Below are 54,680 nucleotides of genomic sequence, written 5' to 3' on the forward strand. Positions count from 1 at the left end.
CCTCGGCGCCGGCTGAGGGCCGCATTCCAATCAAAACAAACAGGGGGCAACGACGATGACGACCATTCTGCGCAAGACCCTGCTGGCGGGGCTGGCCCTGCCGTTCCTGTCCTCCGCCGCCCTGGCGGGCGAGGTCACGCTGCTGTTCTGGCCGGGGCCGGAGAGCGAGGCGATGCAGAAGGTGCTCGACGCCTACAATGCCGGGCCGGGCAAGGCCGACGGCGTCACCGTCAAGCAGCTGCTGTTCAGCCGCCAGGGCTATTTCGAGAAGGAGCAGGCGGACCTGGCGGCGGGGTCGAGCGAGTTCGACCTGGCGCTGGTCACCACCTACACGCTCGGCCGCTACGCGCCCTATCTCGACCCGATCGACGCCCAGGTCCCGGCCGAGGCCAAGGCCGGCTTCGCCCCGGTGGCGCTGCAATCCGTCACTCTGGACGGCAAGCTGTACGGCGTGCCGACCGACATCTCGGTGCATTTCCTCTATTACCGGAAGGATCTGGTCGACCGGCTGCTGTCCGACGCCGACTGGCAGAAGCGCTATGCCGCGATCGCCAAGGAGAAGCTCGGCCGCGAGATGCAGCCCAAGGCGCCGGACGACTGGAGCTGGGACGACTGGATCGCCGCGGCCCTGTTCTTCAGCGCCGCCGACAACCCGGACAGCCCGACCCGCTTCGGCACCGTGCTGCAGATGAAGAACCTGATCTTCAACGTGATGCTGTGGCAGGCGACGCTGGTGTCCAACGGCGGCGACTGGCTGGCCGACGGCAAGCCGGCGATCGACGGCCCGGCCGCCCGTACCGGGCTGCAGGTCTACAAGAGCCTGATCGACGCCAAGGCGACGCCGCCCGGGTCGATCAGCTACGAGTATCCCGAGGCCAACGCCGCCTTCCAGGCCGGCCAGGCGGCCACCATGCTGCAATGGAATGCGGCCTATACCGAGCTGAACGACCCGGCCAAGTCGCCGACGGTCGCTGGCAAGATCGGGCTGGCCCCGCTGCCGGCCGGCAGCGCCGGGCACAAGAGCCATGTCCATTCCCTCGGCATCGGCCTGAACAAGGCGTCGAAGAACAAGGGCGATGCCGGCAAGGTGCTGGCCTGGCTGGCGACGAAGGACGCCATGACCGTCTACGCCCAGGCCGGCGGCACCCCGCCGGTGCCGGAGATCCTGAAGGCGATGGCGTCGACCCGGCCGGAATTCCCGCTGGTCGGCGATTTCGTCGACCGCTACGGCTTCGTCGTCACCGGCGGCACCGCCGCCTATGCCGTGCCGGTCTACGAGGTGCTGGCGGAGAAGTTCTCCGCCTTCTGGGCCGGGCAGATCGACCTCGACACCGCGCTGAAGCAGGCGGCCGAGGGCATGGCCGAGCGGATCAAGGGCTGATGGCGTCGGCAGCGGGGGCCGGGCGCCGGCCCTATGAGGGGCGCTGGGACGGGCTGTGGCTGCTCGGGCCGCTGCTCCTGTTCCTGGCGGCGCTGCTCGGCTTCCCGGCCGTCGCCAACCTGGTCTACAGCCTCAGCGAGGTGCGCTTCACCGGGCTGTGGTCGCCGCGCTGGGTCGGGCTCGACAACTACCGGGCGGTGCTGGCCGACCCGGCCTTCTGGGCCGCGGTCGGCTTCTCCGCCCGTTTCGCCGTGGCGGTCACCGCGGCGCAGCTGCTGCTCGGCTTCGCCCTGGTGCTGGCGCTCGACCCGCTGATCGCGAGGCGGCGCTGGCTGATGGCGTTCCTGCTGCTGCCGATGATGGTGTCGCCGGCCCTCTTGGGCGTGATGTACCGGCTGATGCTGAACGACTTCGTCGGCGTCATCCCGCAATACCTGCAGATGGTCGGGTTCGGCGACAACCTGCTGGGCGTCGACTGGGCCTTCACCACCGTCGCGGTGATCGAGGTGCTGCAGTGGACGCCCTTCGCCTTCCTGGCGCTGCTGACCGCCTACCAGGCGATCCCGGGCGAGCTGGTGGAGGCGGCGCGGATCGACGGCGCCGGGGCCTGGGCCGTGTTCCGCCGCATCACCCTGCCGCTGATGGTGCCGGCGCTGGCGATCACCGGTTTCATCCGCTTCATCGACAGCTTCCGGGTGTTCGATCACATCTACGTGCTGACCGGCGGCGGCCCCGGCACGCTGACCCAGAGCCTGTCGATCTACATCTACCGCACCTTCTTCCAGCAGGAGCGGATCGGGCCGGCCGTCGCCGCCTCGATGCTGCTGCTCCTGGCCTCGGTGGTGGTGCTGCGCCTGCTGATGGCGCAAATGCTGAAGGGATCGCGGCAATGACCCGCCTCGTTGCCGGGCTGCGCTGGGCCGTGTTCCTGCTGGCCGTCCTGGTCCTCAACATCCCGGTCATCGTCACGCTGCTGACCTCGCTGAAGACCACGCTCGACATCAACGCCTACCCGCCGGTCTGGCTGTTCGCGCCGACGCTGGAGCATTACGCCGAGGTGCTGACCGACCCGGCGCTGGACTTCCCGCGCTACCTGATGAACTCCACCGCCATCGCCCTCGGCGGCACCGTCCTGGCGCTCGGCCTCGGCGTGCCGGCGGCCTATGCCATGGCGAAGCTGGGGAAGGGCACGACGACGATCCTGCCGGTGGTCACCAACCTGCGGGCCCTGCCGCTGGTGATCTTCGCCATCCCCTTCTACCTGCTGTACCAGGCGCTCGGCCTGCTCGACACGCGGCTGGGTCTCGCCCTGATCTCCTGCATCATCAACCTGCCGCTGGCGCTGATCCTGCTGGTGGGATTTCTGCAGGACCTGCCGCAGGAGATCGAGGAGGCGGCCCGGGTCGACGGCGCCTCGACCTTCGCCGTGCTGCGCCACATCGTGCTGCCGCTGGCCCGGCCGGTCTTGGTGGCGGTGGCCATCCTCAGCTTCATCTACAGCTGGAACGAGTTCCTGTTCGGCCTGATCCTGACCACCCGCAGCGCCGTGCCGGTGACGGTCGGCGCCACCTTCTTCATCACCTCCTGGGGCGTGAAATGGGGCGCCACCGCGGCGGCGATGATGCTCAGCGTGCTGCCGCCGCTCTTGCTCGGCCTGGTCAGCTACCGCTATCTCGGCCGGGCGATGCTGGCTGGGGCGGTGAAGGGGTAGGATGCAGCGATGAGCGAGACCCCGACCCTCGGGCGCAAGGTGCTGGCCAGCCTGCGCGCCGCCAATCCCGGCCTGTCGCCGGCGCTCGGCCGCATCGGCGACTACGTGCTGGACGGGCCGGAGCGGGTGCTGTCGCAGACGGTGACCGAGCTGGCCGAGGCCTCCGGCTCCTCCGAGGCCTCGGTGATCCGCTTCTGCCGCGAGCAGGGCTTCCCGAGCTTCCAGGGCTTCAAGCTGGCGCTGGCCACCGAGCTGGCGTCGGCCCAGCCGGCGCGGGCGGAGGAGGCGGGGCGGCATGCGCTGTTCCGCATCGTCGACCGCGCCGTCGACGCGCTGCGCCAGACCGAGGATCTCCTGGACCCGGCGGCGGTGGAGGCGGTGGCCGACCGGCTGCGCACGGCCCGGCGCGTGCTGGTGTTCGGTGTCGGCGCGTCGTCCATCACCGCCCGCTACGCCCAGTACAAGCTGGCCCGGATCGGGCTGCAGGCGGTGGCGCATGACGACCCGCACATGGCGGCGATGGCGACCGCGGCCCTGGGTGAGGGCGATGTGGCGCTGGCCGTCTCCAGCTCGGGCTCCACCCTCGATGTGGTCCGCGCCGCGACGCTGGCGAAGGAGGCCGGGGCGTTCCTGGCGGCGATCACCAACCGCTCCAGGAGCCCGCTGACTGGCCTGGCCGACATGGTGCTGCTGGCTTCGGCGCCGGAGACGCCGCTGACCGGCGGGGCGCTGGCCTCGAAGATCAGCCAGCTGGTGATCGTCGACATGCTGTTCGAGACCATCGCCGACCGCGACCCCGCCGCCCGCGACGCCATCCGCCGCACGGCGCAGAGCGTGGCCGATCGGGGGTATTGAGATGGGGGGCCTTCCCATCTCTTGCCGCGGACTATCGGCTTCACAGGTCTCTCAGGTCCTCACGCGTTGCCTCTCCCGCTTGCGGGAGAGGTCGGAGCCGCGTCAGCGGCTCCGGGTGAGGGCTTTCCGGCTTCAAAGCCTGGATTACTGTTTCAGGATGGTGCGGATCGTGCGTTCCCTCATGCCGGGGGCTGCGAACTCGGCAGGGCCGGCTGGCCCTCACCCGGACATCCTTCGGATGTCCGACCTCTCCCGCAAGCGGGAGAGGCAACGCGTTCCAATGCCTGCGGCTGCCCTTTCGTGTCTGGGTGGAGCTCTCCCATGACCACCGTCGTCGATCTCGGCGGCACCAAGATCGCCGCGGCCCGGGTGGCGGGCGCCTCAGTGCTGGAAAGACGCCAGGCGCCGACGCCGCGCGACGGAAAATTCGAGAGCCTGGTCGATTCCGTCGCCGCCCTGGTGGCCGGCTGGGCCGACGGGCCGGTCGGCGTCGCCACCACCGGGCTGGTGCGCGACGGCAGGCTCTCCGCCACCAACCCTGGCACCCTGCCGGTGCCGCCCGACTCGCCGCTGGTCGCGGCGCTGCAGGACCGGCTCGGCGTCCCGGTGCGGGCGGTGAACGACGCCCAGGCGGCCGCCTGGGGCGAGTTCCGCCATGGCGCCGCTCGGGGTGTCGGCTCGATGGTGTTCCTGACCGTCTCGACCGGCGTCGGCGGCGGGCTGGTGCTGGACGGGGAATTGCGGGTCGGGCCCGGCGGCCTGGCCGGCCATCTCGGCCATGTCGTGGCGGTGCCGGGCGGGCCGCTGTGCGGCTGCGGCCGGCGCGGCTGCGTCGAGGCGGTCGCCTCCGGCCGGGCTCTCGCCGCCGCCGCGACGGAGGCATTCGGCGAAGAGATGGATGCGCCGGCCCTGTTCCGCCGGGCGGACCCGGCGGCATCGGCGCTGATCGACCGCGCCGCCGCCGCCATCGCCCGGCTGCTGGCCGACCTGAAGGCGGCGCTGGACCTCGACCTCGCCGTGATCGGCGGCGGCGTCGGCCTGGCCGACGGCTTCCTCGGCCGGGTCGACCAGGCGCTGGCGGCCGAGCCGCGGCAGTTCCGACTGCCGCTGCGCCCGGCCGCCCTGGGTCACGATGCGGGGCTGATCGGCATGGCCGACCTGATGGGCTGACCAGCCCCGCCGTCGTCAAGCCGTCGCCGTCGCCGTCCGCGGCCGGATGCCGAGCACGATCATCACCGCGGCCAGCAGCAGCACGAAGCCGGCGCCGGTGAACACGCCCAGCGCGCCGCTGACGTCGAAGATGGCGCCGCCGGCCGCGGCACCGGTCGCGATCGCCAGCTGCACCGCCGCCACCAGCAGGCCGCCGGCGCTCTCCGCCTCGTCGGGCACGGTGCGGGTCAGCCAGGTCGACCAGGCCACCGGCACCGCGCCGAAGGCCACGCCCCACAGCGCCACCATCGCCGTGTTCGCCGCCGGCGCGCCGCCGCCCACCGCCACCAGGCCGAGCCCGAGGATGCCCATGGTCAGCGGCATCAGCATCATGGTCAGCCGCATGCTGCGCTCGAGCAGGAAGCCGCCCAGGAAGGTGCCCAGGAAGTTGGCGACGCCGAAGCCCAGCAGGATGCCCGACACACCGGTGATGCCGACGCCGGTCACGGTCTCCAGGAACGGCCGGATATAGGTGAAGAAGGCGAAGTGGCCGGTGAACACCAGCAGCACCGCCAGCATGCCGAAGCCGACCTGCGGCCGGGCCAGCACCTCGACCAGGGTGCGCAGCCGGGTTGCCCCGTTCGCCGCCATCCGCGGCAAGGTCGCGAACTGCACCGCCAGCGCCAGCAGCCCCAGCACCGCGGCGATCACGAACACGCCGCGCCAGCCGATGATGTCGCCGAAATAGCTGCCCAGCGGCGCGGCCGCCACGGTCGCGGCCGAGACGCCGCTGAACAGCAGCGACAGGGCGCGGGGCACCAGCGCCTCCGGCACCAGCCGCATCACCGTCGCCGCCGACATGGTCCAGAAGCCGCCCAGCGCCACGCCCAGCAGCACCCGCGCCAGCAGCAGGGCGGGCAGGCCGGGGGCGAAGGCAACCAGCAGGTTCGACACCGTCAGCAGCACCGAGAAGGCCAGCAGCACGTATCGCCGGTCGATCCGCCGGGTCGCGGCCGAGACCAGCAGGCTGGTCACCAGCGCCACCACGGCGGTCGCCGTCACCGCCTGTCCGGCCAGGCCTTCGCTGACGCCGAGATCCGCCGCCATCGGCGTCAGCAGGCTGGCCGGCAGGAACTCCGCCGTCACCAGCCCGAACACGCCGAGCGTCATCGAGACGACCGCGCCCCAGGCCGGCCCCTCCCGCGCCGGCGCCGCGCCCGTCCGCTGTGTTCCCTCGATCATGGGGACCATCCTTCAAAGAGAGGTTTTGATGCAGTGCAGCATAAGGTAGGATGGACTCCCCGGACGATCTATGTCAGACACTCCGGAATGTTTGATCGTCCGTCCGAATCGCGATCCGAACACCCGATGCCCCGGCAGCCCCCGCCGCGGCCCGCCGGCGACTTGGTCAGCGAGCTGCTGCTGGGCATGCGGCTGTTCGGGGTGAACTACCGCCGCATCGCCATCGCGCCGCCCTTCGGCATCGGCTTCGGCACCGTCCCGGGCCGGGCCCAGTTCCACTTCGTCGCCCGCGGCCCGGTGGTGCTGCGCACCGCCGACGGGACGCTGCACACCCTCCAGTCCGGCGACGCCGTGCTGCTGCCGCGCGGCGGGCCGCACGAGGTGCTGTCCGCGCCCGACCAGGCCAGCCGCGACATTGCCAGCTTCGAGGGCGAGACGCTGTGCCAGAGCGTCCGCATCATCCGCGCCTGCCCGGAGGGCTGCGAGCCGGGCTCCGGCATGCTGATCTTCAGCGGCTGCATGGAGTTCGACCTCGGCGGCATGCACCCGCTGGTGGCGCTGATGCCGGAGGTGATGCTGGTCGGCACGCTGCTGAACCGCTACCCCGAGATCCTGCCGATGCTGGAGGCGATGGCGCGCGAGGCCTGCGACGAGCGCGCCGGCTTCGCCGCGATCCTGTCGCGGCTGGCCGATGTCGTCTCCGCCTCCATCGTCCGCGGCTGGGTCGAATGCGGCTGCGGCGAGGCCAAGGGCTGGATCGAGGCGCTGCGCGACCCGCGGCTGGGCCGGGTCATCGCCGCCATGCACCGCGACCCCGGCCGGGACTGGACGGTGGCCGAGCTGGCGGCGGAGATGGGCGCCTCCCGCTCGGTCTTCGCCGAGCGCTTCCTGGCCGTCACCGGCCTGACGCCGCTGCGCTATGTCGCCGACCTGCGCATGCGCCTGGCCGCGCAGTGGATCGGCCGCGACCGGATGCCGATCGAGGCCGCGGCCCACCGCCTGGGCTACGGCTCGCAGGCGGCGTTCAGCCGCGCCTTCAAGCGGGTGATCGGCCGGCCGCCCGGGGCGGTCCGCACCGTCCCCGCCACCGGCCAGACATTCGAGCTGTAGATCGCGTCGACCGCCGCGTCGGTGACCTGCCGCGTCATCGCCGTGCCGCCGGCATCCGGATCCCGGCGCCGGCCACCGGCTCGATCGTGCGCATCAGCCGTCCGGCAAGCGAGCCGCCAATCCTAGAAGAAATGAGGATTTTGTTCTTATTTTTCTATACATCATAATATTGATGCGCTGGAGAGGCATGAATTATGGTGTGATTAATAATCGAAGAAAAAATGTATCTAAAATTTACTGATGCCTGCGCCAATGATTGCCAGTCGCTGTGGTGTCTGCCGGCGGAGGCTGTGTGATGGTTTCACCATGGAGGCGATTTGATGCCGCGGTTGGACATCTCGACGATCTGTGATCGCATTGCCGTACAGGCACCGTATTTCGCCTTCGGCGAGCTGGAAGGCCTTGCGGACGGGGCCGTCCGCGGCGTCTTCGCTTCGGAGCAGACGGCCGGCTACGAGCGCGGGCCGGTCGCCTCGGCCGAGATCGGGCGGCATCTCGCCATCCTCGGCTCCTGCGCCGCCGTGGCCGGGCGGGCGACGGAACGCATCTACTACCTCGCGACCAGGGCGCGCTTCAGCACCCTCGATGGCGCCCAGCCGAGGGAGACCGGGCGGATCTTCGAGGCGACCGCCGAGACGGTGAGCCACGACCGGCGTTCCCTGAGAGCGCAGGCGATCGTGTCGGACGGCAAGCCGTTCGCCCATCTGCACTGCGACTACCAGGCCTTGCCGGAACGGGTGTTCACGCGGCTGTTCCAGGATTACCGGGCCGAGGAGGCCGCTGCCGCGGACGGGTCTCCTTACCGGGAGCCGATCCCGCTGGAATTCGACGCGCCGCAGGCGCTGTCGCTCGCGGCGCGCAGCCAGCCCCTGGCGCCGGCCCGGTGCGCCGGCCATTTTCCCGGCTATCCGGCCTGGCCGGTCGCGATCATCGCCGAAACCATCGCCCAGGTGGTGAGCCGTCTCCTGCACCACATCCTGGGCCAGGAATCCGAGTATTCCGTGGTCCGGACCGACATCGCGGCGCTCAAGCTCGTTCCCGCCGCCGTGCCGCTGTCGTTCCACGCCGACTGCGTTTCGGCCTCACGCACCCTGTCGCATTACGTCTTCTCCGCGCGGGTGATGTGGGGCGAGGAGGTCGTCGCCACTCTGGACACCGAGCTGCGCGTGTAGTCGGCCGCCGCGGCGGTCCTCAGTTCGCCCGCATGCGGAACAGCCGGCCCGGCCGCGCCGCGCCCAGCGCCCGGCCGATCAGCGGCCAGGCCAGCATGATCAGGCCCAGCGTGGTGATGCTGCCGACCAGCGCGTTCGACCAGAACACCGACAGGTCGCCGCCGGACATGATCATCGACTGGCGGAACGCGTCCTCCGCCTTGTCGCCCAGCACCATGGCCAGCACGAGGGGGGCGATCGGGTAGTCCAGCCGCTTGAACACGTAGCCGACGATGCCGAAGGCCAGCACCAGCCCCATGTCGAAGGGCGAGTTGGCGACGGTGTAGGCGCCGGCGAAGCACACCACCACGATCACCGGCCCGATCACGGCGAAGGGGATGCGCAGGATGGCGCTGAACAGCGGCACGGTCGCCAGCACCAGGGCGACGGCGACGACATTGCCCAGATACATGCTGGCGATCAGGCCCCAGACGAAGTCTGGCTGGTCGATGAACAGCATCGGGCCGGGCGTCAGGCCCCAGATCATCAGCCCGCCCATCATCACCGCGGCGGTGGCCGATCCGGGCACGCCCAGCGCCAGCATCGGCAGGATGGCGCAGGTGCCGGCGGAATGGTCCGCGGCCTCGGGCGAGACGATGCCGGCCGGGTCGCCCTTGCCGAAGCCCTCCTTGCGGCGGGCGAAGCGCCGGGCCAGGCCGTAGCTCATGAAGCTGGCGGCGGTCGGCCCGCCCGGGGTGATGCCCATCCAGCAGCCGACCAGCACGCTGCGCAGCAGGGCCAGCCACTGCCGCGGCAGCTCGCGCATGGCGCGGCCGACATCGCGCAAGCCCACCTTGGCGCGGATGCCGTCGAAGCGCAGCCCTTCCTCCATGGTCAGGATCAGCTCGCCGATGCCGAACAGGCCGATCACCGCGACCAGGAAGCTGATGCCCTTGATCAGGTCGGCGAGGCCGAAGGTCAGGCGGAGGTTGCCGGAGACGGTGTCCATCCCGACCGTGGCGAAGGCGAAGCCCAGCATCATCGACACCACGGTCTTCAGCGGCGACCCGCTGCCCATGCCGACGAAGGAGGCGAAGGCCAGGAAGTAGACGGCGAAGAATTCGGGCGAGCTGAAGCGCAGCGCGAACTGCGCCACCCAGCCGGACAGGAGCGTGATCACCACCACCCCGGCCAGGGCGCCGAAGCCGGCCGACAGGAAGGCGAGCGTCAGCGCCCGCGCCGCTTGGCCCGCCCGGGCCATCGGATAGCCGTCGAAGGTGGTGGCGACCGAGGACGGCTCGCCCGGGATGTTGAACAGGATCGAGGTGGTGGAGCCGCCGAACAGCGCGCCCCAGTACATGCAGCTCAGCAGGATGATGGCCGAGACCGGGTCCATGGCGAAGGTCAGCGGCAGCAGCAGCGACACGCCGTTCGGCGCGCCGAGGCCGGGCAGCACCCCGACGAGGATGCCGAGCATCACGCCCAGCACCATCAGCATCAGATGATAGCCGCTCAGCACCGTGCCGAAGCCGTCGACGAGATGGGCGAGATTGTCCACGAGGGTCTCTCCGGATGTCAGGCGAGGCCGAGCCAGGCCTCGACCGGGCCCTTCAGCAGCGGCACCTGGAACCAGGTCTCGAACACCAGCCACAGCAGCGCGGCGACGCCGAGCCCGACCGGCACGGCGCTGCGCAGCCGGTAGCCGCCCTGCAGCGCCATCACCCCGGCGAGGTAGAGGGCCGAGGCGACGTAGAGGCCGAGCGGCAGCGAAAGGGCGACGAAGGCGGCCATCGGCCCGAAGAAGGCGGCGACCCGGCGCAGCCGCACAGCGTCGAGGAACACCCGGCGGTCGCGGGCCCGGACCGCCTGCACCAGCGTGCCGAGGCTGCCGGCGGCGATGATCAGGCCGACGGCGAAGGGGAAGGTCCCGGGCTCGGGCCCCGCCTCGTTCCAGCCGATGCCGCCCTGCAGCCCGCCGACCGCGACCGCGGCCCCGACCGCGCCGGTGGCCGTGGCCGCCGCGCATTCCATGGCGAAGCGGGAGATCTCGCCGGTCTCGGGTCCGTGATGTTCAGGCATGACCTGTCAGGCCCTCTTTTATTTAGTCCCCCCTCCCCTTGCGGGAGGGGGTAGGGGGAGGGGTCTGCGCGCGTCCGCGCAAAGGGGCAGGAGGACCAGACGAGCCGTCCAGATCGCTTCGTGACTGCCCGGGCCGGATCGAGCCGAGAGAACCCCCTCCCCCTATCCCCCTCCCGCAAGGGGAGGGGGGACTCAAAAATAGGGCGATGCGCGGATCTCGTAGGCTCTCGGGCTTGTCCATCACCGCACTCCGGGGGCGCGGCCTCCTCCGTCAGCCGGCGAGCCAGCCCTGCTTCTGGTAGACCGCGCGCACCCGGTCCTGCTCGGCGCGGATATAGGCCTGCCACTCCTCGCCGGTCAGGAACCGGCCGCTCTGCGAGCTCTTGGTCAGGTAGTCCTGCCATTCCGGCGTCTCGCTGACCTTGCGCAGCAGCTCGGTGTAGAAGGCGGTCGCCTCGGCCGGCACGCCGCCGGGCAGCCAGACGGCGCGCGGCATCTGGTAGCTGTCGATGGCGATGCCCTCGTCGCGGCACAGCGGGATGTCGGCCCAGCCGAGATCGCCGGACACCTTCGGCCCGGCCGGCAGGCGGGCGGTGGCGAAGACGCAGAGCGGCCGCACCATCCCGGCCTGCCACTGGCCGCGATTCTCGTTCGGGTTGTTGGTGTTGCCGTCGATATGGCCGCCGGCCAGTTGCACCGCGGCCTCGTTGCCGCTCTTGAACGGGATGTAGGTGAAGCGGGCGCCGGTGGCCTCGCCGACCATGGTCACCAGGGTCTGGTCGACATCCTTGGACTGGCTGCCGCCGAACTTCAGCGCGCCCGGCTTCTCCTTGGCCGCGGCCAGCAGCTCGGCCGCCGTCTTGTAGGGCGACTCGCCGTTCACCCATAGCACGAACTCGTCCATCGCCATCGCCGCCACCGGCGTCAGGTCCTCCGGCGCGTAGGGCAGGTTGGCGACGAAGGGCAGCAGGTATTCGTTGTTGGTGCCGAACACCAGCTTGTGCGGGTCGCCGGCCGCGCCCTTGCCGTAGACGAAGCCCTCGGCGCCGCTGCCGCCGCCCTTGTTGGTGACGATGATCGGCCGGTCCACCAGCTTGTGCTTGACGATGATCGCCTGCACCGCGCGGGCGAAGCTGTCGGTGCCGCCGCCGGGGCCGGAGGTGACGACGAACTCGATCGGCTTCTGGGGTTCCCAGGCCTGGGCGCCGGCGGCCGGCAGAAGTGCTGTCAGCGCCAGGGTCACTGTCTTGAGCATCTTCGTTCTCCTCCCTTTGCTTGTGGTTGATGGGCGCCCGGGTCAGTCCGCCGGTGCGCGCCTCCGCGCCGCCATGCGGGCGGCCAGCAGCACCGCGGCGCGGCTGGCGCCGATATCGGCGATGCCTTTCCCGGCGATGTCGTAGGCGGTGCCGTGGGCCGGGGTGCAGATCGGGAAGGGGAAGCCGCCCAGCATGGTGACGCCGCGGTCGAAGCCCATCAGCTTCATCGCGATCTGCCCCTGGTCGTGATACATCGTCAGCACCGCATGGCAGCCTTCCTTCGGCGCCCGCAGGAACACGGTGTCGGCCGGGTAGGGGCCGACGACGTCCAGCCCCTCCGCCGCCGCGGCGTGCACCGCCGGGCCGATCACCTCGATCTCCTCGCGGCCGAAATTGCCGCCGTCGCCGGCATGCGGGTTCAGCCCCGCCACCGCGATGCGCGGCCGGTCGATCCCCGATGCCCGCAGGCAGCCGGCGGTCAGCGCCAGCTCGGCCCGGATGCCGTCGGCGGTGATCGCCGCGGCCACGGCCGAGAGCGGGATGTGCGAGGTGACCCGCGCGTTCCAGATCGTGTCGAGGATGTTGAACTCGCGGGCGGCGCCGGACCAGCCGATGACGTCGGCGACGAAGCGGATCTCGTCGTCGTAACCAGGATACGCGTAGCGCATCGCCTGCTTGTTGAACGGGGTGAAGCACACCGCGTCGGCCCCGCCGGCGGCGGCCAGCCGCAGCGCCCGGCGGAAGTTCTCGGACGCGAACCTTCCGCCGGCCAGCGTCGCCTCACGCGGGGTCACCTCGGCCGGGTCGAGATGACCGAGATCGACCAGCACCGGCCGGTCGCCCGGCACTGTCTCCCCGGTGCCCGCCTCCAGGTCCAGCGTCACCGCAGCCGTCCGCGCGCCGGCGTCGAGGATGCGGCGGTCGCCGAACACCACGAATCGGGCGGCGGCGCGGAGCTCGTCCAGCGCCAGCAGGCGGGCGGTCAGCTCCGGGCTGATCCCGGCGGGATCGCCCATCGCCAGGGCGATGACGGGACGGGCTGAAGCCGAGGCCTCGGTCGGCCGGATGTCGGGCTGGGCTGCCACGGTGCTCCCCAAATCTTCTTGCTTGTGAAGGCACGGTATCAGCCATGCATGCACACATCAAGCATGCTGCACTCTGCATGCAGAATGCTGAGATTGACCTCCGCGGGGCTTATTCGCCATCCTGGCCGGGCCGGCCGATCCGCCGGCGGAGCGCGAGGACGGGATGGAGCTGGACCTGCAGGATGCGTCGGCCGACAGCGGCCCGATCGCCCGCCCGTCGCTGCACGACCAGATCGTCGGCCGCATCCGCGACATGATCATCGAGGGCGTGCTGCCGCCGGGCGCGCGCATCCATGAGGGGCAGCTGGGGGCGCAGCTCGGCGTGTCGCGCACGCCGCTGCGCGAGGCGCTGAAATACCTCGCCAGCGAGGGGCTCCTGGACCTGGTCCCCGGCCGCGGCGCGGTGGTGAAGCGCTTCTCCGCCCAGGAGGTGCAGGACATGCTGTCGGTGCTGGGCCTGCTGGAGGCCGAGGCCGGCCGGCTGGCCTGCGCCCAGGCCACCGACGCCGGCATCCGCGAGGTCCGCGACCTGCACGACCGGATGCTGCGGCATTACGGCCGGCGCGAGCGGCTGGAATACTTCAAGCTGAACCAGGCCATCCACTCCGCCATCCTGCGCCTGTCCGGCAACGGAGCGCTGGCGACGGTGCACGGCATCCTGCAGTCGCGGCTGAAGCGGATCCGCTTCATCGGCAATGGCAGCGAGGAGAAATGGGCCGCGGCCGTGGCCGATCACGAGGAGATGATCGCGTCCCTCGAGGCCCGCGACCCGGAGCGGCTGGCCGCGATCCTCAGCGCCCATATGAGGGAGAGCTGGAACCGGGTGCGGGACGCGATCTGAGCGCCGTACCGGCCTGGATTCCGGCTAACAACTCCTAACAACGGCTCGCACCTGCTCCCCGCCGGCCTCGTGTAGTGATGATGTCGGAGCGGCCGCGGGCGACGACCTTCGTCCGCAGCCTCTACGACCTCGGACCCGCGCCGGGGTCTCCTTCAATCGTCTTCGAAGACCGCACCAGGTGCGCCGCCGCAGGATCCGGGACGTGGATCGATCGCCCGGCCCGGTGCCAGCAGGAGTGCCCCCACCATGATGGTTCCGAAAGCGCCCGTGTCGCGGCGTATCCTCGCGGCCTCCGCCCTGATCGGCAGCCTATCGCTGGCCTTGCCCGTGCTGGCCCGGGCCGAGACGGCCGGGCCGCTGATGGTCGCCCAGGCGGGCAATGCCATGGCGTCCGCGGCCGCGCAGCGCCCGGCGGACGATGTCTCGATCCGGCCCTTCCGGTTCCATGCCTCGGACCAGGCGCTGGCCGACCTCAAGGCGCGGATCCTGGCCACCAAATGGCCCAGCCGCGAGCTGGTGAATGACGGCACCCAGGGCGTGCAGCTCGAGGTGATGCAGACGCTGGCCCGGTACTGGGCGGCCGACTACGACTGGCGCAAGTTCGAGACGCGGCTGAACGCGCTGCCGCAATTCGTCACCACCATCGACGGGGTGGACATCCACTTCATCCATGTCCGGTCGAAGGCGAAGAACGCGTTGCCGATCATCATCACCCATGGCTGGCCCGGCTCGGTGGTCGAGCAGTTGAAGCTGATCGGGCCGCTGACCGACCCCGCGGCCCATGGCGGCGCCGAGGCCGACGCCTTCGACGTGGTGATCCCGTCGCTGCCGGGCTACGGCTTCTCCGCCGCGCCGACCGAGCTCGGCTGGGACCCGGCGCGGATCGCGCGGGCCTGGACCGTGCTGATGGGGCGGCTCGGCTATACCCGCTTCGTCGCCCAGGGCGGCGACTGGGGCGACGCGGTGACCGAGCAGATGGCGGTGCAGGCCCCGAAGGGCCTGCTGGGCATCCACACCAACATGCCGGGCGCGGTGCCGCCCGACATCGAGGCGGCGCTCGCCGCCGGCGGTCCGGCCCCGGCCGGCCTGTCGGCCGATGAGCAGCGCGCCTACGGCCAGCTCGACTTCTTCTACAAGCACGGCCTGGCCTACGCGCAGGAGATGGCGGCCCGGCCGCAGACCCTCTACGGCATCGACGATTCGCCGATCGGCCTGGCGTCCTGGATGCTGGACCACGATGCCCGCAGCTACGAGCTGATCGCCCGCGTCTTCGCCGGCGAGAGCGAGGGGCTGAGCCGCGACGACATCCTCGACAACATCACGCTGTACTGGCTGACCAACACCGGCGTGTCGTCGGCGCGGCTGTACTGGGAGAACAAGCTCGCCTTCTTCGCGCCGAAGGGGATCAGGATCCCGGTGGCGGTCAGCGCCTTCCCGGACGAGCTGTACCAGGCGCCGCGGGGCTGGGTGGAGAAGGCCTTCCCGAACCTGCTGGCCTACAGCCGGCAGCCGAAGGGCGGCCATTTCGCGGCCTGGGAGCAGCCCGAGGCCCTGACCCGGGACCTGCGGGCGGCATTCAAGCCGCTGCGCTGACGGGAGCGGATGGCGGGAGGCTGCTATCCGCGCGTTACAACTGTAATCGCAGTTGCAGGATTCTGCGTTTTCGTTCATGATATGTTCTATGAATGAGACGCAGACTGTTCCGGTTTCGGACGCCGCACCCGCTGAGGAGCGGGCGGCGCGGCATCTGCGCCTGCTGGCCCGGGCGGCCGAGATCCAGATGGAGGTGATGGAGGCGGCCCGTACCGAGGCGGTGGAGGCGCCGCAGCCCGGCATCGACTATTGCCAGCGCATCGCCGTCGCCGCCCGCTCGCTGCGACTGACCCTGCTGCTGGAGGCCAGGTTCTCCCGCCCGCTGGAGGTGCCGCCGCCGCAGAAGGCCCGGCCGGTCGAGGCGAGCGACAGGGCGCCGGCCGGGATGCGGGCGATGCTGGCGATGGCGGCCGCTTCCTTTGACGGCGCCAGGACCGAGGCGGAGGATGCCGAGGCCAGCGAACGCTTCGGCGAGATCGCCGAGCGGCTGGAGCGGCCTGAGGTGGCGGAGATGGTCGAGACCACCCCGGCGCCGGCGGCGGTGGCCCGGCTGTGCCGGGAGTTCGGGCTGCCGGCGGACACGGTGCAATGGCTCGCCACCGCGGATGCGGCGCTGGAGCAGCTGGGCTACGCGCCGGCCGACGATGTGGAGGACGCGGTCGAGACCACCCCGGCGCCGGCGGCGGTGGCCCGGCTGTGCCGGGAGTTCGGGCTGCCGGCGGACACGGTGCAATGGCTCGCCACCGCGGATGCGGCGCTGGAGCAGCTGGGCTACGCGCCGGCCGACGATGTGGAGGCTGCCGCGGGTCCGGTCGCGGACCAGGCGGTGATCCGGCGGCGGCTGCGGGTGATCATGGCGCTGGGCGCCGCGATCCAGGCGGGGACGGAGGACGAGGCGGAGTGCGACCGCCGCTTCTTCGCCATGGCCGAACAGATGGACCGGCCGGATCTGCTGGAGATCGCCGACAGCTGGCCGGCGGCGGAGGCGGTGGCCCGGCTGTGCCCGATCTTCGGCCTGCCGCCGGAGGAGGCGGAGCGCTGGGTCGAGACATCGGACCAGTATCTGGCGCGGCTGGACCTGCCGCCGGTCGGTGATCCAGTCGAGCCGCACCCAGCCGGTGTCGAGGCGCCGGACACGGGATAGGCTGGTTTGGTTTCAGGCGAGCCGGGCTTCCCGGGGCTGCCGCGGTGCTTTCAGGATGGCTGATGCTGTCTCCTTATCTTGTCCCCCCTCCCCTTGCGGGAGGGGGSYAGGGGGAGGGGTCTGCGCGCGTCCGCGCGCGAAGGCGCGGAGAAGAGGCTTTCCCAGTGAGCTGGAAGCCGGTCCCGGCGGTGAAAACCCCCTCCCCCTAGCCCCCTCCCGCGAGGGGAGGGGGGACTCATTTTGCTTCGGCCGCCGCCCCTCAGACCGCCAGCCCGGCAAACGGGTCGCGCCAGGCGTCGATCCGGTTCAGCCGGTCGTGCCAGCGCATGACATTGGCGTATTGCGTGACCGGGATGGCGGCGCTCTCGGCGAAGGGCAGGGCGGTCGCCACCCGGAAATCGGCATAGGTCGGGCGGTCGCCGACCAGCCAGGTGCGATCGGCCAGGATGGCGTCGAGGATCGGGCCGCAGACGGCCAGGTCCTCGGCCGCGTTGTCCAGGGCCGTCCGGTTGGCCGGCCGCGTCAGGAATTGCGGCCGGATCAGGTTCTCGAAATAGAACACGTCGGCGGCCCGGGTGAAGTGGTGGGTGCCCCAGCTGACCCAGCGCAGCATCTCGACCATGCGCTCGTCGGTCGGCCAGAACGCTCCGCCGGCCAGGGTCGACAGGCGATAGACGATGGCGTCGGTCTCCCACAGCGGGGCGCGGCCCTCCTCGGTCAGGATCGGCACCCGGGTGTTCGGGTTCAGCGGCCGGAACTGCTCGCGATAGCGCGGGTTCATCGGGCTGGCGCGGACGAACTCGACCGGCGAGCCGAGATGCTTCGCCACCGCCACCGCGACGCGCGGGTTGAGGTTCGGGGAATAATAGAGCTTCACGGCGCTGCCTCCTGAGCGGGTCGCGGGTCGCAGGGCGATTGCCTTGCTTCCATGGTCGCGCGGGGGAGGACGGAATCGACAGGGCCAGGTGGATTTCTCGACGGATGGGCCGGAGCCACCCCCTCACCCGAAATCGCTGACGCGATTTCGACCTCTCCCCAAGGAGAGGTGAATGGGCGATGGCCTTGTTTCCCTCTCCTTGGGGAGAGGGAGGGGCCCGCCGCGTTGGCGGCGGGAGGGTGAGGGGGTGAGCCGCTGGAGCCTCTTAACGCACCGGCTCCGCCGGGCCGCGCAGGCGACGATAGACGAACTCCGGCGGCGCCTCGCTGTGGGCCGCGGTCCGGGCCAGGCCCAGCATGGTGTCGTGGAAGGGCGACAGCACGCAGGCCGGGTCGGTGGCGTCGGCCCGGCCGGTCAGGGCCAGGGCCTGGCAGCGGCAGCCGCCCCAGTCGACCTCGCGCTGGTCGCAGCTGCGGCACGGCTCCGGCATCCAGGCGGTGCCGCGGAAGCGCTCGAACGCGTCCGACGCCGCCCAGATCCGGGCCAGCGGCTTCTCGCGCACCGATTCGAAGCCGAGGCCCGGGATGGTCTCGGCAGCGTGGCAGGGCAACACCTTGCCGCTCGGCGTGATGTTCAGGAAGCGCCGGCCCCAGCCGCCCATGCAGGCCTTCGGCCGCTGGGCGTAATAGTCCGGCACGACATAGTCGATCACCAGGGCGCCGCGCAGCGTCTCCCGCGCCCTCTCGACCACGGCGCTGGCCCGGTCCAGCTGCTCGCGGCTCGGCATCAGCGCGTCGCGGTTGTGCAGGGCCCAGCCATAGTACTGGACATGCGCCACCTCGATCCGGGCGGCGCCGAGGTCGACCGCGAGGTCGATCATCTCGTCCAGCCGGTCGAGATTCTGGCGATGGACCACCGCGTTCAGGGTCAGCGGCAGGCCTTCCTCCCGCACCCAGCCGGCGAAGGCCAGCTTCTTCGGCTGCGCGCCGGGGTAATGGCCGATGCGCTCGGCCGATTGCGGGTCGGTGTCCTGGATGCTCAGCTGGGCATGGTCCAGCCCGGCCTCGACCAGGGCGTGGAAGCGGTCGCGGTCGATGGCGACGCCCGAGGTGATCAGGTTGCTGTACAGCCCCGCGTCACGGGCGCCGCGGACCAGCACCTCCAGGTCGCGGCGCACGGTGGGCTCGCCGCCGGAGAAATGCACCTGCAGGATGCCGAGATCCGCGGCCTCGCGGATCACCCGCAGCCACTCCTCGGTCGACAGCTCGTCCCGCGCCCGGTCCATCTCCAGCGGGTTGGAGCAGTAGGGGCATTGCAGCGGGCAGCGATGCGTCAGCTCCAGCAGGGCTGCGAGCGGCGGTTCGGGTCGGGGGGCGGTCTGATTCATGGCGCCAGGATCCGCTTGGCGGTCAGGTCGTCGATCAGCTGCACCACGTCGCCTTCGACCTCGCCGGGCTCGGCCTCGAAGCTGCGGGCCAGGTCGGCGACGATCTCGGCGACGGTGGCGCTGCCGTCGCAGCGGCGGACGATCTCATGCGCGGTCTCGTCCAGCAGGATCACCCGCTCCGGCGCCAGCACCACCCAGCTCTGCCGCGCCTCGTCCCAGCGCAGCCGCGACCCCTGCGCCAGCCGCGGGCGCGAGGGCGCGATGTCCGGCGCTGCGCTCACCGCCGCCCCTCGGGCACGAAGGCGCCCGGCGGGATGTTGCCGGGCTCGACATAGGCGTGGTGCAGCGCGTCCAGCTGGGCCCACAGCACGTCGCATTTGAACAGCAGGGCGTTCATCACGTCCTGCTGCTGGTCCGGCCGCCTGGCCTCGCGCTTGACGTAGTCGAGGGCGAAGTCGGAGTCGCGCGGCGCCTGGGTCAGGCGCTTGTCGAAATAGGCCAGGGCGTCGCGCGAGACGAAATCGTAATTGGCCAGCATGCCGGCGACGCGGTTGCCGATGATGGCCGGCGCGAACAGCTCGGTGAGGGAGGAGGCGACGGCCTCCAGCAGCGTGCGCTCGCGGACGAAGCGGACATAGGCGTCGACCGCGAAGCGGGTGGCGGGCAGGATGCCACGTCCGTCGATCACCGCGGCGCGGTCCAGCCCCAGCGCGTCGGTCAGATGCAGCCAGCGGGCGATGCCGCCTTCGCCCTCGCGCTCGCCATCATGGTCGACCACGCGTTGCCGCCATTCGCGGCGCAGCGCCGGGTCCTCGGCGCGCGACATCAGGGCCGAATCCTTCAGCGGGATCCGGCTCTGGTAGTAGTAGCGGTTCAGCGCCCAGGCCTGCACCTGGCCCCGGTCCAGCTTGCCGCCATGCAGCAGGGCATGGAACGGGTGGCGGTCATGGTACCGCTCGCGCCCGATCGCGCGCAGCGCCGCCTCGAGCTGGTCCGGGGTCATCAGGTCGGTCATCGGCGCATCCTTGGCACTGCTGTGGGCTCTTCGGGCTGTGGAGCAGGGCAATGATCTAGACCCTTGTTGTCATTGCCGGGCTTGACCCGGCAATCCAGGGGCCACCCAGAGCGGCATCGACATTCCCTGGATGCCCGGGTCAAGCCCGGGCATGACAGCTTGGAGTGGATCATCTCGCTCTCATCTCCCGGCACCCTATCGTCCTCACAGGGCGATCTCCATGCCGTCCTCCGCCACCTCCCAGCCGGCTTCGGCCAGGGCGGCGCGTTCGGGCGAATCCTCGATCAGGACCGGATTGGTGGTGTTGACATGGATCAGGATCCGGCGCCCGGTGTCGAGGTCGGAAAAGGCCGCGACCGTGCCGTCCGGCCCGTCGATGCTCATATGGCCCATCCGCCGGCCGGTCTTGGCGCCGACGCCGGTGGTGATCAGCTCGTCGTCGCGCCACAGCGTGCCGTCGAAGAACACCAGCGGCGACCCCTGCAGCCGGGCGCGCAGCTCCGGCGTCATCGCGGCGCAGCCGGGGATGTAGTGGAAGCGGGCGCCGTTGGCCGCGATCTCCAGCCCCAGCGTCTCGTCCGGCGCGCCGGCCAGGTCGTCGCCGGCCTGGCCTTCGAGATACAGCGGCACCTTGCCCGGCACCGGAAAGGCGGTGACGGTCAGGCCCAGCCCGCCGCCGCGGCCGGCGATCGGGAAGGGCCCGTTCGGCGCCACCGCGTGGCGTTCGACCGACCGGGGGCTCAGCGCGTCGAAGATCGGGTTGGCGGCCAGGGCGGCCAGCACCGGCGGCGCGGCCCACAGGGCGAAGGGCTGGGATTCGCGCATCGACAGCAGCCCGGCGACATGGTCGATCTCGCCGCTGGTCAGGATCACCGCCGCGATCGGGGAATGGCGCAGCCCGTCCTGCGGCCACAGCATCGTGTTGGCGGCCACCTGCTGGCGAAAATCGGGGGAGGCGTTCAGCAACAGCCAACGCTCGCCATCCGCACTGACGGCGAGGGAGGCCTGGGTGCGCGGCTTGGCGCGCAGACTCCCGGTCCGCACCCCCCGGCTGGTGGGCGCGTTGCAGTTCCATTGAGGGAAACCTCCGCCGGCAGCGGAACCGAGGACGACGATGCGCATGGTCTCAGCCCCGCTTTCGGCAGCCTCGCCGGATCCGCCATCAGGCGGAGGTTGGTCTTAAACGGTCGCGCAGGCGTAGGCGTTGATCTCGCAGCCGACGGAGATCTCGCGGACCTTCGGAGTCTTCCAGCGCTTCATGAGACGTCTCCAATCAGGGTCAGTGCTCCTAGGATGACGCCCCGGCCCGGAGCTTGGTTCCAGGCCGCGGCGCCAGGGCCATGATGCGCCTTCCGCGGGCGAGGGGAATACTACTTTGGAGCCATTCCACAGGTTTGTTGTCGCAGCGGCGGCTCAGGCCGCCGCCGGCCGCGCGCTCATGGTCAGCAGGTCGTAGCGGGCGACGGTCTCGTCGGCCTGGTTGAACACCTCGACGTCCCAGCGCACCTCGCCGTATTCCGGCATGCGGGCGGCGGTCTTGCGCTTGACCGTCAGCCGCACCCGGATCGAATCCCCCGGCGACACCGGCTTCAGGAAGCGCAGATTGTCGAGGCCGTAATTGGCCAAGAGCGGCCCGGGCGCCGGGTCGACGAACAGGCCGGCGGCGAAGGACAGGATCAGGTAGCCATGCGCCACCCGGCCGGGGAAGAACGGGTTCGCCTTGGCGGCTTCTTCATCCATGTGCGCGTAGAAGGCGTCGCCGGTGAAGTCGGCGAAATGCTCGATATCCGCGATGGTGATGGTGCGGGCCGGGGTCTCCACCGTCTCGCCGACCGCCAGCTCCTCGTAGTTGCGGCGGAACGGGTGGGTGGCCGGCACCGGCGCCGGGGCGCCCTGCAGCCAGGTGCGGGTCAGGGCCGACAGGCGGGCGGGCGACCCCTGCAGGGCGGTGCGCTGCAGGTAGTGGTGCACGCCGCGGATGCCGCCCAGCTCCTCGCCGCCGCCGGCCCGGCCGGGGCCGCCATGCACCAGGCCGGGCAGCGGCGAGCCATGGCCGGTCGATTCGCCGGCGCAGTCGCGATCCACGATCAGGATGCGGCCATGGAACGGCGCCAGGCCGAAGACCAGCGCGTCGGCGATCGTGTCGTCATGGGTGAAGACCGAGGCCACCAGGCTGCCCTCGCCGCGGCGAACCAGCTCCACCGCCTGGTCCAGCCCGTCATAGGCGATCACGGTCGCCACCGGCCCGAAGGCCTCGACCACATGCACCTTGCGCGCCGTCGCCGGATCGACGCAGCGCAGCAGCACCGGGGCCAGGAAGGCGCCGCCCGGAGCGCCGTCATTCGCGGGGTCGCCGACCACGATCTCGGCTTCCGTGGACAGGTCGGCGATGCGGGCGCGGACATCGTCGCGCTGGGCCAGGCTGACCAGCGGGCCCATCCGCGTGCTCTCCTGCCGCGGGTCGCCGAGGACCAGGCCGGACAGCTTCTGCCCGAGGGCGGCGATGACGTCCCGCTCCAGCGCGCGCGGCACCAGGATGCGGCGGATGGCGGTGCATTTCTGCCCGGCCTTCGCCGTCATCTCGCGCACCACCTCCTTGATGAACAGGTCGAATTCCGGCGTGCCCGGCATCGCATCGGGGCCCAGCATCGCGGCGTTCAGCGAATCCCGCTCGGCCACGAAGCGCACCGCGTTGCGCGAGATCGCCGGGTGGTTGCGCAGCTTCTCGGAGGTCTCGATCGACCCGGTGAAGGCCACCAGGTCCTGGCCGGTCAGGTGATCCAGCAGGTCGCCGGTGCCACCGGCCACGAATTGCAGCGCGCCCGCGGGCAGGATGCCGGAGTCGGTGATCAGCCTGACCAGCGCCTCGGCGACATAGGCGGTGGCCGAGGCCGGCTTGGAGATCACCGGCACCCCGGCCAGGATCGCCGGCGCCAGCTTCTCCAAGAGGCCCCAGCACGGGAAGTTGAAGGCGTTGATGTGCACGGCGACGCCGGTCAGCGGCGTCAGCACGTGGACGCCGACGAAGCTGCCGCCCTTGGACAGCCGCTCGACCCCGTCCTCCAGGATGAAGCGCTCGCTCGGCAGCTCGCGCCGTCCGCGCGAGGCATAGGCGAACAGCGTGCCCAGCCCGCCATCGATGTCGATCAGGTTGTCCCGCTTCGTCGCCCCGGTATCGGCGGCCAGGGCGTAGAGCGGTTCCTTGCGCTCCGACAGATACAGCGCCAGGGCCTTCAGCAGGTCGGCGCGCTGGTGGAAGGTCAGCCGGCGCAGCGCCGGGCCGCCGACCTCGCGGGCATGGCGGACCATCGCCGCGAAGTTCAGGCCGCGGCTCGACAGCCGCGCCACCACCCGGCCGTCGATGGCGCTGGCGATGTCGGCCAGCTCCTCGGTCGCGGCGACCCAGCGGTCCTCGGCATAGCTCTGCAGGATGGCGGTCATGGCGTCCTCCCGATCACCCGGTCCGCGCCGTCGATTGCCGATTGACAGGCCGGGTCCCGGGTCTAAGAATTAACCGAACGATCGTTCAATTCAAGAGGTCCGGTGCAACCGGCCATCCGGAGGAGGACGCCTCATGGAGCCTACGGTTCTGGTCGACCGCCGCGACGGCTGGAGCGTCCTGACGCTCAACCGCCCGGACCGGCTGAATTCCTTCAATGAGGAGATGCACCGCGCTTTGGCCGAGGCGCTGGCCGGGGTCGAGGCCGACGCCGGCTGCAGGGCGGTGCTGCTGACCGGGGCGGGGCGCGGCTTCTGCGCCGGGCAGGACCTGAACGACCGCGCCACCAGCGGCCAGGCGCCCGATCTCGGCGCCACGCTGGATGGTCTCTACAACCCGCTGATCCGCCGCCTGCGGGCGCTGCCGAAGCCGGTGGTCTGCGCCGTCAACGGTGTCGCCGCCGGGGCCGGCGCCAACATCGCCCTGGCCTGCGACATCGTGCTGGCCGCGCGCTCCGCAAAATTCATCCAGTCCTTCGCCAAGATCGGGCTGGTGCCCGATTCCGGCGGCACCTATGCGCTGCCGCGGCTGGTCGGCGCCGCCCGCGCCCGCGGCCTGGCGCTGCTGGCCGAGCCCTTGCCGGCGGACAAGGCGGAGGAATGGGGCCTGATCTGGAAGGCGGTCGACGATGCGGCATTGCGCCCGGAGGCCGAGGCCCTGGCCGCCCATCTCGCCACCCAGCCGACCCAGGGGCTGGCCCTGATCAAGCAGGCGCTCGACGCCTCCGCCGGCAACAGCCTGGACGCGCAGCTGGACCTCGAGCGCGACCTGCAGCGCCGGGCCGGGCGCACGCCGGACTATGCCGAGGGCGTCCGCGCCTTCATCGAGAAGCGGCCGGCGAAATTCACGGGGCGGGCGGAATGAAGGCGACCACCGCTGCGGAAGCCGAGGCGGTCGCGAAGGCCGCGGCCGAGACGATGTGGCGCGACGACGGCGCCAGCCGGGCGCTGGGCATGGAGATCTTGGAGGTCGGGCCCGGCCGGGCCCGGCTGGCCATGACCATCCGGCCGGACATGACCAACGGCCATGGCACTGCCCATGGCGGCTTCATCTTCACCCTGGCGGATTCGGCCTTCGCCTTCGCCTGCAACTCGGGCGGCGAGCGCACGGTGGCGGCGCATTGCAGCATCACCTTCCTGCGCCCCGGCACGGTCGGCGACCGGCTGGTGGCGACGGCGCGGGAGGTATCGCGCTCCGGCCGCTCGGGCCTCTACGATGTCAGCGTCGCGGTGGGCGAGACGGTGATCGCCGAGTTCCGCGGCCATTCCCGGACGGTCGGCGGCTCGTTCATCGACCGGCCGGCCGAAGATTGAGAACAGGCACGGGGAGGGGACGATGACGGCGATCCCGGGGCTGGACGCGGCCGAGCGGGCCTCGCGCGACGAGATCATGGCACTGCAGCGCGACCGGCTGGCTTGGTCGCTGCGCCACGCCTATGACAACGTCCCGCACACCCGCCGGGCCTTCGACGCCGCCGGGGTGCACCCGTCCGATTTCCGCGACCTGCCGGACCTGGCGAGGTTCCCCTTCACCACCAAGCAGGACCTGCGCGACAACTACCCCTTCGGCCTGTTCGCCGTGCCGCGCGAGCGGATCGCCCGGATCCACGGCTCCTCCGGCACCACCGGCAAGCCGATCGTGGTCGGCTACACCCAGGCCGATCTCGACATGTGGGCGACCGTGATGGCGCGGTCGATCCGCGCCGCCGGCGGCCGGCCGGGGATGATGGTGCATGTCGCCTATGGCTACGGCCTGTTCACCGGGGGCCTGGGCGCCCATTACGGGGCGGAGCGGCTGGGCTGCACCGTGGTGCCGATGTCGGGCGGCATGACCGAGCGCCAGGTCCAGCTGATCACCGACTTCCGGCCCGACGTCATCATGGTGACGCCCAGCTACATGCTGGCGATCCTGGACGGGTTCCGGTCCCAGGGCCTCGATCCGCGCGACAGCGCGCTGCGCTTCGGCATCTTCGGGGCCGAGCCCTGGTCCAATGCGATGCGGCAGGAGATCGAGCGGGATTTTGCCCTCGACGCCACCGACATCTACGGCCTGTCGGAGGTGATCGGCCCCGGCGTCGCCCAGGAATGCGTCGAGACCAAGGACGGGCTGCATGTCTGGGAGGACCATTTCCTGCCGGAGGTGATCGACCCGGTGACCGGTGCCGTATTGCCGGACGGCGAGATCGGCGAGCTGGTCTTCACCTCCCTGACCAAGGAGGCGTTCCCGGTCATCCGCTACCGCACCCGCGACCTGACCCGGCTGCTGCCCGGCTCGGCCCGGCCCGGCATGCGGCGGATGGAGAAGGTGACCGGCCGCTCCGACGACATGATCATCCTGCGCGGCGTCAACGTCTTCCCGACCCAGATCGAGGAGGCGCTGCTGGCCTGCGACTGGTGCGGCGGCCATTTCCTGATAGAGCTGAGCCGCCCCGGGCGGCTGGATGAAATGATGGTGCTGGCCGAGGCGCGGCCCGAGCATTGGGACGGGGCCGGCCTGACCGTGGCGGCCGAGCGGCTGACGCTGCGGATCAAGGACACGGTCGGGATCTCGGCCCGGGTGCTGATCCAGCCCCCCGGCACGATCGAACGCTCCGCCGGCAAGGCGAAGCGGGTGATCGACAAGCGGCCGAAGGGGTGAGGGGCAGGCTTCTCACATCTGGTCGTAGTCGACCACCACCCGGTCGGTCTTCGGATGCGACTGGCAGGTCAGGATGAAGCCGGCCTCGAGTTCCCAGGGCTCCAGCGAGTAGTTCAGGTCCATCGCGGCCTCGCCCTCGACCAGCCGGGCCCGGCAGGTCGAGCACATGCCGCCCTTGCAGGCATAGGGCAGGTCCATGCCCGCGCGCAGCGCCGCGTCCAGGATGCTCTCGCCCTCGGCCACCGGCACCTCGCGGCGCTTGCCGTCGACGGTCAGCACGGCGGTACGGCTGGGCGCATCCGGGGCGGGGGCCGCCGGCTTGGGCCGCGGCCGGCCGCCGAGGGCGGAGACGAACAGCTCGACATGCACCTTCTCCGGGGCGACGCCCAGCTCGGCCAGCGTCCCGGCGATCTCCCGGCTCATGCCCTCGGGGCCGCAGAGATAGACCTCGTCGACCATCTCGGCCGGCACCACCAGCCGCAGCAGGCGCCGCGCCTTCTCGCCGTCCAGCCGGCCGGTCAGGATCGGCAGATCCTGCTCCTCCTGCGACAGCACGTGGAACACCGAGAGCCGGTCGAGGAAGCGGTCCTTCAGCTCCTCCAGCGCCTCGCGGAACAGGATCTCGCCGGTGGAGCGGTTGCCGTAGAACAGGAAGAAGCGGCTGTCCGGCTCGCGCGCCAGCACGCCGCGCAGCAACGACAGCACCGGGGTGATGCCCGAGCCGGCGGCGAAGCCGACATGGATCCGTGCCTGGCTCTGGGCCGGCGCCTGCGGCACGCCGAAGCGGCCGGTCGGGGTCATCACCTCGATCGCGTCGCCGGGCTTCAGCGTGCGGTTGACCCAGTCGGAGAAGAGTCCGCCCTCGACCCGCTTCACCGCGATCCGCAGCTCGCCGTCATCGGGGCCGGAGCAGATCGAGTAGGACCGGCGCAAATCCTCGCCGTCGATGGTGGCGCGCAGGGTCAGATACTGGCCGGGATTGTAGCGGTAGTCGGCGTTGAGCCCGTCCGGCACGTCGAAGGCGATCGAGACCGCGTCGGCGGTCTCGCGCCTGAGGTCGCGGATGGTCAGGCGGTGGAAGCGCGGCGTGGCGGCGGACATCAATGGCACTTGAAATAGTCGAAGGGCTCGCGGCAGTCGGTGCAGCGCCACAGCGCCTTGCAGGAGGTCGAGCCGAACTCCGACAGCCGCTCGGTGTGGACCGAGCCGCAAAGCGGGCAGGGCACGGTCTCGGCGCCGAACAGGGCGCGGCGGCCGGCGCCGTCCTGCGGCGGGGCGACGCCATAGGCGGCCAGCTTGCGGCGGCCGTCCGGGGTCAGCCAGGCGGTGGTCCAGGCCGGCGACAGCACGGTGCGCACCCGGGCGCCGCCGATGCCGGCCCGCTCCAGCGCCAGCCCGATCTCCAGCGCGATCACGCTCATCGCCGGGCAGCCGGAATAGGTCGGGGTGATCGCCACCTCGACCCGCCCGTCCCGCACCGTCACGTCGCGCAGCACGCCGAGATCGGCGATGGTCAGCACCGGCAACTCCGGGTCGACCACAGCAGCTGCGGCCTCCCAGGCGCGTTGGCGGAGGGTGTCCGGCTCGGATGTGGGAGAGGCCGGAGCCGCCCCCTCACCCGAAATCGCTGGCGCGATTTCGACCTCTCCCCAAGGAGAGGTGAAGGGGCCGCGGCTCCGATTCCCCTCTCCTTGGGGAGAGGGAGGGGCCCGGCGCGAAGCGACGGGAGGGTGAGGGGGATAGGCCGGCGCCGTCACCAATTCGCCCCCGGATAGGTCCGCTGCAGGATCTGCAGCTCGCTCAGCAGATGACCGAGATGCTCGCTGTGCCTTCCGTCGCGGCCGCCACGCTGGGACCAGCCGGCGGGCGGAGCCGCCAGCGTCGCCTCGGCCAGCACCGCGACCACGGTCCGCGACCAGGTCTCGCGCAGGCTCTCGGCATCGACCGCGACTCCCTGCCGGACCAGCTCGGCTTCGCCCTCATCCGGCAGGAACATCTCGCCGGTATAGGGCCACAGCTCCTCCACCGCATCTTGAGACCGGTCATGGCTCTCATTGGTGCCGTCGCCGAGGCGGATCACCCATTCCGCGCTGTGGCGCAGGTGATAGGCGCTCTCCTTCTCCGACTTCGCGGCGATCGCCGCCAGGGTCGGGTCGGTCGAGGCGGTCATCGCCCGCCAGTAGGGATCGGCGAAGGCGGAGTAGAAGAACTGGCGCAGGATGGTGCGGGCGAAATCGCCATTCGGCTGCTCGACCAGCAGCAGGTTGCGGTACTGCCGCACGTCGCGCCAATAGGCGTAGCGGTCCTCGTCATTGCCCGCGGCTTCGGCCTCGGCGGCGTAGGTGTAGAGGGCACGGGCCTGGCCGATCAGGTCGAGCCCGATATTGGCCAGGGCCATGTCCTCTTCCATCATCGGCGCGTGGCCGCACCATTCCGACAGGCGGTGGCCCAGGATCAGGGCGTCGTCGGCCCGCGCCAGGGCGTAGCGGACGAGCGGCGTCTCGGCGACGGTGATCGTGGCCATCACATATGCCCGATCTCGTCGGGCACGTCGTAGAAGGTCGGGTGGCGGTAGATCTTGCTGGCCGCCGGCTCGAACATCATGCCCTTGTCGGCGGGGTCAGAGGCGGTGATGGCGTTGGACGGCACCACCCAGATCGACAGCCCCTCGCCGCGTCGGGTGTAGAGGTCGCGCGCCGCCTGCAGCGCCATCACCGGGTCGGCCGCGTGCAGCGACCCGACATGCTTGTGCGCCAGCCCGTTGCGGCTGCGGATGAAGACTTCCCAGAGGGGGAAATTCGGCGTGGTCATGGCGTGTCCTCCCTCAGGCCGCCGCCCGGGCGCGGCGCTTTTCGGCATAGGCCAGCGCGGCCTCGCGCACCCAGGCGCCGTCGTCATGCGCCTTGTTGCGCGCCGCCATGCGGTCGCGGTTGCAGGGACCGTTGCCGGCCAGCACCTGCTTGAACTCGGCCCAGTCGATGGCGCCGTACTCCCAATGCCCGGTCTCGGCGTTCAGCCTCAGGTCCGGGTCGGGCATGGTCAGGCCGATGAACCGGGCCTGCGGCACCGTGGCATCGACGAATTTCTGGCGCAGCTCGTCGTTCGAGAAGCGCTTGATCTTCCATTTGGTCGAGGTGTCGCTGTGCTGGCTGGCCGAATCCGGGGGCCCGAACATCATCAGGCAGGGCCACCACCAGCGGTCCAGCGCGTCCTGCGCCATCGCCTTCTGCTCCGGCGTGCCGCGAGCCAGCGTGACCATGATCTCGTAGCCCTGGCGCTGGTGGAACGATTCCTCCTTGCACACCCGGATCATGGCGCGGGCGTAGGGGCCGTAGGAGCAGCGGCACAGCGGGATCTGGTTCATGATCGCGGCGCCGTCGACCAGCCAGCCGATGGCGCCGATATCGGCCCAGCTCAGGGTCGGGTAGTTGAAGATCGAGGAATACTTGGCCTTGCCGGTCAGGAGTTGGTCCACCAGCTCCTCGCGCGCCGTGCCCAGCGTCTCGGCCGCGGCGTAGAGGTAGAGGCCGTGGCCGCACTCGTCCTGCACCTTGGCCAAGAGGGCCGCCTTGCGCCGCAGGGTCGGCGCCCGGGTGATCCAGTTGCCCTCGGGCAGCATGCCGACAATCTCGGAATGGGCGTGCTGGGAGATCTGCCGTGTCAGCGTCTTGCGATACGCCTCCGGCATCCAGTCGTTGGGCTCGATCCGGTCCTCGGCGTCGATCCGTTCCTGGAAGCGGGCGGCGAGGGCGGAGTCCTCGACCGGCTTGGCGGTTGGATCGGTGGCGTTGAGGGCTTGCGTGTACATGGCGTCCAGCATCCTCCCTGACCTTGATTGGAGTATATGTCACATAAATATGTGTAGTCAACAATTCTGGTAACATATCGCAGCGCGGGGACCTCTCACCGTCATGGCGAGGAGCGCAGCGACGTGGCCATCCAGGGGCCGGTGTGAGCCGCCCTGGATGGCCACGCCCCTTCGGGGCTCGCCATGACGGTGAGGGGACGCTTTACCGGAACCGGGCCTCCAGCTCCGGCCCTGGAGAGGGCAGGGGGCCGGACTCGGTCTGGCCCTCCGCGTCGAGCCAGCGCTCCGAGGCCGGCAGCAGCCGGTGGTAGAGATCGGCGCAGAGGGCGCGGGCGGCGGTGCCGGGCCAGTCCGGCGGCAGCAGGTCGGCCGGCAGCACCGGGTCGCGCAGCACGATCCGGCGCCAGGCATGGATCAGCAGGATGCGGGCGATGAAGCTGTCCTGGTCGGGCAGCGCGCCACCGGCCGCCAGCGCCGCGCGCAGCGGCTCGAACTCGGACAGGAAGCGGCGATAGGCGGATGCCGTCTGGTCCAGCGGCCAGCTCTGCGCCGCCAGCCGGCGCCGCGTTTCGGCATCGGCCGAGGCATCCAGGCACACCGCCTCCCCGGCTTCCGGCGGGACCGGCGTGCCGGCCGGCGCCACCCAGACGCCCGGCGCGGCGCTGCCGAAGCCGGCGGCCTGCAGGGCCGTCCGCGCCGCCTCGCGGTCGCCGCCATTGCCGGCCAGCACCAGCACGAAGCCGCTGCCGGGCGGCGGCGGATGGGCGTTGTAGATGTGCTCGGTGGCGGTGCGGAACGTCTGCCGCCCGCGCTCGGCCAGGCGGTAGAAGCTGTTGCGGCCGACCCGGCTGCGCTCCAGCCAGCCATCGGCGGCCAGCCGCGACATCGCCGTCCGTACCACGCCGTCGCCGATGTCGATGGCGTGCAGGAAGGCGGACAGGGTGCCCAGCCACAGCGACCCGCCGCGCGGCACGATGGCGTCGCCATAGACGGTGATGATGATCGACCAGGTGCGTGACGGCTCGGCCTTCAGGCTGTCCAGGATCCGGCGCAGGGCGGTGCGGGGCATCGCGGTCAGGCGGTTTCCATCCGCCGGCGGGCCGCGGGCGTCACCGCCGCCACCGCATCCGCCGCGCCGGACAGGACCAGTTGGGTCGCCAGCCGGGCATAGTCGGCGCGGCCCAGCCCCTTGCCCTCGCGGAACCACAGATAGTGCCAGTTCAGCATGCCGAACAGCGACATGGTCAGCGGCATCAGCAGGGCGCGGTCGGTCGCGACCTGCGGCACCGCGGCGGCCAGCGCCTCGGCGAAGATCCGCACCAGCGTCCGCTCCATCTCCTTCAACTGCTCCTGCCGCTCCGGCGGCAGCAGCTTCAGGCTGGTGATCTGCACCTGGTGCTCGGCATCGGCGTCGCGATAGGCGTCGAGCAGCGCGGCCACGACCGCGTGCAGCCGCTCGCGGGCACTGGCCGGAGCGGCGGCCGCGTCCTCCACCGCCGCGACCAGGGTGGACAGGTGGTCGGCCAGGATGTCGAACAGCACCGCGTCCTTGTCGCGGTAATAGTGGTACAGCAGGGCCTTCGACATGCCGCAGGCCTCGGCGATCATGGTGATCGAGGCGCCGGTGAAGCCGTGCCGGGCGAACAGCTCCGCCGTCCGATGCAGGATCGCCCGCCGCTTCTCGTCATAGTCAGGGGCGCGGGTGCGGGCCATGACTCCGTCCAGAACATCTCAGTTGCCGTCAGACTCGCCGCGTCGCAGCCGCAGATCAAGAATTCTCTGAACGCTCGATCAATGAATGGCTCGGCTTCTGCCGCAGCACCGGGGCGGTGGTGGATTGCCGCCGGTCGGCGCTGGGCCGGCAGCCGAACTGGGCGCGGTAGCGGCGCGAGAAGTATTCGGGCGAGGGGAAGCCGCAGGAGAAGGCAACCTCGGTGACGCTCAGCCCGGTCTGCTGCAGCAGCTGGTGGGCCTTGGCCATGCGCAGCAGCAGGTACTGGGCCTGGACCGGGCGGCCGACCGCCTGCCTGAACCGGCGCTCGAGCTGGCGCAGCGACAGGCCGACCCGGTCGGCTATGGCGGCGCAGGGCAGGGGCTCGTCGATCGTGCCGCGCATGATCTCCAGCGCCTGCGCCACCAGCGGGTCGGCGGCGGCCTGCGCGGGTTCATCCGAGTCCCGCTGCCCGGTCTCCGGCGGCCGCACCCGGCCCAGCAGCAGATGCTCCGCGACCTCGCCGGCCAGGCCGGGATCGGCGTGGCGCCCGATCCAGCCGACCATCATGTCGAGGATGGCGGAGGCCCCGGCGCAGGTGATCCGGCCGCCCGAGAGGGCGTAGAGCTGCGGCACTGCGCGCACCGCCGGATAGCGCTCCTGGAAGCCGGTCAGGTTGTCCCAGTGCACCGCCGCCGTGTGGCCGTCCAGCAGGCCGGCCTCGGCCAGGGCCAGGCTGCCGGTCTCGATGCCGCCGAGCTCGACGCCGAAGCGGGCCAGCCGCCGCAGCCAGGGCAGCACCGGCCGCTGCCCGGCGACCGCGGCGGACTCGAAGCTGGCGAGGACGAAGACCGTGCCGCTGCCCTCCGCTGCCGCCAGGGCGCCGTCGACCGGCGTGACCGTGCCGTTGCTGGCGCGGACCGCACCGCCGTCGGCGGAGACCACGGTCCAGGCGAACAGCCGCTCCTGCGCCAGCCAGTTGGCGACGAACAGCGGCTCGATCGCCGCGGCGAGGCCCAGCGCCGAGAATTCGGGCAGCACCAGGAAGGCCAGCTTGCGCATCAAGGTCCCTTCGTCGAGCCGCCCCAGCATGCCATCGCGGCCGTTCGCGGCCGGTGAAAAATCGACATCGACGCGACGGATAGTGACAGGTTGAGGTCCCGAACCTCTCCCACTCTGCGGTCAACGCCAGCCCGAGACGGGGAGACAACAATGAACATCGCGGTTCCGACCTGGAGCGCGGCCGACCAGGCCGCCGGCTATTCCCTTCCGGCCCCGTTCTTCTACGACCAGGGGGTGTACGAGGCGGAGCGGGAGGCGATCTTCCTGAAGTCCTGGCACCTGGTCGGGCATCTCAGCGACTTCCGCGAGACCGGCGACATCGTCACCGAGACGGTGCTCGACCAGAGCGTCCTGGTGATGAAGGGGGCGGACGGGCAGATCCGCGCCTTCCACAATGTCTGCCAGCATCGCGGCAACCGGCTGGTCGAGACCCGGCGCAGCAAGGCCCGGGCGATCACCTGCGGCTACCACGCCTGGACCTATGGCCTCGACGGCAGCCTGCGCGGGGCGCCGCGCACGGAATGCCTGGCGAATTTCGACAAGGGCCAGCACGGGCTGAAGCCGGTGCGGGTCGAAATCTTCGGGTCCTTCGTCTTCGTCAATCTCGACCCCGCGGCCCGGCCGATCGCCGACATGGCACCGGGCGCCGAGGCCGAGATGCGGCGCTTCCTGCCCGATCTCGACCGGCTGGTGCTGGTGGAGGAGGTCGACGTGCCGGTCGCCGCCAACTGGAAGGTGATCCAGGAGAACTCGATCGAGGGCTATCATTTCAGCTTCTCCGGCCCGGTGCACCGCGAGCTGGCGCAGCTGATCGACTTCGACGGCTACACGCTGACGCCGCGCGGCGACTGGTGGACCTATATCGGCCCGCCGAAGCCGGGCACCACCCAGGCCTATGGCGTGAAGCTGGAGGGCGCCACCTGGCAGACCGACTGGTTCTTCAATCTCGGCCTGTTCCCGAACGCGACGATCTACGCCTTCCCATACTCCGACGTGGTCGGCACCTTCATCATGATCCCGACCGGGCCGGAGACCTCGATCCTGCGCTTCGGCTATTACGGGCCGGAGGGGCGGGACCTGCCGGAGGTCACCCGCGCCTGCATCCGCTGGATGAACGAGGATCTGGGGCCGGAGGACATCCAGCTCAACATCTCGAACCAGAAGGGTCTGCGGTCGATGGGCTTCCGCCACGGCCGCTACCTGATCGGCGAGACGCAGGACAATCGCAGCGAGCATCTGGTCCGCCACTTCCACCAGCTCTGCCACCGGGCGATCCGCCCCGACGCGGCCTGAGCGGCGATGGCCAAGGGCTTCGACTACGTGATCGCCGGCGCCGGCTCGGCCGGCTGCGTGCTGGCGGCGCGGCTGACCGAGGACCCGGCGGTGCGGGTGCTGCTGCTGGAGGCCGGGCCGGCCGACCGCAGCTGGCAGATCCACATGCCGGCGGCGGTCGGGCGCCTGCTGTCCTCCGACCGGTTCAACTGGGCCTATGTGTCGGAGCCGGAGCCGCATCTCGACGGCCGCCGCCTGTCGCATCCGCGCGGCCGGGTGCTGGGCGGGTCGTCCTCGATCAACGGCATGGTCTATATCCGCGGCCATGCCCGCGACTACGATGCCTGGGCCCAGTCCGGGCTGAAGGGCTGGGCCTATGCCGACGTGCTGCCCTATTTCAAGCGGGCGGAGCGGCACAGCCTGGGCGGCGACGTCTATCACGGCGGCGACGGGCCGCTGTCGGTGTTCGCGCCGGACCTCGCCGCGACGCCGCTGGCCGACGCCTTCATCCGGGCGGGGCAGGAGGCGGGCTACGGCCTGACCGCCGATGTGAACGGGGCGCGGCAGGAAGGCTTCGGCCGCATCGACCGCACCACCGGCGGCGGCCGGCGCTGGAGTGCCGCGCGCGCCTATTTGCGGCCAGCGCTGGGTCGGCCGAACCTGACCGTGCTGACCGGCGCCCTGGTCCGTCGCATCGTGCTGGAGCGCGGCCGCGCGGTCGGCGTCGAGTTCAGCCGGCGCGGCCGGGTCGAGACGGCGCGGGCCGGGGCCGAGGTGATCCTGTCGGGCGGGGCGATCAACTCGCCGCAGCTGCTGCAGCTCTCCGGCATCGGTCCGGCCGACGAGCTGGCGGCGCTCGGCATCCGGCCGCTGGTCGACCTGCCCGGTGTCGGCGCCAACCTGAACGACCATCCGGACATCGTCATCCAGCACCGCTGCCGCACGCCGGCCTCGCTCTACGGGGTCAATCGCGGCCTGCGCAAGCTGACGACCGGGCTGCGCTGGTTCGCCGGCAAGACCGGCCCGGCGGCGTCCAACCATTTCGAGGCCGGCGGCTTCATCCGCAGCCGGCCGGGCATCGAGCATCCCGACCTGCAGCTGACCTTCATGCCGATCGCGATCAAGCCCGGCACGGTCGAGGATGTCGGTGCTCACTCCTTCCAGGTGCATATCGACCTGATGCGGCCGCGCAGCCTGGGCCATGTCAGGCTGCGCTCCGCCGACCCGGCCCGGCCGCCGGCGATCCGCTTCAACTACCTGCAGGACCCGCAGGACCGCATCGACCTGCGGCAATCGGTACGGCTGACCCGCGAGATCCTGGCCCAGCCGGCGCTGGCCGCCTATCGCGGCGAGGAGATCACTCCCGGCCCGGCGGTGCGCAGCGACGACGAGATCGACGCGTATCTGCGCCAGGGGATCGAGACCTGCTACCACCCGGTCGGCACCTGCCGGATGGGGCAGGGCGGCACGGCGGTGGTGGATGGCGAGTGCCGGGTCCACGGCGTCGAGGGCTTGCGGGTGGTCGACGCCTCGGTGATGCCAGCGATCGTCAGCGGCAACACCAACGCGCCCACCATCATGATCGCCGAGAAGGCGAGCGACCTGATCCGCGGCCGGCCCGCCCCGCCGCGGGACGAGCAACCGGTGTGGATCCACCCCCGGTGGGAAACCGCGCAACGCTGACACGGAAGGAATCGGCCATGACCGCCTCTCTTCGCCCTGCCTCCGTCGTCGCCGCGGCCGAGGACGCTCACGCCGACGCCCGCATCGACCTCGCCGCGGCGTTCCGCTGGTTCGCGCGGCTGGACATGCATGAATCGATCGCCAACCACATGAGCGTGGCGGTCGACGGGTCGCGCTTCCTGATCAACCCGTGCCGGCTGCATTTCTCGCGCGTCACCGCCGGCAGCCTGCTGCTGCTCGACGCGCATGACCCGACGACGCTGGACCAGCCGGACGCGCCGGACCCGACCGCCTGGTACCTGCATGCCCGGCTGCATGCGGCGCTGCCGCAGGCCCGCTGCATCATGCATCTGCACTCGAAATACGCGACTGCTTTGGCCTGCCTGGCGGACAGCACGATGCCGCCGATCGACATGAACACCGCCCGCTTCTTCGGCCGGGTGGTGATCGATGGCGGCTTCGCCGGCATGGCCCTGTCGGATGAGGAGGGCGACCGCCAGGCGGCGCTGATGACCGAGGGCAAGACCGTGCTACTGATGGCCAATCACGGCGTGCTGGTGATCGGCCCGACCATCGCCGACGCCTTCGACGAGCTCTACTATTTCGAGCGCGCGGCCGAGACGCTGCTGACCTGCTACGCCACCGGCCGCCCGCTGCGGGTGATGCCGGAGGAGGTGGCGCGGCTGACCGAGCGGCAATGGCGCGGCTATGGCCGCTTCGCCGCCGACCACCTGGACAACGTCAAGGCGATCCTCGACGCCGAGGAGCCGGGCTACCGGGATTGATGCCAACGGCCATTGAGATCGCCTCTCCGGCCCTCCTGCGTCATGGCGAGGAGCGAAGCGACGTGGCCATCCAGGGCGGCTCGCACCAGCCCCTGGATGGCCACGCCCCTGCGGGGCTCACCATGACGGGAATGTGTCCCTCCGCCTGTATGGGGAGGACTTAGCGCTCGGCCAGGGCCAGCTTGGCGCCGAGGGCGACGAAGGCGGCGGCGAAGCTGCGGCGCATCCAGGTCATCACCCGCGGGCGGCTGATGACATGGTCGCGCATCGCCGCGGCGAACAGGCCGTAGACGGCGAAGACCGCGAAGGTCATCAGCATGAACACGCCGCTCAGCTCCAGCATCCGGGCCAGCGGATGGGCCTCGCCGGTGCTGACGAACTGCGGCAGGAAGGCGACGAAGAAGATCGACAGCTTCGGGTTCAGGATGTTGACCAGGATCGCCGTCACCGTGACCTGCAGGGCGGAGCGGCCGTCGGCCTGTTTCTCGACCGTCAGCGCGCCGTGCTCGCGCAGGGTGTTCCAGGCCATCCACAGCAGATAGGCAACGCCGAGATACTTGAAGATCTCGAAGGCCAGGGCGCTGGCGTGCAGCAGCGCCGCCAGGCCTAGGATCGCGGCCGCCATGTGCGGCACGATCCCGAGGGTGCAGCCGAAGGCGGCGACCACGCTGGCGCGCGACCCGCGGGTCAGCCCGGCGGCGATGGTGAACAGCGCGCCGGTGCCGGGCGAGGCGACGATGATGAACGAGGTGATCAGGAACTCGATGCTCACGTCGGCGCTCCTCCCGTCAGGCTGCGGCCGCCACGATGCCTCGGCGCGGCCGGGCGGGCAAGGGTGGGCGATCGCTGATGGGCCGGGGCCACCCCCTCACCCGAAATCGCSTGCCGCGATTTCGACCTCTCCCCAAGGAGAGGTGAGGGAGGCGCGGCTTTATTTCCCTCTCCTCGGGGAGAGGGAGGGGCCCGGCCGCAGGCCGGGAGGGTGAGGGGCGACTCGGTCTCAGACCGGGATCGCCACGCTGTTCTTGATCTCGCGCAAAGCGAAGTTCGAGCTGATGTGCTGCACCGCCGGGCTGGTGAACACCACCTCCTTCAGGAACTTCTCATAGTCCAGCGGGCTGCGGGTGACGATCCGCAGGATGTAGTCGGCCGAGCCGGTCATCGAATAGAACTCCAGCACCTCCGGCCGCTCGGCGATCTTGCGCTCGAAGGCCTCGATCTGCTCGCCGTCATGCTTGGCCAGGGTGACATGGGCGAAGGCGGTCTCGCCATAGCCCAGCCGGGCCGGATCGACCCGGGCGACGTAGTCCTTGATCACGCCGCGCTCCTCCAGCGCCTTCAGCCGCCGCCAGGTCGGCGAGGTCGACAGCCCGACCGCCTCGGCCAGCTCCTGCACGCTCTGCCGGGCGTTGCGCTGCAGCGCCGCCAGGATGGCGCGCTCGAACCGGTCCAGCTCGTCGGACTCTGTGGGCATGAAATCACTCCAATCCGGATGATCCGGGCAAATCATACCTGACATCCAAGCGTCTGGCGCCCATATCGGCAAAACTTTTCCCCGAATCCGTCGCATCCTTTTCCTGGGGATGCGCTTCGCGCATCCGGTCGGAAGGCCCAGCAGAAGGACGATCCGGTGACCGCTCTCGCCTACCAGCAGCCCCGCCTCCTGGCGAACGCGCCCGATCCCGGCTTCGACTGGCGCCATGTCGCCCATCTGCTGCACCTGTCCCGCGCGCTGGACGCGCTGGAGGAGACGGTGCTGGCGCCGCAGAAGAAGGTGCTCTACCAGTTTTCCGCCCGCGGCCACGACCTGGCGCAGATCCTGCTGGGCACGCGGCTGGACGACCCGCGCGATGCGGTCTGCGGCTATTACCGCTCCCGCCCGATCCTGCTGACCCTCGGCGTCGACCTGGTGGACGCGCTCGGCTCCGCCATGGCGCGGGATGAAGGCTATTCCGCCGGGCGCGACATCGGCGTGGTGTTCAACTTCCCGAACCCGTCCGGTCCCTCGGCCCTGCCGATGTGCGGCGGCGTCGGCACCCAGTACACCCCGGCCGCCGGCTGGGCCCAGGCGCTGGAATACGGCCGCACTGTGCTGCACGACCCTGGCTGCGACCGCGCCATCGCCGTGGTGCTGGGCGGCGACGCCTCGGTCGCCACCAATGGCTTCTGGTCGGCCCTGACCATCGCCACCACCCAGCGCCTGCCGGTGCTGTTCCTGATCGAGGACAATGGCTACGGCATCTCGGTGCCGTCGCGGTTCCAGACCCCGGGCGGCGACATCGCCGCCAACCTCGCCAGCTTCCGCGGCCTGCACATCCTGGCCGGCGACGGCACCGACCCGGCCGAGGCGGCGCGGCTGGCCGATGCCGCCGTCGCCCATGTCCGCGGCCGCAAGGGCCCATGCCTGCTGCGGCTCAGCGTGCCGCGGCTGGAAGGCCACAGCTTCCAGGACACCCAGGCCTACAAGCCGGCCGAGACCGTGGCGGCGGAATGGGCCCGCGACCCGCTGCCCAAGCTGAAGCAGTTCCTGGTCCCGGCCGTGATGGAAGCGGCGGAATGGGACGCGCTGGCCGCCGAGGCCGAGGCGCAGGTCGAGGCGGCGCGGGTTCGGGCCGAGGCGCGCCCGGCCCCCGATGCCGCCATGGTGACCCGCCACGTCTTCTTCGAGGGCGAGGCGCAGGCGATGGGCGGCCTGCGGGGCGAGGGCATCATCCCGGCCGCAGGAAGCGACACGCCGCAGCCGGACGGGCCGCGGATCAACATGGTCACCGCCATCCGCCGCGTCCTGGACCATGAGCTGTCGGTCAATCCGCGCATGGTGGTGCTGGGCGAGGATATCGGGCCGAAGGGCGGCGTCCATGCGGTCACGCTGGGACTGCAGGAGAAGTTCGGCGCTGCCCGGGTGATGGACACCAGCCTGTCGGAGGAGGGCATCGTCGGCCGCGCCGTCGGCATGGCGCTGGCCGGGCTGCTGCCGGTGCCGGAGATCCAGTTCCGCAAATACGCCGACCCGGCGGCGGAGCAGATCAACGATTGCGGCACGATCCGCTGGCGCACCAACAACCGCTTCGCCGCGCCGATGGTGCTGCGCATGCCGGTCGGCTTCCTGAAATGCGGCGACCCCTGGCACAGCCAGACCAACGAGGTGCAGTTCGTGCATGCGCCGGGCTGGAAGGTCGCGGTGCCGTCCAATGCGGAGGACGCGGTCGGGCTGCTGCGCGCGGCTTTGCGCGGCGACGACCCGGTGATGTTCCTGGAGCATCGCGCCATGCTCGACGCCGCCTGGGCCCGCCGGCCCTATCCGGGCGACGGTTACGTCCTGCCCTTCGGGCGAGCCCGGACGACGATGCAGGGCAACGACCTGACCATCGTGACCTGGGGCGCCATGGTCGAGCGGGCGGAGGCGGCGGCGCGGGCCAGCGGCCGGTCGGTCGAGGTGATCGACCTGCGCACGCTGATGCCGTGGGACAGCGCGGCGGTGCTGGCCTCGGTGGCGCGCACGCGGCGCTGCCTGATCGTGCATGAGGATCTGCGCACCGGCGGCTTCGGGGCGGAGATCGCGGCGGTGGTGGCGGACCAGGCCTTCCTGGACCTCGACGCCCCGGTGGCGCGGCTGACCATGCCGGACATCCCCAGCCCGCACAATCCGGTGCTGCTGGAGGCCGCGGTGCCCTCGATCAACCGCATCCGCGACAAGATCCTCGCGCTGACCGGGTTCTGACATGGCCGACATCATCGAGGCGGCGGCGGTGGACGTGCTGGCGCCGGTGCAGCAGGAAGGCACCAAGGCGGCGGTGCGCGGCTGGCTCGCCGCCGTCGGCGACACGGTGCGCGAAGGCGACCCTCTGGTCGAGCTGGAGACCGACAAGGTCACGGTCGAGGTCCCGGCCACGGCCTCTGGCACGCTGGTGGAGATCCTGATCGCGACCGACCAGGACGCGGCGCCGGGGGCGGTGCTGGGGCGGATTGGGACCGATCGGGACGAAACCGCGCGTGACCTCTCCCGCGTGGCGGGAGAGGTCGGGCTCGCGGAGCGAGCCCGGGTGAGGGCTGGCACAGGCCTCGACGAAGAACCCTCACCCGGAACCGCTGGCGCGGTTCCGACCTCTCCCGCAAGCGGGAGAGGCGACGCGCAGAGCATGCGTCCACTTCAGTCCATCGCCGAATTCGATCCCGGCCTCCGCCTCTCCCCCTCCGTGCGCAAGCTGCTGGCCGAGACCGGGCTGGATCCCGCCGGGCTCACCGGCAGCGGCAAGGACGGGCGGCTGACGCGGCAGGATGTCGAGCAGGAGGTCGCGCGCCGCCAAGCCCGGCCGCCGGCCGAGCCGAAGTCGGCCTCCGGCCTTCGGTCCCGCCGCGTCCCGCACGATGCCATGCGCCGGCGCATCGCCGAGCGCATGGCGCACTCCGTCGCCACGGCGCCGCATGTCACCGCGGTGTTCGAGGCCGATTTCGGCGCCGTGCTGGCGCATCGCCAGGCGCACAAGGCGGCGTTCGAGCGCCAGGGCGTCGCCCTGACCGTCACCGCCTACCTCGTCCAGGCCTGCGTCGCGGCGATGAAGGCGGTGCCGACGGTCAACAGCCGCTGGCACGACGACGCGCTGGAGGTGTTCGACGACGCCAATATCGGCATCGGCACCGCGCTCGGGGACAAGGGGCTTGTCGTGCCGGTGGTGCACCGGGCGCAGTCGCTGTCGCTGCTCGGCATCGCCGCGGGGCTGCAGGAGGCGACGGCCCTGGCCCGCGCCGGCAGGCTGGCGCCGGCCGATGTCCAGGGCGGCACCTTCACCATCTCGAACCACGGCGTCTCCGGGTCGCTGCTGGCGGCGCCGATCATCATCAACCAGCCGCAGGTCGCGATCCTCGGCGTCGGCAAGGTCGAGAAGCGGGTGGTGGTGCGCGAGGCCGCCGGCGCCGATGCCATGCTGATCCGGCCGATGGCCTATGTCTCGCTCACCATCGACCATCGCGCCCTGGACGGCGCCCAGACCAACGCCTGGCTGACCCGCTTCGTCGAGACCATCGAGACCTGGCCGCTATCGGAGTAACGGCATGGCCTGAGCCACCCCCTCACCCGAAATCGCCGTGCGATTTCGACCTCTCCCCAAGGAGAGGTGATGTTTCCCTCTCCTTGGGGAGAGGGAGGGGCCCGCCGCGTTGGCGGCGGGAGGGTGAGGGGGAGAGCCGGCGGTTCAGGCCGCGACCGACCCGGCCTCCCGCGCCTGCCGCTCGATCAGCATCACGTCGCCGAACTCGTGGCCGCGATAGCCTGCAGCGGTCAGGGCGGCCGGCAGCCCGTCCAGCACGCCGCCAGGGGCGAAGGCGCGCAGCAGCTCGAAATGGCTCTCGCCCGGCTGGTGCATGCCGGTCAGCAGGGCGTCGGCCACGCGCAGCCTCGTCCCGGGGCCGATGCGGTTGGCGGCGACGCCGTCGCCGGCCCGCACCGACCCATCCTCCCCCGCCGCGGCCTCCAGCGCGCGGACCACGGTGGTGCCGATGGCGACGACGCGGCGGCCCGCCGCCTTCGCCTGCGCCACCGCCGTGGCGGTCGCCTCCGGGATCCGGTAGGGCTCGTCGAAGGGCAGGCGGCGGTCCAGCGCCGCGTCGCCGGTGGACGAGATGCCGGCGGCATGGGTCAGGGTGGCGAAGCCGATGCCATGGCGGCGCCAGGCAGCGAGCAGGGCCCAGTCCAGCGCGAAGCCGGCCGAGGGCGGCTCGAACGCCACCGGGTCGGCGGCGATGCGGGTCCAGACATCCCACAGCGCCAGCGGTTCGGGCACATGGGCGTACTGGACCGGCCTGCCGTGCCGCGCCAGCCCGGCCAGCACCCGGTTGCGCCGCCCCAGGAAGCGCAGCCGCACCAGCCGCGGATGGCCGAGGCCGCGCTCGACCACGGCGTTCAGAGGGCCGAGCGACAGGTGGTCGCCGGCCGCGAGGTCCGGCGGGGCCGGCCGGTCCTCGGTGCGGAGGCGGTGGTCGCCGGCGCCGAAGACGAGGGCGGCGAAGCGGGTCGGGTCGCCAGGCGCGACCCAGCCGGCCAGCCGCACCTCGACCGGCCGGCCGGTGGCGGCGTGCAGCCCGTGCAGGCTCGCCGGCAGGGTCGCGGCATCGTTGGCGACGACGAGGTCGCCCCGTGTCAGCACCGTTGCCAGCGCGGCGCGGGGCAGGTGCCGGATCCGGCCATCGGCGTCGACGGCGCAGAGCCGTGCGGCCGGGTGGTCGGGACGGTCGGCGGCGATCATGCGGATTCCCCGACCCGCTGCTCGGCGGCGCGCTTCGGCAGGGCGGCCAGCACCGCCTGTACGATCTCCGAGGCCGAGAGCTCGGGCATCTTCAGAGTCGAGGGATCGGCATCGGGCACGGCCAAAGCGTGCAGCGGCGTGTCCATGTCGCCGGGGTCGATCGACAGGAAGCGCACGCTCTCGGCCCGGGCCTCCTCGGCCCAGATCGCGGTCAGGTGCCGCAGCCCGGCCTTGCTGGCGCCGTAGGCGCCCCAGCCGGCATAGGCGTTGACCGCGGCGTCGCTGGAGATGTTGAGCACCACCGCGCCGCGGCCCTGGCGGGCAGAGGCGGCGAGGGCGCCGAACAGCGCCTTGGTCAGCCGGAACGGCCCGACCAGGTTGACCGCCAGCGCCTGCTCGAGATCCTCGCATTCGGTGTCGGCCAGGAGCGCGAGCGGGACCGGGCCTAGGCTGGAGGCGTTGTTGATCAGCACGTCGAGGCCGCCGAGGCCGGCGGTGACCTGCAGCGCGATCGGGTGGATGTCCTCCTTCCGGCCGGCATCGCCGATGATGCCCTGGGCGCCGGTCTCGCGGGCGGTGCGGGCCACGGCCTCGGCGCCGCGGGCCACGAAGGCGACCCGCGCGCCCATCGCGGTCAAGAGCCGCACCAACGCCAGCCCGAGGCCGGAGGTGCCGCCGGTGACCGCCACGCGCAGCCGCCGCAGATCGGTGTCGAGTGCCATGATGGATGCTCCTGTCATCGGGAGCCTCCATCGGTACAAGTTCAAGTGCGGTTTAGGTCAAGAGGATTTCGGAAGGCTGGGCTTGGTTAATTATGACGCAGGCACCGCGTTCCAAAACCGTCATGGCGAGGCGCGCAGCGCCGCGGCCATCCAGGGGCCGGTGCGAGCGGCCCTGGATGGCCACGCCCCTTCGGGGCTCGCCATGACGATGAGGGGTGACTTACCCCCACACCTCCCGCGTGATCTCCACGATCATCGCCAGCTTGGCCCATTGCTCGTCCTCGGCCAGGGTGTTGCCCTCCTCGGTGCTGGCGAAGCCGCATTGCGGGCTGAGGCACAGCTGGTCGAGGTCGACGAACTTCGCCGCCTCGTCGATCCGGCGCCTGATGTCGTCCTTCTTCTCCAGCGTGCCGGTCTTGGAGGTGACCAGCCCCAGCACCACCCGCTTGCCCTTGGGCAGGAAGCGCAGCGGCTCGAACCCGCCGGCGCGCTCGGTGTCCCATTCCATGAAATAGCCGTCGGCGGCGATCTCGTTGAACAGCCGCTCCGCCACCGGCTCGTAGCCGCCGGAGGCGATGAAGGTGGAGCGGAAATTGCCCCGGCAGAGATGCATGGTGATGGTCATGTCCTTCGGCCGGTCCGCGATGGCGGCGTTCAGCATGCCGGCATAGATCGCCGGCTGCCGCACCGGGTCGTCGCCGCGCTCGGCCAGCATCCGCCGCTGCTCCGGGTCGCAGAGATAGGCGAAGCTGACATCGTCCAGCTGCAGGTAGCGGCAGCCCTCGGCGGCGAAGGCGGCGACCGCGCCGGCATAGGCCCGGCCGAGATCGGCGTAGAACGCCTCCATCTCCGGATAGACCGTGGCGTCGATCACCTGCCGCCCGCCGCGGTAGTGCAGCATGCTGGGCGACGGGATCGTCATCTTCGGCACCCGGGCGGTGTTCGCCTTCAGGAAGCGGAAATGCTCCAGCATCGGGTGGCCGGTGAAGCCGAGCCTGCCCGTCACGCGGATGCCCTTGGGCTTCACCTGGGCGCCCTGGAACTGGATGCCGTGGTCGGCCCAGTAGCCCTCGACGCCGTCGAGATGCTCCAGGAAGTCGAAATGCCAGAAGGCGCGGCGGAACTCCCCGTCGGTGACGGCCTCGAGCCCGATCTCCTCCTGCCGGCGGATGATCTTGCGGATCTCCTGGTCTTCGACCGCCTGCAGCTCGCCATCGGTGACGGCGCCCTGCTCGTGCCGGGCGCGGGCGGCCTTCAGGGGCGCGGTGCGCAGCAGGCTGCCGACCATGTCGGCGCGGAAGGGCGGGGTCTGGCGCGGCATTGGGTTTCCTCCTCGGTCAGGCGTGCGGGCGCGGCCCCTTGCGGGTCACGCCGAGATGGTGGGTCAGCGCGGCCTCGTCGGCCTTCAGCGCGGCGCTGGGGGCGGCGTGGACGATGGCGCCGCGCTCCAGGATCACCGCCTGGTCGGTGACGGACAGGATCTTCTGGGCGTGCTGCTCGACCACGATCGCGGCCATGCCTTCGTCGCGCAGGATGCGCTTCAGCGCGGCCAGCAGCTCCTCGACGATGATCGGCGCCAGGCCTTCGGTCGGCTCGTCGAGCAGCAAGAGTTTGGGATTCAGCATCAAGGCGCGGGCGATGGCCAGCATCTGCTGCTCGCCGCCCGACAGCTGGCTGCCCAGATTGCCGCGCCGTTCCTTCAGCCGCGGGAACAGGGCGTAGGCGCGCTCCGGCGTCCACGGGCCGAGCCGCGCCACCGCGGTCATGTTCTCCTCGACCGTCAGCGACTTGAAGATGTTGCGCTCCTGCGGCACCCAGCCGATCCCGGCCAGAGCCCGGTCCTCCGGCCGCGCCCGGGTCAGATCGCGCCCGGCCAGGGTGACGCTGCCGCCGAAGCGGCGGGTGACGCCGATGATGCTGTTCAGCAGCGTGGTCTTGCCGGTGCCGTTGCGGCCCAGCAGGGCCAGGGCCTCGCCCTCGGCCAGGGTCAACGACACGCCGGAGACGACGACGGCCTCGCCATAGCCGGCGACCAGATCCTTGAGGGCCAGCAGCTCAGCCATCCACCGCCTCCCCGAGATAGACGGCGCGCACTTGGCTGTCGGCGGCGATGGCGTCGGGCGTGCCCTCGGTCAGCAGCGTGCCGTTGACCAGCACCGAGATGCGGTCGGCGAAGCTGAACACCAGATCCATGTCGTGCTCGATCAGCAGCACCGAGACATCCGCCGGCAGCTCGGCGATGGTGGCCAAGAGCTCGTGCCGCTCAGCCTCCGGCACGCCGGCCGCCGGCTCGTCCAGCAGCAGCACGCGCGGGCGGCAGGCGAAGGCGGTGGCGATCTCCAGCAGGCGCTGCTTGCCATAGGCCAGGGTGGCGGTGCGCTCGTGCAGCACGTCTGCCAGGCGGAAACGCTCGGCGATGGCCAGGATCTCGTCCAGCACCTCGGCCTTGCCGCCGGCCACCCGCCACCAGTCGCCGCCGCGGCCCAGGCGCTCGGCCACCGCAAGGCCAATGGTGTCGAGCGGCGTGATCTCCGGGAACAGCTGGTTGATCTGGAAGGTGCGGGCCAGGCCACGCCGCACCCGCAGATGCGGCTTCAGCCCGGTGATGTCCTGGCCGCCCAGCAGCACCCGGCCGCCGCTCGGGGCCAGCACGCCGGTCAGCAGGTTGACGAAGGTAGTCTTGCCGGCGCCGTTCGGGCCGATCAGCGCATGCCGCGCCCCGACCGCGATCTTCAGCGACACGTCGTTGGTGGCGACCAGCCCGCCGAAGCGCTTCTGCAGGCCGATGGTCTCCAGCGCCGCGGTCATCGGCCAGCTCCGAGGCGGGAGAGAAGGGCGGCGAGGGGGCGGCGCACGCCCTGCACCAGCCGGTCGCGGCCGACCAGCACCAGCAGCACCAGGAAGGCGCCGAGCCAGAACGACCAGTATTGCGGCGTCAGGCCGGAGATCCAGTCCTGCAGGAAGCGGAACAGCACGGCGCCGATCGGCCCGCCATAGAGGTAGCCGGCGCCGCCGATCACCAGCACCAGCAGCACGTCGGCCGAGCGGTGGAAGTCGAACACGTCGAGCGAGACGAATTGCGTGGTCTGGGCCAGGAGGGCACCGGCCACTGCGGCATAGGCGGCCGACAGGGCGTAGATCGCGATCAGCCGCCGCGCCACCGGCACGCCGACCGCGGCGGCGCGCAGCCGGTTGTCGCGGATCGCCTTCAGCGACAGGCCGAAGGGCGAATGCACCAGCCGCCGGGCGAACAGGAACAGGGCGAACAGCACCGCCAGGCTGTAGGCATAGGCGGTGGTGCCGTAGAGGTCGAACTCGAACCAGCCCAGGATCGGGCCGACCATCATGCCGTTCAAGCCATCGGCGCCGCCGGTCAGCTCCGCCGCCTGGTTGGCGATCTCGAACAGCAGCAGCGATACGCCGAGCGTGACCATCAGCCGGGTCAGGTCGCTGCCGCGCAGCACCAGGAAGCCGGTGGCGAAGCCCAGCGCGGCCCCGGCCAAAGCGGCGGCCACCAGGCCCAGCAGCGGCTCGCCGGAGGCATGGATGGTCAGCAGGCCGGCGACATAGGCGCCGAGGCCGAAGAAGGCGGCATGGCCGAGCGAGACGATGCCGGCATAGCCGAGGATCAGGTCGAGCGAGAGGGCGAACAGGGCCAGGATCGCGATCTCGTTCAGGATCAGGTGCTGGTCCGGCAGCAGGAGCAGGGCGGCCAGCGCGGCCAGCCAGAAAACCGCCTCCGGCCAGCGCCAGCGGGCGCGCGATGTGGCCGGGGCGATCCGGGCGGCCGGGGAGGAGAGCGGGGCGACCGTCACCTGCCACCTCCGCGCGCGAACAGCCCCTGCGGCCGCAGCAGCAGCACCACGATCATCACCGTGTAGATGACGAAGGATCCAGCCGCGGGCACGTAATACTTGCCGGCGACGTCGGCGATGCCGAGCAGCAGCGCCGCAAGGAACGGCCCGGTCAGGCTGGAGGTGCCGCCGACCGTCACCACGATCAGGAAGTAGATCATGTATTTCAGCGGGAAGGTCGGGTCGACGCCCAGGATCTCCGCCCCCAGCGCGCCGCCGAGGCCGGCGAGGCCGCTGCCCATGGCGAAGGTGACGGCGAAGACGGTGTCGACCCGGATGCCCAGGCCGCGGGCGGCGCGCGGGTCGTCGACCGCGGCGCGCAGCCGGCTGCCGAAGCGGGTGCGGGCCAGCACCCCTTGCAGCACCAGCACCAGCACGCCGCAGATCACGATGATCAGGGCGCGGTAGATGCCGATGCCGATGCCCAGCACCTCGACCCGGCCGCGCAGATAGTCGGGCAGCTGGATGATCTGCTGCTCCGACCCCATCAGGTAGTCGGCGGCCGCCATGGCCATGAAGACGATCCCGATCGAGAACAGCACCTGGTCGAGGGGACTGCGGCGGTACAGCTGCCGGTACAGAATCCGCTCCAGCACCAGCCCGACCGCGGCCGCGGCCAGGAAGGCCGCCGGCAGGCACAGGAAGAACGGTACCTGCCAGCGGCTCATCAGGATGGCGGTGACATAGCCGCCGAGCATGGCGAAGGCGCCATGCGCCAGGTTGATGAAGTTCATCAGCCCCAGCGTCACCGACAGGCCGCAGGCCAGCACGAACAGCAGCATGCCGTAGGCGATGCCGTCGAACAGGATCGTCGCCATGGCGGGCTTACTTCGCGGCCTTGACCGGGTCCTTCACCGCCTCGATCGTGGCGAACTCGACATTGTACAGGGCGCCGTCGCGCTTCTCGACCTTGCGGACATAGACGTTCTGGACGATATCGCGGGTGTCGGGGTCGATCGTGATCGGGCCGCGCACGCTGGTCCAGCTCATGCCCTTCATGGCGTCGAGCAGGCCCTGGCCGTCGGTGGCGCCGCCGGTCTTCTTCAGCGCCTCGATGATCAGGTGCATGCCGTCATAGCCACCGACCGCCATGAAGTTCGGCCGCAGCCCGGCATTGGCGGCCTGGAACGCGGCGACGAAGGCCTTGTTCTCCGGGCTGTCATGGGCCGCGGAATAGTGGTGGGTGGTGATGGTGCCCAGCGCCACGTCGCCGATCTTGTCCAGGAGCTCGTCGTCGGTGACGTCGCCGGTGGCGATCAGCCGGATGCCGGACTTGTCCAGCCCGCGCTCGACGAACTGCTTCATGAACACGGCGCCGAAGCCCGACGGCACGAAGACGAACACCGCATCCGGCTTGGCATCGGCCACACGCTGCAGGAAGGGCGCGAAATCCGGGTTCTTCAGCGGCACCTGCAGCTGCTCCACCACCTGGCCTCCGGCCTTGGTGAAGCGCTCGGCGAAGGCCTTCTGCGCGTCCAGCCCGGGGGCGTAGTCGCTGACCAGCGTGACCACGGTCTTGATGTCGTTCCGGGCGCTCCAATCGGCCAGCGGCACGGTCACCTGGGGCAGGGTGAAGCTGGTGCGGACGATGAAGGGCGACGCCTCGGTGGTCACCGCGGTGGCGGCGGCCATGATCACCTGCGGCACCTTGGCCTGGGTCGAGATCGGCGCCGCCGCCGCGGCCAGCGGGGTCAGGCCGAAGCCGGCCAGCACCGCCACCTTGTCCTTCACCACCAGCTCCTGCGCCAGGCGCTTGGTGACGTCGGCGGTGCCGGTGTCGTCCTTGACGATCAGCTCGATCGTCTTGCCGGCCACGGTGGTGCCGTTCTGCTGCAGGTACAGCTTGGCCGCGGCCTCGATCTCCCGTCCGGTGGAGGCGGAGGGGCCGGTCATCGGCAGGATCAGGCCGATCCTGACCGTGTCCTCGGCCGCGGCCGGCAGGGCCGCCAGCAGGGCTGCGGCCAGGGCCGCAGCGGTGATGTGACGTCGCTTCATGGTGTCCTCCCCGTTTCTTGAAGGCCGGCGGTTCGGGCCGCCGGCCGGTGGATCAGTTGTCCTCGATCAGGCTCTCGCGCCGGTTGTCCGGCATCAGGATGGCGACGACGAAGGCGATGGCGCACAGGCCGGTGACATACCAGGCGAACCAGCCCTCGACGCCGATGTCCTTCAGCCACAGCGCCACATATTCGGCGCTGCCGCCGAAGGCGGCGTTGGAGATGGCATAGGCCAGGCCGACGCCCAGGGCGCGCACCGCCATCGGGAACAGCTCGGCCTTCACCAGCCCGCTGATCGAGGTGTAGAAGCTGACCGCCGCCAGCCCGCACAGGATCAGCCCGAAGGCGGCGTAGGGGCTGGTCACCCGGCCGATGGCGCCCAGCAGCGGCACCGTGGTCAGCGTCGTCAGCCCGCCGAACAGCAGCATGTTGTTGCGCCGGCCGATGCGGTCGGACAGGGCGCCGAACACCGGCTGCGCCACCATGTAGACGAACAGCACCGCCGCCATCACCAGGCTCACCGTCTTCGTGTCCAGATGGGCGGTGTTGACCAGGTATTTCTGCATGTAGGTGGTGTAGGTGTAGAAGATCAGCGACCCGCCGGCGGTGAAGCCCAGCACGGTCAGGAAGGCCCGCGGGTGCTGGAACAGCGCGCCGATCGTCCCCGCCTCCTTGGACTTGCGCACCTCGGCCGAGCTGGTCTCGATCAGCGATCGCCGCAGATAGAGCGCGACGACCGCGGCCGCGGCACCGACCACGAAGGGGATGCGCCAGCCCCAGGCCCGGATCTCGTCGCCGGACAGCGAGAATTCCAGCACCACCACGACCAGCGTCGCCAGCAGCTGGCCGCCGATCAGGGTGACGTACTGGAAGGAGCCGAAGAAGCCGCGGTGCCGGCGCGCCGCCACCTCGCTCATATAGGTCGCGCTGGTGCCGTACTCGCCGCCGACCGACAGGCCCTGCACCAGCCGGGCCACCAGCAGCAGGAGGCCGGCCGCGGCGCCGATGCTCTCATAGGTCGGCAGCACCGCGATCGCCAGCGACCCGGCGCACATCATCAGCACCGACAGCATCATCGAGTTGCGGCGGCCGTGCCGGTCGGCGATCCGGCCGAACAGCCAGCTGCCGATCGGCCGCATCAGGAAGCCGGCGGCGAAGATGCCGGCGGTGTTCAGGAGCTGGCTGGTCGGGTCGCCCTTCGGGAAGAAGGCGCTGGCGAAGTACAGCGAGGTGAAGGCGTAGGTGTAGAAATCGTACCACTCCACCAGGTTGCCGGAGGAGCTGCCGACAATCGCGACGATGCGGTCGCGGGTGCTCATCGCCGCGATGGCGGCGCTCGGGCTCAGCGGGCGGTCCTCGGGGATGGATGCGACCATGCGGTGTCCTCAGCCTCGTGACGCGGTTGCGGATCCTGCGCGGCCGGGGCGTGCCCGCCCGCGGGGTGTCGACGGCAAGAACAGGAAGGCGCGCGGGGCCGGGCCTGGACCCGCCGCGGCATCGGTCGGCGGAAGGGTGACGGTGCCCGCCATCCCGGACGCTCCCCTCTTTCTTGCGTTTTTCTGTCTGCTGTCTTGTGCCGGGCGGCGGATCGGGTCAAGGATCTGTTCGCAGAATGAACCTCTTGTTCGCTGAGCGAACAGGAAGGAGCCAGGGAGGAAGACGCTGCAGCGCACCGAGCAGGTCCTGTCGTTCCGCAAGGGGCTGGACGTGATCCGCAGCTTCGGCGCGGGGCACCGGCGGCAGACCATCACCGAGGCGGCGGAGCGCACCGGGCTGACCCGGGCGGCGGCGCGGCGCTTCCTGCTGACTTTGTGCGAGGCCGGCTATGCCCGCAGCGACGGCAAGCATTTCGAGCTGACGCCGGCGATCCTGTCGCTCGGCCACAGCTTCCTGTCCGGCATGGGCGAGATCGAGCGGGTGCGCGACGCCCTCCTGGGGCTGACGCGGGCCCTGGGCGAATCGGCCTCCGCCGCGATGCTGGACGGGACGATGATCGCCTATGTCGCGCGGTCGCCGGCGCCGCACCGGATCATGACGGTCGGGCTCGGGGTCGGCACCCGGCTGCCGGCGCACGCCACCTCGATGGGCCAGGCGCTGTTGGCGGCGCTGCACCCGCGTGAGCTGGAGCGCTATTTCGAGGCGGCGGTGCTGGAGCGGTTCACCGCGCACACCCTGACCACGCGCGCGGCGCTGACCGAGCGGCTGGCGGAGGTACGCGGCCGCGGCTACGCCCTGGTGTCGGAGGAGCTGGAGACCGGGCTGAGCTCGATCGCGGTCGCGGTGCCGGGCGGCATCTCCGCCGGGCACCTGGCGATCAACATGAGCGCGCCGGCCTCGCGCGTCGGGGCGGGGGAGATGCGCGACCGCTTCCTGCCGGCGCTGCAGGAGGCCGCTCGCGCCATCGCCTTGGCGGTGCCGCGCGGGTAGAGCATGGTCGTTTCGGATGTCGGGTTCGTCTCTGTCGCTTGCGAGACCATTTCAAAACTCCAGACATCGTCATTGCGAGCGCAGCGAAGCAATCCAGGGGCCGGTGCGCACCGGCCCCTGGATTGCTTCGTCGGCTTCGCCTCCTCGCAATGACGACGAGAGGTGGGGCTTCGAAAAGGTCTCGCAAGCGGGAGAGGCAACGCGTGAAGCGAGCATCATCTGCTTGAAAATGACCCCGCCTACAGTCCGTGCCGGCGGGCCTGGACATGGGCGTGCATCCCGCCATCGACCGGCACATTGGCGCCGCGGATCCAGGCGGCGGCGTCGGACAGCAGGAAGCCGACCGCCGGGGCGATGTCCTCCGGCCGCCCCGGCCGGTCCATCACCGCCATCTCCGCCCGCGCCCGGTCGCCGAGGCTGGCCAGGAAGTCGGGCAGGATCGGGGTGTCGACCGGGCCGGGGCTGACCGCGTTCATGCGGATGCCGCGGTCGCGCCAGGTCCAGCGGTTGCGGTGGGTCCAGGCGACCAGCGCCTCCTTGGAGAAGAAATAGCTGCGCGCGCCGTGGATGCCGTGCCGCGCGCAGAACGCCTCGACCCCGTCGAAGCCCAGATCCTCGCTGGCGCGGATGGCGGGCAGGGATTCGGTCCAGTCCAGCCCGGCCAGGGAGGCGAGGTTCACGATCGCGGCGCCGTCCGCGAGCTTCGGCACCAGTCCCATGGTCAGGTGCTTCAGCCCGACCAGGTTGACCCGCAGCACCTCGGCCGCCGGCCGGGTCGGCGGCACGCCGGCGATGTTGGCCAGCCCGTGGGCGCCCTCGGGCAGCGCCGCGACCAGCGCGTCGATCGCGACGCGGTCGGACAGGTCGGCGCGGAAGACGGCATCGACCGCATCAGCCGGTTCGTGCCGGTCGACGGCGATGACGCGGCCGCCCCAATCCCGCACCAGCCGCGCGGTCGCGGCGCCGATGCCGGAGGCGGCGCCCGTGACGATGATGGTCTTGCCGGTCAGCATGGCGGGTTCCGTGGCGGTGCGCTGCCGCCGGTCACGCCGCCAGCAGGGATTTCAGCTTTACCTCCGGCGAGGCGAGCGAGCCAGGGTCGGGCGCGGCGCGCCGCGCGATCAGCATCTCGGCCAGGCGGACCTCGCGCCCGATCTTGCCGAGCGGGCCGAGGCCGCCGGCCGCGACCAGCCGGCCGTCGGCCGCCAGGTGGAACAGCAGCCGGGCGCCGTCGCCGAGGTCGCGTTCGACCGTCGCCCGGCCCGCATCGGCCAGGCCGGCGATCTGCAGCGTCAGCTCGTGCTGGTCCGACCAGAACCAGGGCACCGCGCCGATCGGCTCGCCGCGGCCCAGCATGTTCCGCGCGGCCAGCACGCCCTGGTCCAGGGCGTTGCGCCAGGCCTCCAGCCGGATGCGGCGGCCGGGATACAGCGGATGGGCGCAGGCGGCGCAGTCGCCCGCCGCGAAGATGTCGGGGTCGCCGGTCGCCAGCGTCGCGTCGACGGCGATGCCGTTGTCGACGGCCAGGCCGGCGGCCTCGGCCAGCGCCGTCTCCGGCACCGCGCCGATGCCGGCGATCACCGTGTCGGCCGCGATCCGGCTGCCATCGGCCAGGATCACGGCGCCGCCCGGCTCGATCCGGCCGACGCCGAGGCCGGTGCGCAGCTCGACCCCGGCGGCGCGGTGGCGGTCGGCGATGACGGCGGCCAGCTCGGCCGGGACGCCGCGCATCAGGATGCGGGGCAGGGCCTCGATGACGGTTACCGCGCAGCCATGCGCCGAGGCGGCAGCGGCCAGTTCGAGCCCGATGAAGCCGCCGCCGATGACGGCGATGCGCGCGCCGGGGCGCAGCCGCGGCCGCAGCGCCAGCGCATCCTCGAAGCGGCGCAGGTACAGGGCCTGCTCATGGCCCGGCACGGCCAGCTTCCGCGGCCGCGCCCCGGTCGCCAGCAGCAGCCGGGAATAGGGCAGGGCGCGGCCGCCGCCCAGGGTGACGGTTCGGCCCGCACGGTCGATTGCCGACACCTCGGTGCCCAGGATCAGCTCGATCCCCAGCGCATCGGCGCGGTCGCGGTCCAGCACGGTGGCCGGGGCCGGCTCGGCCTCGGCCAGCAGCACCGCCTTGGACAGCGGCGGGCGCTCATAGGGCGGGCGGGATTCCGCGCCGATCAGCGTGACCGGCCCGTCCCAGCCCTGCTCGCGCAGGGTGATCGCCGCCCGGGCCCCGGCCTCGCCGGCGCCGACGATCACCATCCCGGCCATCCGCCTAGGACCCGGCCCGCAGATAGACGCGGCCGCCCTCGACCTTCACCGGGAAGGTCCGCAGCGCGGCGCAGACCGGCGGGCTCAGGGCCTCGCCGGTGGTGAAGTCGAAGCGGCCGTTGTGCAGCGGGCATTCGATCACCGTGTCCATCACCAACCCGTCGGCGAGGTGGACGAACTCATGCGTGCACAGCCCGTCGGTGGCGAAGTAGCGGTCGTCCCCGGTGCGGTAGATGGCGAAGGTCGCGCCGCCATGATCGAAGCGGATCACATCCTCCGGGTCGATATCGTCCGCGGCGCAGGCATCGATCCAGGCATCCTCGGCCATGATGCTCCTCCCTCTCGCTATTCCGCCGGGGCCGGCTGGACGGCGCCGAGCGCCGGGCCTGGCGACGCCCCGGCCGGCAGGGTGCGGAGCGCATGATAGCGCGGATCGCGCCGCTGCCGGATCAGGGTCGGGATGATCTCGCGATAGGCGGCCCAGCAGCTCGGATAGGGCGGCGGGCAGTCATGCTTCATCGCCGCGTGCAGCCTCGGCAGCGCGTGATAGGGCACGGTCGGGAACATGTGGTGCTCCACATGGTAGTTCATGTTCCAGTAGAGGAAGCGGAACACCGGGTTCATGTAGACGGTGCGGCTGTTCAGCCGGTGGTCCAGCACATCCTCGGCCAGGCCGGCATGCTGGGTCAGGCCGAAGAACAGGGTCATGCCGCCGCCATAGAGGGTCGGCAGCCCGACCAGCATCGCCGGCAGGATGCTGCCGAAGGCCAGGCAGGCGGCGATCACCGCGGCGAAGATGGCCAGGTAGATCCGCGCCACCAGGAACACCTTCCGCCGCTCCATCTG

At 71.0% G+C, this 54,680-nt stretch carries 55 protein-coding genes (2 of these 55 running past the window's edge); 20 read left to right on the forward strand and 35 right to left on the reverse strand.

From position 1 onward, the window contains the following. From BWR60_RS06260 to BWR60_RS06285, 6 genes are all read left to right on the forward strand, one after another. Positions 1–16, forward strand: partial view of an N-acetylmannosamine-6-phosphate 2-epimerase gene (locus BWR60_RS06260; protein ID WP_088150154.1) — the 3' end only. Its footprint begins 671 nt before the window's first position; 16 of the gene's 687 nt are visible here — the last part of the coding sequence; the start codon falls outside the window, past its left edge; it ends in the stop codon at positions 14–16. A gap of 39 nt (positions 17–55) precedes the next feature. Continuing rightward, on the forward strand, positions 56–1,381 hold the full coding sequence (locus BWR60_RS06265; RefSeq protein ID WP_088150155.1) for an ABC transporter substrate-binding protein: 1,326 nt from the start codon (positions 56–58) through the stop codon (positions 1,379–1,381). Next, the gene (locus tag BWR60_RS06270) at positions 1,381–2,274 is read left to right on the forward strand and encodes a carbohydrate ABC transporter permease (protein WP_088150156.1); all 894 of its coding nucleotides are present in this window, start codon (positions 1,381–1,383) and stop codon (positions 2,272–2,274) included. Before BWR60_RS06265 ends, BWR60_RS06270 begins: the two co-directional genes overlap by 1 nt. Continuing rightward, positions 2,271–3,092, forward strand: a complete 822-nt coding sequence (locus tag BWR60_RS06275; protein WP_088150157.1) for a carbohydrate ABC transporter permease — start codon at positions 2,271–2,273, stop codon at positions 3,090–3,092. The genes BWR60_RS06270 and BWR60_RS06275 overlap by 4 nt, the downstream gene beginning before the upstream one ends. A gap of 9 nt (positions 3,093–3,101) precedes the next feature. Continuing rightward, positions 3,102–3,947, forward strand: coding sequence for a MurR/RpiR family transcriptional regulator (locus BWR60_RS06280; protein WP_088150158.1), 846 nt, complete (start codon positions 3,102–3,104; stop codon positions 3,945–3,947). 321 nt (positions 3,948–4,268) lie between these two features. Next, entirely contained in the window at positions 4,269–5,117 is an 849-nt protein-coding gene (locus tag BWR60_RS06285; protein ID WP_088150159.1) for an N-acetylmannosamine kinase, read from the forward strand. A 15-nt stretch (positions 5,118–5,132) separates the two neighbouring features. On the opposite strand, the gene BWR60_RS06290 is transcribed toward BWR60_RS06285, so the two are convergent. After that, positions 5,133–6,338, reverse strand: a complete 1,206-nt coding sequence (locus tag BWR60_RS06290; RefSeq protein ID WP_088150160.1) for an MFS transporter — start codon at positions 6,336–6,338, stop codon at positions 5,133–5,135. A 126-nt stretch (positions 6,339–6,464) separates the two neighbouring features. Between BWR60_RS06290 and BWR60_RS06295 the strand changes: the two genes are divergently transcribed. Together BWR60_RS06295 and BWR60_RS06300 are read left to right on the forward strand one after the other, a co-directional pair. Next, positions 6,465–7,448: an AraC family transcriptional regulator gene (locus BWR60_RS06295; RefSeq protein WP_218823371.1), complete on the forward strand. Its 984-nt coding sequence runs from the start codon at positions 6,465–6,467 to the stop codon at positions 7,446–7,448. 320 nt (positions 7,449–7,768) lie between these two features. Then, entirely contained in the window at positions 7,769–8,620 is an 852-nt protein-coding gene (locus BWR60_RS06300; protein WP_144445532.1) for a hypothetical protein, read from the forward strand. Between the two features lie 19 nt (positions 8,621–8,639). Here BWR60_RS06300 and BWR60_RS06305 read toward each other — a convergent pair whose 3' ends face one another. The 4 genes from BWR60_RS06305 to BWR60_RS06320 all read right to left on the reverse strand — a co-directional run bounded on the left by BWR60_RS06305 (position 8,640) and on the right by BWR60_RS06320 (position 13,019). After that, positions 8,640–10,157 carry a tripartite tricarboxylate transporter permease gene (locus BWR60_RS06305; protein WP_088150163.1) on the reverse strand — a complete coding sequence of 506 codons (1,518 nt, stop codon included), beginning with the start codon at positions 10,155–10,157 and terminating at the stop codon, positions 8,640–8,642. 17 nt (positions 10,158–10,174) lie between these two features. Continuing rightward, on the reverse strand, positions 10,175–10,678 hold the full coding sequence (locus BWR60_RS06310) for a tripartite tricarboxylate transporter TctB family protein (RefSeq protein ID WP_088150164.1): 504 nt from the start codon (positions 10,676–10,678) through the stop codon (positions 10,175–10,177). A gap of 271 nt (positions 10,679–10,949) precedes the next feature. Next, the gene (locus BWR60_RS06315) at positions 10,950–11,933 is read right to left on the reverse strand and encodes a tripartite tricarboxylate transporter substrate binding protein (protein ID WP_088150165.1); all 984 of its coding nucleotides are present in this window, start codon (positions 11,931–11,933) and stop codon (positions 10,950–10,952) included. Positions 11,934–11,975: 42 nt separating this feature from the next. Then, positions 11,976–13,019, reverse strand: coding sequence for a 4-hydroxythreonine-4-phosphate dehydrogenase PdxA (locus BWR60_RS06320; protein ID WP_230982966.1), 1,044 nt, complete (start codon positions 13,017–13,019; stop codon positions 11,976–11,978). A 163-nt stretch (positions 13,020–13,182) separates the two neighbouring features. On the opposite strand from BWR60_RS06320, the gene BWR60_RS06325 reads away from it, so the two are divergent. From BWR60_RS06325 to BWR60_RS06335, 3 genes are all read left to right on the forward strand, one after another. Continuing rightward, entirely contained in the window at positions 13,183–13,860 is a 678-nt protein-coding gene (locus BWR60_RS06325) for a GntR family transcriptional regulator (protein WP_088150166.1), read from the forward strand. Between the two features lie 246 nt (positions 13,861–14,106). Next, positions 14,107–15,453 carry an epoxide hydrolase family protein gene (locus tag BWR60_RS06330; RefSeq protein ID WP_088150167.1) on the forward strand — a complete coding sequence of 449 codons (1,347 nt, stop codon included), beginning with the start codon at positions 14,107–14,109 and terminating at the stop codon, positions 15,451–15,453. A gap of 88 nt (positions 15,454–15,541) precedes the next feature. Next, a complete protein-coding gene (locus BWR60_RS06335) occupies positions 15,542–16,597 on the forward strand; it encodes a hypothetical protein (protein WP_088150168.1) in 1,056 nt (351 codons plus the stop codon). 259 nt (positions 16,598–16,856) lie between these two features. On the opposite strand, the gene BWR60_RS06340 is transcribed toward BWR60_RS06335, so the two are convergent. From BWR60_RS06340 to paaZ, 7 genes are all read right to left on the reverse strand, one after another. Beyond that, positions 16,857–17,474 (reverse strand): glutathione S-transferase family protein, encoded by a 618-nt coding sequence (locus BWR60_RS06340; protein ID WP_088150169.1) that lies wholly within the window; start codon positions 17,472–17,474, stop codon positions 16,857–16,859. A 265-nt stretch (positions 17,475–17,739) separates the two neighbouring features. Beyond that, positions 17,740–18,861, reverse strand: coding sequence for a pyrroloquinoline quinone biosynthesis protein PqqE (gene pqqE / locus BWR60_RS06345; protein ID WP_088150170.1), 1,122 nt, complete (start codon positions 18,859–18,861; stop codon positions 17,740–17,742). Next, on the reverse strand, positions 18,858–19,142 hold the full coding sequence (gene pqqD / locus BWR60_RS06350) for a pyrroloquinoline quinone biosynthesis peptide chaperone PqqD (RefSeq protein WP_088150171.1): 285 nt from the start codon (positions 19,140–19,142) through the stop codon (positions 18,858–18,860). Before pqqD ends, pqqE begins: the two co-directional genes overlap by 4 nt. Next, positions 19,139–19,876 (reverse strand): pyrroloquinoline-quinone synthase PqqC, encoded by a 738-nt coding sequence (gene pqqC / locus BWR60_RS06355; protein ID WP_088150172.1) that lies wholly within the window; start codon positions 19,874–19,876, stop codon positions 19,139–19,141. The genes pqqD and pqqC overlap by 4 nt, the downstream gene beginning before the upstream one ends. 204 nt (positions 19,877–20,080) lie before the next feature. Continuing rightward, complete coding sequence (gene pqqB, locus BWR60_RS06360) at positions 20,081–20,998, reverse strand: pyrroloquinoline quinone biosynthesis protein PqqB (RefSeq protein ID WP_088150173.1); 918 nt, start codon at positions 20,996–20,998, stop codon at positions 20,081–20,083. A gap of 57 nt (positions 20,999–21,055) precedes the next feature. Next, on the reverse strand, positions 21,056–21,136 hold the full coding sequence (gene pqqA, locus BWR60_RS38935; RefSeq protein WP_034841210.1) for a pyrroloquinoline quinone precursor peptide PqqA: 81 nt from the start codon (positions 21,134–21,136) through the stop codon (positions 21,056–21,058). A 153-nt stretch (positions 21,137–21,289) separates the two neighbouring features. Then, complete coding sequence (gene paaZ, locus BWR60_RS06370; RefSeq protein ID WP_088150174.1) at positions 21,290–23,317, reverse strand: phenylacetic acid degradation bifunctional protein PaaZ; 2,028 nt, start codon at positions 23,315–23,317, stop codon at positions 21,290–21,292. A gap of 133 nt (positions 23,318–23,450) precedes the next feature. On the opposite strand from paaZ, the gene paaG reads away from it, so the two are divergent. The 3 genes from paaG to paaK are packed head-to-tail and all read left to right on the forward strand — an operon-like array spanning position 23,451 to position 26,012. Continuing rightward, a complete protein-coding gene (gene paaG / locus BWR60_RS06375; protein WP_088150175.1) occupies positions 23,451–24,239 on the forward strand; it encodes a 2-(1,2-epoxy-1,2-dihydrophenyl)acetyl-CoA isomerase PaaG in 789 nt (262 codons plus the stop codon). Further along, positions 24,236–24,688 carry a hydroxyphenylacetyl-CoA thioesterase PaaI gene (gene paaI / locus BWR60_RS06380; protein ID WP_088150176.1) on the forward strand — a complete coding sequence of 151 codons (453 nt, stop codon included), beginning with the start codon at positions 24,236–24,238 and terminating at the stop codon, positions 24,686–24,688. The genes paaG and paaI overlap by 4 nt, the downstream gene beginning before the upstream one ends. Positions 24,689–24,710: 22 nt before the next feature. After that, entirely contained in the window at positions 24,711–26,012 is a 1,302-nt protein-coding gene (gene paaK, locus BWR60_RS06385) for a phenylacetate--CoA ligase PaaK (protein WP_088150177.1), read from the forward strand. Positions 26,013–26,024: 12 nt separating this feature from the next. On the opposite strand, the gene paaE is transcribed toward paaK, so the two are convergent. The 8 genes from paaE to BWR60_RS06425 form a co-directional block, all read right to left on the reverse strand. Beyond that, positions 26,025–27,113, reverse strand: coding sequence for a 1,2-phenylacetyl-CoA epoxidase subunit PaaE (gene paaE, locus BWR60_RS06390; RefSeq protein WP_088150178.1), 1,089 nt, complete (start codon positions 27,111–27,113; stop codon positions 26,025–26,027). Beyond that, the gene (paaD, locus tag BWR60_RS06395) at positions 27,113–27,649 is read right to left on the reverse strand and encodes a 1,2-phenylacetyl-CoA epoxidase subunit PaaD (protein ID WP_343216374.1); all 537 of its coding nucleotides are present in this window, start codon (positions 27,647–27,649) and stop codon (positions 27,113–27,115) included. Before paaD ends, paaE begins: the two co-directional genes overlap by 1 nt. A 116-nt stretch (positions 27,650–27,765) precedes the next feature. Beyond that, positions 27,766–28,536 carry a 1,2-phenylacetyl-CoA epoxidase subunit PaaC gene (gene paaC / locus BWR60_RS06400; protein ID WP_088150179.1) on the reverse strand — a complete coding sequence of 257 codons (771 nt, stop codon included), beginning with the start codon at positions 28,534–28,536 and terminating at the stop codon, positions 27,766–27,768. Continuing rightward, positions 28,536–28,823 (reverse strand): 1,2-phenylacetyl-CoA epoxidase subunit PaaB, encoded by a 288-nt coding sequence (paaB, locus tag BWR60_RS06405; protein ID WP_088150180.1) that lies wholly within the window; start codon positions 28,821–28,823, stop codon positions 28,536–28,538. Before paaB ends, paaC begins: the two co-directional genes overlap by 1 nt. Before the next feature lie 13 nt (positions 28,824–28,836). Beyond that, positions 28,837–29,820: a 1,2-phenylacetyl-CoA epoxidase subunit PaaA gene (paaA, locus tag BWR60_RS06410; RefSeq protein ID WP_088150181.1), complete on the reverse strand. Its 984-nt coding sequence runs from the start codon at positions 29,818–29,820 to the stop codon at positions 28,837–28,839. A 202-nt stretch (positions 29,821–30,022) separates the two neighbouring features. Then, complete coding sequence (gene paaX / locus BWR60_RS06415; RefSeq protein WP_088150182.1) at positions 30,023–30,889, reverse strand: phenylacetic acid degradation operon negative regulatory protein PaaX; 867 nt, start codon at positions 30,887–30,889, stop codon at positions 30,023–30,025. 5 nt (positions 30,890–30,894) lie between these two features. Next, positions 30,895–31,533, reverse strand: a complete 639-nt coding sequence (locus tag BWR60_RS06420) for a TetR/AcrR family transcriptional regulator (protein ID WP_088150183.1) — start codon at positions 31,531–31,533, stop codon at positions 30,895–30,897. A 55-nt stretch (positions 31,534–31,588) separates the two neighbouring features. Continuing rightward, positions 31,589–32,593 (reverse strand): GlxA family transcriptional regulator, encoded by a 1,005-nt coding sequence (locus BWR60_RS06425; protein ID WP_218823372.1) that lies wholly within the window; start codon positions 32,591–32,593, stop codon positions 31,589–31,591. A 150-nt stretch (positions 32,594–32,743) separates the two neighbouring features. Here BWR60_RS06425 and BWR60_RS06430 point away from each other — a divergent pair, with 150 nt between their 5' ends. From BWR60_RS06430 to BWR60_RS06440, 3 genes are read left to right on the forward strand one after another with little or no spacing between them, the layout of a single operon-like run. Next, positions 32,744–33,886, forward strand: a complete 1,143-nt coding sequence (locus BWR60_RS06430; protein WP_088150185.1) for an aromatic ring-hydroxylating oxygenase subunit alpha — start codon at positions 32,744–32,746, stop codon at positions 33,884–33,886. Positions 33,887–33,892: 6 nt separating this feature from the next. Further along, a complete protein-coding gene (locus BWR60_RS06435) occupies positions 33,893–35,548 on the forward strand; it encodes a choline dehydrogenase (protein WP_088150186.1) in 1,656 nt (551 codons plus the stop codon). 17 nt (positions 35,549–35,565) lie between these two features. After that, a complete protein-coding gene (locus tag BWR60_RS06440; RefSeq protein WP_088150187.1) occupies positions 35,566–36,333 on the forward strand; it encodes a class II aldolase/adducin family protein in 768 nt (255 codons plus the stop codon). Between the two features lie 160 nt (positions 36,334–36,493). On the opposite strand, the gene BWR60_RS06445 is transcribed toward BWR60_RS06440, so the two are convergent. Further along, positions 36,494–37,105: a LysE family translocator gene (locus BWR60_RS06445; protein WP_088150188.1), complete on the reverse strand. Its 612-nt coding sequence runs from the start codon at positions 37,103–37,105 to the stop codon at positions 36,494–36,496. 228 nt (positions 37,106–37,333) lie between these two features. Continuing rightward, positions 37,334–37,807 (reverse strand): Lrp/AsnC family transcriptional regulator, encoded by a 474-nt coding sequence (locus BWR60_RS06450; protein WP_088150189.1) that lies wholly within the window; start codon positions 37,805–37,807, stop codon positions 37,334–37,336. A gap of 156 nt (positions 37,808–37,963) precedes the next feature. Here BWR60_RS06450 and BWR60_RS06455 point away from each other — a divergent pair, with 156 nt between their 5' ends. Together BWR60_RS06455 and BWR60_RS06460 are read left to right on the forward strand one after the other, a co-directional pair. Further along, positions 37,964–40,054 carry a transketolase C-terminal domain-containing protein gene (locus tag BWR60_RS06455; protein WP_088150190.1) on the forward strand — a complete coding sequence of 697 codons (2,091 nt, stop codon included), beginning with the start codon at positions 37,964–37,966 and terminating at the stop codon, positions 40,052–40,054. 1 nt (position 40,055) lies between these two features. Then, the gene (locus tag BWR60_RS06460; protein ID WP_088150191.1) at positions 40,056–41,381 is read left to right on the forward strand and encodes a dihydrolipoamide acetyltransferase family protein; all 1,326 of its coding nucleotides are present in this window, start codon (positions 40,056–40,058) and stop codon (positions 41,379–41,381) included. 144 nt (positions 41,382–41,525) lie between these two features. Here BWR60_RS06460 and BWR60_RS06465 read toward each other — a convergent pair whose 3' ends face one another. The 9 genes from BWR60_RS06465 to BWR60_RS06505 form a co-directional block, all read right to left on the reverse strand. Beyond that, the gene (locus tag BWR60_RS06465) at positions 41,526–42,575 is read right to left on the reverse strand and encodes an S-adenosylmethionine:tRNA ribosyltransferase-isomerase (RefSeq protein ID WP_088150192.1); all 1,050 of its coding nucleotides are present in this window, start codon (positions 42,573–42,575) and stop codon (positions 41,526–41,528) included. Continuing rightward, on the reverse strand, positions 42,572–43,297 hold the full coding sequence (locus tag BWR60_RS06470) for an SDR family NAD(P)-dependent oxidoreductase (protein WP_088150193.1): 726 nt from the start codon (positions 43,295–43,297) through the stop codon (positions 42,572–42,574). The genes BWR60_RS06465 and BWR60_RS06470 overlap by 4 nt, the downstream gene beginning before the upstream one ends. Positions 43,298–43,517: 220 nt before the next feature. Next, on the reverse strand, positions 43,518–44,618 hold the full coding sequence (locus BWR60_RS06475) for a 5-methyltetrahydropteroyltriglutamate--homocysteine S-methyltransferase (RefSeq protein ID WP_088150194.1): 1,101 nt from the start codon (positions 44,616–44,618) through the stop codon (positions 43,518–43,520). 16 nt (positions 44,619–44,634) lie between these two features. Continuing rightward, positions 44,635–45,360 carry an ABC transporter ATP-binding protein gene (locus BWR60_RS06480; RefSeq protein ID WP_088150195.1) on the reverse strand — a complete coding sequence of 242 codons (726 nt, stop codon included), beginning with the start codon at positions 45,358–45,360 and terminating at the stop codon, positions 44,635–44,637. Then, positions 45,353–46,105 carry an ABC transporter ATP-binding protein gene (locus BWR60_RS06485; protein ID WP_088150196.1) on the reverse strand — a complete coding sequence of 251 codons (753 nt, stop codon included), beginning with the start codon at positions 46,103–46,105 and terminating at the stop codon, positions 45,353–45,355. The genes BWR60_RS06480 and BWR60_RS06485 overlap by 8 nt, the downstream gene beginning before the upstream one ends. After that, positions 46,102–47,112, reverse strand: coding sequence for a branched-chain amino acid ABC transporter permease (locus BWR60_RS06490; protein WP_218823373.1), 1,011 nt, complete (start codon positions 47,110–47,112; stop codon positions 46,102–46,104). The genes BWR60_RS06485 and BWR60_RS06490 overlap by 4 nt, the downstream gene beginning before the upstream one ends. Continuing rightward, complete coding sequence (locus tag BWR60_RS06495; RefSeq protein WP_088150197.1) at positions 47,109–47,969, reverse strand: branched-chain amino acid ABC transporter permease; 861 nt, start codon at positions 47,967–47,969, stop codon at positions 47,109–47,111. The genes BWR60_RS06490 and BWR60_RS06495 overlap by 4 nt, the downstream gene beginning before the upstream one ends. Before the next feature lie 7 nt (positions 47,970–47,976). Beyond that, positions 47,977–49,146, reverse strand: coding sequence for an ABC transporter substrate-binding protein (locus BWR60_RS06500; protein ID WP_088150198.1), 1,170 nt, complete (start codon positions 49,144–49,146; stop codon positions 47,977–47,979). A 52-nt stretch (positions 49,147–49,198) separates the two neighbouring features. Then, positions 49,199–50,521 carry an MFS family transporter gene (locus BWR60_RS06505; RefSeq protein WP_088150199.1) on the reverse strand — a complete coding sequence of 441 codons (1,323 nt, stop codon included), beginning with the start codon at positions 50,519–50,521 and terminating at the stop codon, positions 49,199–49,201. A 331-nt stretch (positions 50,522–50,852) separates the two neighbouring features. Here BWR60_RS06505 and BWR60_RS06510 point away from each other — a divergent pair, with 331 nt between their 5' ends. Beyond that, the gene (locus BWR60_RS06510) at positions 50,853–51,572 is read left to right on the forward strand and encodes an IclR family transcriptional regulator domain-containing protein (protein ID WP_230982968.1); all 720 of its coding nucleotides are present in this window, start codon (positions 50,853–50,855) and stop codon (positions 51,570–51,572) included. 239 nt (positions 51,573–51,811) lie between these two features. On the opposite strand, the gene BWR60_RS06515 is transcribed toward BWR60_RS06510, so the two are convergent. The 4 genes in view from BWR60_RS06515 to BWR60_RS06530 are tightly spaced (at most 31 nt apart) and all read right to left on the reverse strand, a layout consistent with a single transcriptional unit that may run on beyond the window. After that, complete coding sequence (locus tag BWR60_RS06515; RefSeq protein WP_088150201.1) at positions 51,812–52,585, reverse strand: coniferyl-alcohol dehydrogenase; 774 nt, start codon at positions 52,583–52,585, stop codon at positions 51,812–51,814. A gap of 31 nt (positions 52,586–52,616) precedes the next feature. Further along, positions 52,617–53,825 carry an NAD(P)/FAD-dependent oxidoreductase gene (locus BWR60_RS06520; RefSeq protein WP_230982969.1) on the reverse strand — a complete coding sequence of 403 codons (1,209 nt, stop codon included), beginning with the start codon at positions 53,823–53,825 and terminating at the stop codon, positions 52,617–52,619. A gap of 13 nt (positions 53,826–53,838) precedes the next feature. Beyond that, positions 53,839–54,162: a MocE family 2Fe-2S type ferredoxin gene (locus tag BWR60_RS06525; protein WP_088150203.1), complete on the reverse strand. Its 324-nt coding sequence runs from the start codon at positions 54,160–54,162 to the stop codon at positions 53,839–53,841. A 17-nt stretch (positions 54,163–54,179) separates the two neighbouring features. Further along, positions 54,180–54,680: the 3' end of a fatty acid desaturase family protein gene (locus BWR60_RS06530; protein WP_088150204.1), read on the reverse strand. The gene runs 585 nt beyond the window's last position; only the last 501 of its 1,086 coding nucleotides appear in the window; its start codon lies beyond the right edge, outside the window; it ends in the stop codon at positions 54,180–54,182.

This window comes from Inquilinus limosus (assembly GCF_002195995.1).
GTDB classification, from domain to species: Bacteria; Pseudomonadota; Alphaproteobacteria; order DSM-16000; family Inquilinaceae; genus Inquilinus; species Inquilinus limosus_C.

Bases quoted from the DNA above. Each gene is read 5' to 3' on its own strand.
- BWR60_RS06290 (WP_088150160.1), bottom strand. From the start codon at position 6,338: ATGATCGAGGGAACACAGCGGACGGGCGCGGCGCCGGCGCGGGAGGGG.
- pqqB (WP_088150173.1), bottom strand. From the start codon at position 20,998: ATGCGCATCGTCGTCCTCGGTTCCGCTGCCGGCGGAGGTTTCCCTCAA.
- BWR60_RS06435 (WP_088150186.1), top strand. From the start codon at position 33,893: ATGGCCAAGGGCTTCGACTACGTGATCGCCGGCGCCGGCTCGGCCGGC.
- BWR60_RS06470 (WP_088150193.1), bottom strand. From the start codon at position 43,297: ATGGCACTCGACACCGATCTGCGGCGGCTGCGCGTGGCGGTCACCGGC.
- BWR60_RS06335 (WP_088150168.1), top strand. From the start codon at position 15,542: ATGAATGAGACGCAGACTGTTCCGGTTTCGGACGCCGCACCCGCTGAG.
- paaI (WP_088150176.1), top strand. From the start codon at position 24,236: ATGAAGGCGACCACCGCTGCGGAAGCCGAGGCGGTCGCGAAGGCCGCG.
- BWR60_RS06315 (WP_088150165.1), bottom strand. From the start codon at position 11,933: ATGCTCAAGACAGTGACCCTGGCGCTGACAGCACTTCTGCCGGCCGCC.
- BWR60_RS06300 (WP_144445532.1), top strand. From the start codon at position 7,769: ATGCCGCGGTTGGACATCTCGACGATCTGTGATCGCATTGCCGTACAG.
- BWR60_RS06310 (WP_088150164.1), bottom strand. From the start codon at position 10,678: ATGCCTGAACATCACGGACCCGAGACCGGCGAGATCTCCCGCTTCGCC.
- BWR60_RS06425 (WP_218823372.1), bottom strand. From the start codon at position 32,593: ATGCGCAAGCTGGCCTTCCTGGTGCTGCCCGAATTCTCGGCGCTGGGC.
- BWR60_RS06460 (WP_088150191.1), top strand. From the start codon at position 40,056: ATGGCCGACATCATCGAGGCGGCGGCGGTGGACGTGCTGGCGCCGGTG.
- BWR60_RS06475 (WP_088150194.1), bottom strand. From the start codon at position 44,618: ATGCCGCGCCAGACCCCGCCCTTCCGCGCCGACATGGTCGGCAGCCTG.
- BWR60_RS06420 (WP_088150183.1), bottom strand. From the start codon at position 31,533: ATGGCCCGCACCCGCGCCCCTGACTATGACGAGAAGCGGCGGGCGATC.
- BWR60_RS06270 (WP_088150156.1), top strand. From the start codon at position 1,381: ATGGCGTCGGCAGCGGGGGCCGGGCGCCGGCCCTATGAGGGGCGCTGG.
- paaG (WP_088150175.1), top strand. From the start codon at position 23,451: ATGGAGCCTACGGTTCTGGTCGACCGCCGCGACGGCTGGAGCGTCCTG.
- paaA (WP_088150181.1), bottom strand. From the start codon at position 29,820: ATGTACACGCAAGCCCTCAACGCCACCGATCCAACCGCCAAGCCGGTC.
- BWR60_RS06495 (WP_088150197.1), bottom strand. From the start codon at position 47,969: ATGGCGACGATCCTGTTCGACGGCATCGCCTACGGCATGCTGCTGTTC.
- BWR60_RS06450 (WP_088150189.1), bottom strand. From the start codon at position 37,807: ATGCCCACAGAGTCCGACGAGCTGGACCGGTTCGAGCGCGCCATCCTG.
- pqqE (WP_088150170.1), bottom strand. From the start codon at position 18,861: ATGAATCAGACCGCCCCCCGACCCGAACCGCCGCTCGCAGCCCTGCTG.
- pqqA (WP_034841210.1), bottom strand. From the start codon at position 21,136: ATGAAGCGCTGGAAGACTCCGAAGGTCCGCGAGATCTCCGTCGGCTGC.
- BWR60_RS06285 (WP_088150159.1), top strand. From the start codon at position 4,269: ATGACCACCGTCGTCGATCTCGGCGGCACCAAGATCGCCGCGGCCCGG.
- BWR60_RS06275 (WP_088150157.1), top strand. From the start codon at position 2,271: ATGACCCGCCTCGTTGCCGGGCTGCGCTGGGCCGTGTTCCTGCTGGCC.
- BWR60_RS06430 (WP_088150185.1), top strand. From the start codon at position 32,744: ATGAACATCGCGGTTCCGACCTGGAGCGCGGCCGACCAGGCCGCCGGC.
- pqqC (WP_088150172.1), bottom strand. From the start codon at position 19,876: ATGACCGACCTGATGACCCCGGACCAGCTCGAGGCGGCGCTGCGCGCG.
- paaX (WP_088150182.1), bottom strand. From the start codon at position 30,889: ATGCCCCGCACCGCCCTGCGCCGGATCCTGGACAGCCTGAAGGCCGAG.
- BWR60_RS06485 (WP_088150196.1), bottom strand. From the start codon at position 46,105: ATGACCGCGGCGCTGGAGACCATCGGCCTGCAGAAGCGCTTCGGCGGG.
- BWR60_RS06330 (WP_088150167.1), top strand. From the start codon at position 14,107: ATGATGGTTCCGAAAGCGCCCGTGTCGCGGCGTATCCTCGCGGCCTCC.
- BWR60_RS06440 (WP_088150187.1), top strand. From the start codon at position 35,566: ATGACCGCCTCTCTTCGCCCTGCCTCCGTCGTCGCCGCGGCCGAGGAC.
- BWR60_RS06465 (WP_088150192.1), bottom strand. From the start codon at position 42,575: ATGATCGCCGCCGACCGTCCCGACCACCCGGCCGCACGGCTCTGCGCC.
- paaB (WP_088150180.1), bottom strand. From the start codon at position 28,823: ATGACCACGCCGAATTTCCCCCTCTGGGAAGTCTTCATCCGCAGCCGC.
- paaK (WP_088150177.1), top strand. From the start codon at position 24,711: ATGACGGCGATCCCGGGGCTGGACGCGGCCGAGCGGGCCTCGCGCGAC.
- BWR60_RS06265 (WP_088150155.1), top strand. From the start codon at position 56: ATGACGACCATTCTGCGCAAGACCCTGCTGGCGGGGCTGGCCCTGCCG.
- BWR60_RS06500 (WP_088150198.1), bottom strand. From the start codon at position 49,146: ATGAAGCGACGTCACATCACCGCTGCGGCCCTGGCCGCAGCCCTGCTG.
- paaZ (WP_088150174.1), bottom strand. From the start codon at position 23,317: ATGACCGCCATCCTGCAGAGCTATGCCGAGGACCGCTGGGTCGCCGCG.
- BWR60_RS06325 (WP_088150166.1), top strand. From the start codon at position 13,183: ATGGAGCTGGACCTGCAGGATGCGTCGGCCGACAGCGGCCCGATCGCC.
- BWR60_RS06520 (WP_230982969.1), bottom strand. From the start codon at position 53,825: ATGGTGATCGTCGGCGCCGGCGAGGCCGGGGCCCGGGCGGCGATCACC.
- BWR60_RS06295 (WP_218823371.1), top strand. From the start codon at position 6,465: ATGCCCCGGCAGCCCCCGCCGCGGCCCGCCGGCGACTTGGTCAGCGAG.
- BWR60_RS06515 (WP_088150201.1), bottom strand. From the start codon at position 52,585: ATGCTGACCGGCAAGACCATCATCGTCACGGGCGCCGCCTCCGGCATC.
- BWR60_RS06505 (WP_088150199.1), bottom strand. From the start codon at position 50,521: ATGGTCGCATCCATCCCCGAGGACCGCCCGCTGAGCCCGAGCGCCGCC.
- paaE (WP_088150178.1), bottom strand. From the start codon at position 27,113: ATGTCCGCCGCCACGCCGCGCTTCCACCGCCTGACCATCCGCGACCTC.
- BWR60_RS06280 (WP_088150158.1), top strand. From the start codon at position 3,102: ATGAGCGAGACCCCGACCCTCGGGCGCAAGGTGCTGGCCAGCCTGCGC.
- BWR60_RS06480 (WP_088150195.1), bottom strand. From the start codon at position 45,360: ATGGCTGAGCTGCTGGCCCTCAAGGATCTGGTCGCCGGCTATGGCGAG.
- paaC (WP_088150179.1), bottom strand. From the start codon at position 28,536: ATGGCCACGATCACCGTCGCCGAGACGCCGCTCGTCCGCTACGCCCTG.
- BWR60_RS06525 (WP_088150203.1), bottom strand. From the start codon at position 54,162: ATGGCCGAGGATGCCTGGATCGATGCCTGCGCCGCGGACGATATCGAC.